Here is a 57,671-nt window from a genome sequence, read left to right as displayed (position 1 = left end):
TATGGGAACTACAAAATCAGATCTCTTTTCTAAAGAGCAGAACGACCTGGCAATGATGGCCAAGGCGTTGGCGCACCCGGCGCGTATTGCTATCCTGCAATACCTGGTTAAAACGAACGCCTGTGTATGCGGCGACCTGGTGGAGGAACTCGGGCTTGCCCAGGCCACTACTTCTCAGCACCTGAAGGAGTTGAAAACCGCCGGTATCATCCAGGGAAATATTGAAGGCGCAAGTGTTTGCTATTGTATTAATCCAAAGGTCTGGAAACAGTATAAAGCATTGTTTAATGCCTTCTTTGTGGATGTGGACCTGAAGGATAAGTGCTGTTGATTTTTTTACTCCAGGCGATCGTAATATTACGATCGCCCGGGCAAGCTGACCTGCTTAGGCTGGCAATTAAAACAAACGAATAATAATGAGAAATTGTGCGCCTGTTGCCCGTCCGGTTTTAGGTTTCCTGGACAGGTACCTGACTATCTGGATATTCCTCGCAATGGCCATCGGGATCGGTATTGGTTACTTTGTTCCGGCCGCCCCGGCGCTGATCAACCGCTTTAACAGCGGCGCAACGAATATCCCTATCGCCGTAGGGCTCATTCTTATGTTGTATCCGCCGTTGGCAAAGGTTAAATATGAGAATATACCTGCCGTGTTTAAGAATAAACGGGTGTTGTTGCTGTCGTTGTTGCTGAACTGGGTGATCGGACCGCTGCTGATGTTTTTGCTGGCTGTCGTTTTCCTGCATAACTACCCGGGGTATATGACAGGTTTGATCCTGATAGGCCTGGCCAGGTGTATTGCCATGGTAATAGTATGGAACGACCTTGCAGGAGGGAACAGGGAATATGCGGCAGGACTTGTAGCCATCAACAGTATCTTCCAGGTATTATTATACAGTGTGTATGCTTATTTTTTCCTCACCTGGCTGCCGGCAAAATTGGGCATGGAGAGCATAACGCTTAACATCCAAATGACGGCGATTGCCAAAAGTGTAGGCATTTACCTGGGTATTCCTTTCCTTGCCGGCGTATCAAGCCGTTTTATACTGGTTCGTTATAAAGGCGAGAACTGGTATCAGCAGCGGTTTATACCGGCCATATCGCCTGTTACATTATGCGCCCTGCTGTTTACTATTGTGGTAATGTTCAGCCTGAAGGGAGATCTAATTGTACAGATCCCCGGCGATGTGTTGCTGATTGCCATTCCCCTGATCGTGTATTTTATAATTATGTTCGCTGTCAGCTTTCTGTTGGGCAAGTGGGCTGGCGCAGATTATTCGAAGAGCGCTTCCGTTGCTTTTACTGCTGCAGGCAATAACTTTGAACTGGCTATAGCCGTTGCGATCGGGGTGTTCGGGATCGACTCCGGCCAGGCGTTTGCCGGTGTAATAGGCCCGCTGGTAGAAGTGCCTGCCCTTATTGCATTAGTGAATGTGGCTTACCGCATTCAACGCAAGTATTATAAAACATCCCTTATTTAAAATATCTTCTTACATGAAAAAGATCTTGGTACTCTGTACAGGAAACAGTTGCCGCAGCCAGATAGCCGAAGGCTATTTACGATATTTTGCCGGCGACAGGGCGGAGATTTACAGCGCAGGCGTGGAAACGCATGGCGTTAATCCCCGTGCTATAGCTACAATGGCAGAAGATGGTATTGATATCTCAAAGCATACTTCCAACAATATTGCTGAATACAGCAGGATACCATTTGATTATGTGATCACGGTATGTGATAATGCAAAGGAGAGATGTCCTTTTTTCCCATCTTCCGCTATGCTCTTCCATGAAAATTTTCCTGACCCTGCTAAAGCAACCGGCACCGAGGAGGAGATCATGGCGCAGTTCCGGGCCGTAAGGGGTATGATAAAAAGCTATGCAGAAAAATTTATTCAGCAGAACCTGGACGCCTGATCTTTCATGGTTGTTACCGGTAATTTGCATAAGTTTGAAGGGGTGTTCTTTTTGATTTGAAACAACTTTAAACAAGTGATCTTATGACAGAACAGCTAAACAGGATACAGGAAAAACTGGATCTGCTCCGGCACGGTTATATATGGTCTGATGACCGGGGAAATGATGCCGGTATCTATCCTTCCTTGGAACTCGGTAACGAGAAGAAACTCAGTTTCCTGGATTGGTACGAGTACTGGCTGGATAGCTCCCTGAGCGAACTGGCTTAAAGATTAACCCAGTGGAGTTATTGCATTTTTACTCTTGTAAATTTCCACTTCGTTATTCTCGCCTTTAAAACAAATTGCCCAATTATATTTTTTATCTGCAACTGAAAAAGATAAGGGATACAGCATCCCTGCAATCTTGCTTATAGCGACGCTTTTACAGTCGTATACCCGGTTAGGAACGCCGTATTTCGACAACAGCAGCAACCAGTAATTACTCGATGTTCCCAGCGCCGGGATCACTTCCCCGAACAGTTGTGTGACTGTACATTTCTTTATTAATGTTTTGTCTTTGATCCTTTCGAAAAGATCTAAATCGCCCGTTATCCGCTTTTCAAACAGCTTTTGTATGATCTTCTCAATGATGGCCGGCCCCTCATAGAATGGGTCTTTAAAATCGGTTGCAGGAAATTCCTTTTTTAGTTCGTTCAGTTTTTCTTCGCAGAACATTGTGTGTTGATTGTTGTGTTGTATTAAACCTACGCCAAATGCAAATGTAAAAATACTATGCGTTAGTTTTCGTACCTTGGAGTATTAACCGGTCGAATTCTATGGTAAACCAATCTGTTCCTCGGGATGGAGACAATTTGGACTACTTCCACAAATTTTTCTTGCTGGCAAATGACCTTCTCTGCCTGGTTGGCGGAGATGGTAGCCTGAAAGCTGTAAACCCCGCATTTTCAAAATTACTTGGCTGGAAACAGGATGAATTGATTGGCAGATCTGTTTTTGAAATACTGCATCCGCAGGATGTTGAAAGTTCTGCCCAACAACTTCAAGGGCTAAACGAGGGTCGTGACACGGTAAATTTTATCAATCGGATGCGCAGCAGCTCGGGGAATTATATCTACCTGCAATGGATGGCGTCGCCGGATGCCGCCTCGGGCGATATTTTTGCCATTGGCCGCGACATTAGCCAGGTAATGGAAAAAGAGCGGCAGTTGCAGGAAAACGAGCACCAGTTCAGGATATTTTTCAATAACTCCCGCGGCATGATGTGTATGCACGACCTGAATGGAAAGCTGCTGGCAGTGAACCTGGCCAGCGCCGAAAGCCTGGGATATAAACCTGAAGAACTGATAGGAAGTACCCTGTGGGACATTGTACCGGAAAAATTTGGCGCCGGCGTATTCGAATACCTGGCAGCCATCGAAAGGGATAAGGAAGTATCTGGTCTCATGCACACACGCCACAGGGATGGCAGCGTACGGATCTGGCTGTATAATAACGTGCTCGAATACTCGATAGAAGGCAACCCTTATGTAATTGCCAATGCGTTGGATATAACCGAACGCCATGCATTGGAAAAAGACCTGAAATGGACTACCCAGATGTTGGAACAAACCAACAGTGTGGCCAGGATCGGGTTCTGGCAATATGATATTGTTAAACAGAAGATTTACTGGTCGGATGTAACCTGCAGCATTCATGACGTACCGGATGGCTTTGTACCGGAATTGGACAAAGCCATGGGCTTTTATAAACCTGCCAGCCGCCGGATTCTGGAAGCGGCTGTAGAGCGGGCCATTAACCAACATATACCTTACGACCTGGAACTGGAGATTGTCACTGCGCGGGGCATCGAAACCTGGATACGCGTCATCGGAAGCCCGGTTGTTAAAGATGGAAAATGTGTACGGCTATTCGGAACGTTCCAGGATATCGACAGGCAAAAACGCCTGGAAGAGGAGATACAGCGTTCCAGGAAACTATTGGAAGACCTGCTGCAATCAGCCATTCACGTTAGTATCATAGCTACAGGGCTCGACGGTACCATCACTCTTTTTAACAAGGGCGCTGAATTGATGCTGGGCTACAACTCCAGGGAAGTGGTGGGCAAACATACTCCTGTCACCATTCATGATCCTTTTGAACTCGAAGAAAGAGCAATGGCCTATGGCGTAAGCATCCCGGAAGTTTTTGCACTGGAAGCCGCGCAGGAAATGGATGCCTCGCAACAGGAGTGGACCTACATCCGGAAAGATGGTTCCAGTGTGAACGTATCTGTAGCCATTTCCGCAATCAGGAACGTAGATAATGAACTGACCGGGTACCTGCATATTGCAACAGATATCAGTAAACGAAAAAGAGCGGAGCAGCAGTTGCAGGAAGAAAAGTCGAAGCTGTCTGCCTTCGTTCAACAAACGCCGGCGGCCGTAGTAATGCTCGACAGGGAACTGCGTATCATTGCCTTCAGTGATGCATGGAAGGAGCAAACAGGCCTGGACAGCGATCAGTTATATGGTAAGAATGTCCAGGAGTTCCTGCCTGAAGTACCGTCGGAGTTTAAACAGGTATACCGCAACACCCTGGCCGGCAGGATAGAAAAGAATGAAGAATTTATCTGGCGCCCGCCGGGATGGACCCGCGATCAGCACCTGCGATGGGAGATCAGGCCCTGGTATCTCGCCGGAGGCAGAATAGGAGGGATCACTATTCTCCTGGAAGATATTACAGAGAATGCACTTCGCCAGGAAGAACTCCGCCAGGCTAAGCTGCTGGCAGAACAAGCCAGTATCGCAAAGTCCGAATTCCTGGCCAATATGAGCCACGAGATCAGAACTCCTTTAAACGGTATCATCGGGTTTACAGACCTGGTGCTAAAAACCCGTCTGAGCGAAATACAGCACCAATACCTGTCTATCGTTAATCAAAGCGCCGGTACCCTGCTGAATATCATCAACGATATTCTCGACTTCTCCAAGATCGAAGCCGGAAAACTGGAACTGGATATACAGAAAACAGATATTTATGAAATGAGCAGCCAGGTGAGCGACATGGTGAAATTTCAGGCCCAGAGCAAAGGACTGGAAATGATCTATGACATCTCTCCGGAATTGCCTCGCTTTATATGCGCCGACCAGTTGCGTCTTAAACAGATACTGGTTAACCTGCTTTCCAACGCAGTTAAATTCACAGAAAAAGGAGAGGTGGGGTTGAAGATATATCCTGTCTCCGCCGCAACTGCCGATAACTTCCGGACTATCCGGTTTGAAGTAAGAGATACGGGTATCGGTATCAGGCCGGAACGACAGGGAAAGATATTTGAGGCCTTCTCCCAGGAAGATCTCTCCATTACCAAAAGATACGGAGGTACCGGGTTGGGGCTTACTATCTCCAATAAACTGCTCGCATTGATGAACAGCCGTTTGCAGCTCGACAGTGAACTGGGAGCTGGCAGCACTTTCTTCTTTGAAATAAACCTGGAAACAGCCGATGGCCCGCCGCTGAACTGGGATAATATAGAAGCCGTCAAACGCGTGCTGATCACAGACGATAATGAACATAACCGCATTATTATCCGGCAGATGCTGATGTTGAAGAATATCGAGGTGGATATGGCCAGGAACGGTTTCGAAGCGTTGCAAATGCTGATGGAAGGCAGGGTTTTCGATGCTATCCTCATGGACTACCATATGCCGGTAATGGATGGACTGGAAACATTGAGGAAGATGAGGCAGATGACATCCCAGACCGGTATCAGCATACCCGTGATCTTCCTTTACAGCTCCTCCGACGACGAAACGGTTATCCGGGCCTGTGAAGAATTGCAGGTAGAACAACGCCTGGTAAAACCCGTTAAAATGCAGGAACTCTATCATGCGTTGGCGCGCCTCTGTACTACAGGCGCTAAGAACGATAGAGAGGAGTCTGCCGACCAACAGGCATGGGGCCCGGAACAAAGGTTATTGAAGGTTTTGCTGGCAGAAGACAACAGCGTTAACATGCTGCTGATCAAAACCATTATCGCCAGGTCGTTGCCGCAATCAGCTATCCTGGAAGCTAAAACAGGCGTGGAAGCCGTATCTCTTTTCACGAAAGAACAACCCGACCTGGTGTTCATGGATATACAGATGCCGGATATGAACGGGTATGACGCCACCCGCCGCATCCGGGAGTTATATCCTGACAGGGCTACTCCAATCATTGCACTTACCGCGGGTAATACGAAAGGAGAGCGGGAAAGATGCCTGGAAGCAGGGATGGACGACTTCCTTACCAAACCTTTCCTGGAAGAAGATATCCTGAAGATGGTAAACAAGTGGGTCAATAAGAACCACGAAAAAACACCCGGGGAACCAGAAACCCCTTCGCCTCAGCCACTGGATATCACGGTGCTGATGGGGTACCTGGGAAGTAAAGACGACAGCGATCCTGTACTCCGGGAAACGCTTGAATTATTGCTGGAAGACTGTAAAGCAGCCCGTCAGGAACTGCAAGACAGTGATATGACCGGCAATGAAAAGCGCATTGCACAGATCTGCCATAGTATGAAGAGCGTTACTACTTATGCCGGGTTGAAGGACCTCGAAAAAGTGATCCTCGAAACGGAAAGCCAGGGAGCTACAAAGGAGCAGTTGCAGCAACTGGATATAGAACTGGAAAAGGCGGTTGCTTCTATTGAACAAACGCTCGCGAAACTACCCTGATCTTTACTGAACATAAACCTCATCGCAACATATAGCAGGCCGCTTGCCCGCAGCGGCCTCCCTCCATTGAGGAATATCCGCAGGGCAGATACCTGTAACCCTCACATATCGTACTGCCTTCCCCGTTAGCTGGAAAGATACCGGTACGCTCCTGACGCTATAATCTTCTTCCTGCAACGGCGGCAATGTTTGCGCACCCAATTCAATAAAACTGTTCCCATCTTCAGAACCGGCAATGGTTATTTTAACAGGCGTAAAAATATAATGCCGCGCATCCTGCAGGAAATGCATAAATACTTTATTAACGGGTTGACTGCTGCCCAGATCTATTGTTGCTGCCAGGTCTTTACCATAGATAAATAGCCAGTTAAGGCTGAAATCTTTGCCGCCTTCCAGCCCGTCGGTCAACGTTTGAGGCCCCTTAGCCGGGTAATCTTCAGAGGGAGGGTTCTGTAAAGTGACTTTTGCCCTGAAGGCCAGGCTATTCACCCATTTGCGGGCAAAAATGGTATCCCATTCCTGCTGGTATCCGTCTACGTCCGTACCTCCTTCCGCCATTTCTTTCACACCTGCATTTTTGCAAAGCGCCGTAAATTTCTGAACTCTTTCAAGCCAGCGTGGATTTACCGTATATTCTTTCCCGTTGGCCACAAGGTAACCGTTCTGTTCTGTACCGAAGAAACGGGATTGCTGAAGAACAGTATATTCCAGCGGTAACCTCGCCGCATATACGCGTTTTAACAGCGCCGGCTGACCGTCGACAGCCGCTTCTGCTTTGTCCAGCAACTGGCTGTAAGCATCTATGGCCTTGGGCGATAAATAATCTTTTGCATTGGCAACAGGATTACCGTAAATATCTAACCTGGCCTTGGTTTGCTTCATCGTATTTACCAAAGCATCCAGGTATTGCTGCATGCTTTTGCCTGCATTGCCATAATACCCCTGCATAAAATCACCCTGCAGTTTACCTGCGTCTGTTTTCGGGTTCCAGAGATACTTAGCCTGCATATAGCTGTTATATTCGGCCATATCGCTATAGGTATTACCACTGCCCTGCGAAAAAACGCCGCTCACCCGGTGGTCCGAGAGGTATTGCAGGTTTGCCTGCAGGTTCGCATAATTAGGGAAAGGAGCCAGGTAATTAGTGAACTGGGTAGTATAGTCCCATACAAAAAGGCGTGATGTGATGGCGCCCCATCCTTCCAGGTTCTTCCTGAATGCGGCGGCGGAAGTAACAGTGCTCAGCGGCTCCTGTCTTAAAGCGTCTATAGTACTTAACATTACAATCACGTTCGCCGCTGGTTTTGCATGCAAAGGAGGTTTGGCGGTATAGAGGTAGGATAATGTAGTGAACTGTTGTTCGGGGAACTGCGCCGCTACTTTGTTCACAAACCGGATCAGGGAGCCTTGCGGACCGCCTTCTTCCGCATCTGCCTTGCTGCACAGATCGCAGGTGCAGTAACCGGCTCCATCTTCCTGGGCAATTGACCAATAGACAGCATCGGGGTTAGCAGCAATGGCTTTGCGCAATGTGTCTGTCACGATACGAAATACCGCCTCGTTGCTTAAACACAATTGCGTGGGCTGTCTTACGCCTTTAACCAGCGCAAAATACTCAGGATGCGATTTAAACCAGGCGCCGGGAGGAACAAGTTTAAAGAATGAGTGTCCCCAGATCCCCCAGAGGTCTTCGAACCTTTGCAGCTTGTGCCACTCCAGGTACTCATTATCAAAAGCGGCAGGGTAGTAGGTTTCCCGGTAGGCGAAAGCGGGCGACTGCATGTCGTGCAGTTTCGCGGGGATACGAATATCCTTCTTCGCAGGAACCATTGCGGGTTCCTGGCTGTATTTACGGCATCCCAGGTATTGTTCAAGCAATGTGTAAACGCCATACACAATTCCTTTCCCGCTTCCTCCAACAATGTACAGGTCGCGGTTGTCGGATGCCAGCAGGAAACCTTCCGGTTTTATTTTCTCCGTTAATATATTCTCTGAATGATCAGTACGGCCGATAAACACAGCCGGCTGTTCTTTGTAGTTATTCTCTTTTATAATACCGAGCGTTGCGCCAGACATCTTCTTTATATATTCCTGCAATACCTGTGCAGCATGTTGCTCATTCTTCCCTGCATCCGCCGGCAATACGATCACATACTGGCTCTTACCCCCTGAAACCAGCGAGATGTCGCTGTTCCAGGAACTGCAACTGTTACCAAACAGTGTAAGGAAACAAAGTAGGAGTGTCATAATTCGGTACATATAGAGGTTAGAATTTTCGTTGGAGCGTTACGTATATATCATATTGGTTCTGGAATATTGTATTGCTGATCTTCTGGTTGATCCATGTGCCAAATAATCCAAGCGTTGTCCGGTATTTGAATGTCTTTTGGTAACCTGTTCCCACGCTGCGGGTAAGCAATCCTGCCAGCTGCGGGAACTGCACAAGCCGGCTGCGGTCGTCGGGGTTCGTTCCCAGGCCGGCAACCAACGACACGTAATCCTGGTGTTTGTTCAGGTAATAACGGGTAGTCAGGGTAAATGAAGAATAAATATCCGGTTGGTCGCTGATCACATAGGCCCGGAGATTTACATAGAAATCGTCGAATGTTCTGGCAATGGAGGCTACGCCCGAAATAACATTAGCGGTATCCGCTTTCAGGTAGCGGGCGCCCAGTTCTGCCTCGTAATTTCCAAAACTTCTGAAGATGGAATATGCCAGTCTTACCGTCGGGAACACATCTGTTGTACCATAACTGGCAAGGGCATACGAATACATTTTCTTTGAATGGGTATAGTAAAGTTCCAGTTCTCCCATCAGGCCGGTGCCTTGTTCCTGCCGGCCTCCATAGTTAAGCCTGGCTGCATAACTGCCTTTCTTCATGAAGTGCCTGTATTCCACGGTGGCAATATTATACCAGCGATTGCCGCCATAGTCGTAGGTCGACCGGAGGAAGAACAGCCCGAACTGGTTGCGCAGGGTTTTACTGCGCAGGTAATCTGCGTACTCGGTATTGGCGCCGGTGTTGTTGTATTGCAACAGCGTATCCGCTGCCAAAGCTGCCGCTGCATAATCCTTTTTATTCTCGAGTGTTACTACTTTCTTCTGAAGAAAAGCTGTGTTGTTTGGATAGTATCTTAAGCCCTGGTCTGCATATGCCAATGCGCTGTCGTAAGCTCCTTTGCCGTTATACAGGTTGATGCTGTACAAGAGGGCCATAGAATCTTTCCTGTTGATGTTCAATACTTCCCTGAACAATTGCAGTGCGCTGTCTGTCTGCTGCCTGCGTTGCGCGGCTGCCCCTGCCGCCAGCAGGTTATCGGTATACGCGGTACGGTACCTGGCGGTGAATGGATAACGTTGCCGGAGGCTGTCCAGTATCAGGTCTGCTTCGGCGTATTGTTGCCTGCTGCTAAGGATGCCTGCTTTTTTAAAGAGGAGATCCCTGTTATGAGGGTCGCGCTGCAACGCCTGCTCCACGTATGCAAGCGCGTTATCCGGTTGTTGCATGGCGCTTTCTGCATTAATGAGGTATTGCAGGGCATCCGGTTGATTAGGATCTGCCGCCAGCACAGCAAGGAATTGTTCCCGCGCCTGCTCATACTCTTCGTTTTGCATAAAGATCCTGCCGGCGCTAAGGTGAATCTCCTTTAATTGAGCGCTGTAGTTTTCATTAGCAGGGTAACGTTGTAAAAGCGTTTCTATAATAGCGGCAGCCTGGTCGTACTGCCCTATATCTGCCAGGATATTGGCTTTCTTTAAGAGGAAATGCGCATTCCCGGGGTGTTTTTCCAGCGCGTTATCCAGCGCAGCTACTGCCTGGGCGGGTTGCTTAAGCAGGAGATAGGTGTTGGCCAGCATATCAGGAACCGTAGTATCTGCCGGTGCGGCTTTGTAGGCGCTTTCAAATTCACTGAGCGCTTCTGCATATTGCTGTTGTGCAATGTAATCGCGGCCACTGGCCAGTTTAAGCCGAACAAAGCGGTCGATCTGTTCTGCCGTTGGGTGTTGCCGTTGCATAACCCGCTCCGCCAGCGAAGCTGCTTCGGAATACTTCCTGTCGCCTTCCAGTACATCAATTTTCAGGTTCAGCAATTGTATATCTTCAGGCCTTCTTTTTAGTCCAAAGTTGATCCAGGTAAGAGCCTCCCTGTATGCGCCCCGCGACATGCTCAAGCCGATCAGTTTCAGCAGCGCCTCCCTGTTGCCCGGATCTTTTTCAATAACTCCCTGGTAAAGGGCAAATGGATCGGTATTGGCATAATATGCAGCCGCTTCCATGCGCAGGGTAACCTGCTGGCTCCTGGCTTTCGTGTCGCCGGGGAACCGTTTAATGATCACTTCCAGCAGGTTCAACGCTTCTGCATATTGATGCGTTTCCTGCAGTATTCCCAGCTTCTTCATCAGCAGGTCGTAAGAGCCCGGGCTGGCAGCCAGCTCCTGGTTGATCCTTTCCAGGGCTGCCGAATAGTTATTATCACGTATATACATGCTGGTGATAGCTTCCCTGGCTTCCCTATTGGCCGGGTCTATCATCAGCGCTTTTTCGTAATTGCTGCGGGAAAGGTTGCCATACCCATTCTTCCTGAAATAATCTCCCGCTTCCAGGAAATGCCCTGTTGCCGCTTTTTGCACCAGCGAATCGCTTCCGTATTTATCCAGTAATTGGTTGGCATAGTTGCTTCCCTGGTAAAATTTACGTGCAGCGTCCATCACACCCAGCTTCTTCAGCATGAGATCCCTGTCGTTGTTGAAATAGCCAAGTCCCATATCCGCATAGCATTCCGCTTCTTCATATTGCTTCTGTGCCAGTTCTATATTGATGGCGTAGAAATAGGCGTCGCGGTACCTGGGCGCTTTGGCAAGTACTTCTTTAACATACTTGCGGGCGCTGTCATACCGGTTCGTCAACAGGTAAAGCCTCCCGAGCAGCAGTTGCTGGTCTGTAAAGTTAGGTTGCTTATCCAGCGCTTCCCTGGAGAGGCGGATCGCATCATTATACTGTTGCGCCTTTGTAGCTTTTACCGCTTCGTCATAGAGTTCGTCTGCCGACTTTTTCGTACGACTGCTTTGTGCGTTCACCTCTGTAACTGCAACGGCAGCGAGCAGCGGTAACATAAATTTCAAGACGGGTATCCTCATCGGCTATATTTTGAACTAAGCATTTGCTGTTTTCTTTTTACCAAAGCCCTGGCGCTGCATATTACCCCAGGAGTGTTTTTTACCTGTCAGGAAGAAATAATATCCCCTCAATGCAAAAAATACAATGAGCGGATGATAGATCAGCGGCTCAATAAAAGCCATTAATGCCAGTCCTATTACTTCTTTCCAGGTCTTATAATAATGAAAAGTGATATGGTCCCACCAGATAGCCAGTGTGGTGATCATCACTGCATAGAGATATACAAAACCCAGCAGTATGGTTGCATATTGCCAGTTGATCTGTCCTGTTGCGATCAGGTAGATATAGGTGATAATACCTGTAAATTCGATGATCGGCGCCAGGAATTCGAAGAGCAGGTTGTATGGCAGCACTATCAACCCGAGTCTTTTATAACGGGGATTGAAAAGTACCTTACGGTGAGTGGTGATGATCTCGGCCAGTCCGCGTCCCCAACGGGTACGCTGACGGCTGAACACTTTCAGGTTAGGCGGCCCTTCTGTCCAGCATTGGGAGGTGGGGATATACCTTACCGCGTATTTCAGTTTGTTGTCGATCATGTAAGTGCACATACGGGTAACGATATCCATGTCTTCGGCAAATGACTGCCCGTCATAACCTCCCGCTTTAATGGCTACTTCTTTGTCAAAAAGTCCCAGGCCCCCCGATACGTTTGGAACGCAGTTGATCACGCTCCAACCCATTTTGCCCAGTACATAAGCCCTGATATATTCCATTTCCTGGAAGCGCGGCAGCCAGTTACGTGGCGGTCTTACCCTGGTGATCACCCCTTCGTCCACTTCGCAGGAATTCACCATCCTCAGCGTGGCGCCGGAGGCAATTACCTTGGTACTGTCTTCTTCGAAATGAACGTAACCGCATTCGGGGCAAGGTTCGCCGACCGCTTTTATTTTTTCATGCTCTTCGTCCATGAACGGCTTCACCATACGCAGCAGGGTATCTTTCTCGAGGATACTGTCTACATCCGTACAGAGAAAAAGGTCGTAAGTCGCTGCATTGATCCCTGCATTGGAAGCATCTGCCTTACTTTTGCCATTCACCTTATCAATAACCAGCAGTTTGTCATAAACCGTATTAATAGATTTGAATACACGTTTTACTGGTTGTGATTTGATCCTTTCGTTATAGGCAAAATCTACTTCTACCAGTTCAAATTCATTGATGAGCTTTTCCAGCGTATCGTCGGTACTTCCATCATTGATAATGATCACCTCAAACTTTGGATACATCAGGGTTAGCAGGGAGCGCACATTGGAGATGATGGTCACGCCTTCATTAAAAGCCGGCGCTATGATGGAAATTCCCGGAGCCAGGGGAGAATCCAGCAGCTGGGTATAATCCACATAGCTCTGGCTGCGGTTGTAACGCAGGATGCCTCTCAGGGAAAGAAAAGCCAGGATTGCATACATCAGCAGCATGGTGCAGCCATACACAAAAATGAAGCTCTCATAAAAATTTTTTAACCATTCCACAGTATTCAAGGTTTAATAGCTGATCAATTTGCAGGGGCGGCGCCGGGAGTCCTTTGCTGGAAGCCGCGGCGTTGCATGTTACCCCAGGAGCTTTTCTTGCCTGTAAGGAAAAAGAAGTACCCCCGGAGCGAGAAGAATACGATCAACGGGTGATACAGGAACATTTCCATGAAAGGCGTAAAGCAGAGATATGCCACTTCCCGCCAGCTCTTATAATACCTGAAGGTTAGCTGATCCCACAGGATAGCCAGCGTAGTGATCATAACCGAGTATGTATATACGAATATTAACAGCAGGATGGCCGTTGGCCAGTTGATCCAGCCCAGGATAGCGCCGGTAATGTAAAATATTATACCGCCCACTTCTACTACAGGGGCCAGCAGCTCAAAGAAAAAATTATATGGGAAGATGACCATTCCCATACGTCCGTACCTGGGGCGCAGGAACATACGGAAATGCGCATGCATCAGCTGGGCCAGTCCACGCGCCCAGCGGGTGCGCTGGCGGCCGAAAATTCTCACCGTTACCGGCGCTTCTGTCCAGCACAATGTACGGGGTACATACCGGATCGCATAGTCGATCCCGTTATCGCAGGCATAGCGGCACATGCGCGTCATCAGCTCCATATCTTCGCCGAACGAGCTGAAATCGTACCCTCCGCTGCGGATAGCCACTTCTTTATCAAAAAGCCCAAGCCCCCCGGAAACGTTGGGAACACAGTTGATAAGGCTCCATCCCATTTTTCCCAGTACGAAAGCACGGATGTATTCCACTTCCTGGAACCGGGGCAATAATTGTTTGGGAGGGCGCATCCTCGTCATTACTCCCTGGTCGAATTCGCATGAATTGGCAATGCGCAAAGTAGCGCCGGTGGCGATCACCCTGCGTTTAGGCTCCTGCAATACAGGTTTTATGAGCTCTATCAGCGTATGTTCATGGAGGATACAATCCACATCTGTACATACGAAATAATCGAACGAAGCGGCATTGATGCCGGCATTCACCGCATCGGCTTTACTTTTGCCGTTCACCTTATCGATGATCGTTAATTGCGAATATGCCGGGTTCGAGGATTTATAGATCCTGCGGACAGGCTGCGTAGGGATTTTAACGTTATAGGCGAAATCAACTGCCACCAGCTCAAACGCTTCTATCAACTGTTCAAGGCTATTGTCGGTACTCCCGTCGTTGATGACAATGATCTCGTATTTCGGGTAAACAAGCGTCATCAGGGACCTGACATTATATATAATAGTGAGTCCTTCGTTGTAGGCCGGGGCCAATACGGTGATGCCGGGGGCAAGGGGAGAGCTCAGCAGCGGGTCTGCCTGGTAGGATTGTTCCTTCCTGGCATAGGCACGTACCGCGATAATGGAAAATGTTGCCAGCAGGGCATAGGTGATCAATAACGTAGTGCCGTATACGAAAATACCGGATTCGAAAAATTTACCTGCTGTTTCCCAGAATATACCGTTCATCTGCTGACTAGAATTTAATTAACGGGTTCATACAATGTTTCAGGATCAATTTGTTCTCCCTCGTTGCGGTTTCTACCAGTTCCTGGACCAGTGCTTCCGCTGCCCATTGGTTGTTGATGAGCGACTTGGCCGCGTGTTTACGGATTTCAAAGTCTGTAGAGTGCAGGAATTCCTGTCGCAGGAAATCCACATGTTTGCCACTGCTGATACGGCCGATAGCTTTTAGTATTTCTACCTGGCAGTTGTGCGGCTGACTGTCGTACATGCTGATCAGTTTATCTTCCACACTTTCGATCTTCAGTTTACCCAGGCAATTGATAGCATTGGCCCTCAGGTAGTGATCCCGGGTATCCAGCAGTTTGGTAACGGCTGGTACAGCGCTGAGCTGCTGGTAATGTTCTACCAGTTTCAAACAGAAGGAAACGATGCTTTTATTGGACGAATAAGTGATCCATTGCGCAAAGTTGGGAATGGCAATACGGTCGGATGTGGTGATGATACGGAATAATTCGATCTGGTCCCATCGCAGCAGCGGCTCTGTTGCTACATCGAAGAATTTGAACGGTTCGTTCTTACTCAGTTTGATGTAGGCGTGGCGTGCCGTTGCCCTTAACTCACGGTTACGGCTATTGGTCAACGGTAATATAATTACATCGGCCAGCGGAACATCCATGTTGGTCAGCTCTGCCAATGCCTGTATCTTATGGTCCCAGCGGCTGGATTTTAATTTCTTGAGAGAATCCTTGTCCAGGCCCAATTGTAAATAAACATAGCGTAGCTGTTCACCCATGGCGCCCTGCACATTATCACGGTACATGGTCAACCGGTTGATCAACGCCTGCCGCGCCCATTTTTTTGAGAAAACCGGTTTGTCAAAAACTTCCAGCGGAACTACCGGTTCTACTGTTTCTTCGTTATAGAGCGCTTCATTCATGAGGATGTGCTCGGTTAGCAGATCGTCGATCAATGGGTTCAGTTTCGCCAGTTTTTTTTCCCGTTGATAACTGCGATAGCGGTTAATGAGAATAGAAAGATAGGCTATGGCGGTAAGCGTAACGGCAATGAACGTAAACGTCACCGCTATCTGGATCACCAGTGGCGCATAACGGAACCGGTCCACTATGGACATAAAAAAGTCAAATACGGTTTCCATGGTTACAGGAAATGGTCAATAAAATATATATCAGCCCAAAAAATTACTGGTATCGCATAAGCAATCGCTTTACCCTGATGAGCAACTCGCCAGGGATCACCGGTTTTTTCAGGAAATCGTCTGCTCCCAGTTTGAATCCTTCCAGGATCATGTCTTCGTTACCGGCATTTGACACAATGATAACAGCGATCGGTTTCCCTTCTTTCCTGTTCTTCACCCGGCTTAATACTTCAAACCCGTTTGCATACGGCATCATAATGTCGGTAATGATCAGATCATAACCATAGTTGGTTTCTTCGAGTTTTTGGAGGGCTTCTTTCCCGTTCACAACGTGGTCCAGGTGATAAGCTTCTTTATGAAGTATACGTTCAATGATCTTCGGCATTACTTCATCATCTTCAATAACAAGTATTCTGTACATATTGCTCAATTGCGGTTATTCTACTAATTGATCCTTTTCGTTTACCGGGAATTTATGACGGTAATGATTCTCGATTTTATTCCTGCCCAATGGCCGACGGCCCTGTCTGGTAAGGCTATGGTTGCTAGTCCGGCGACTTTTAGTAAAGATATGATTTATATGTAAATGTCTGCACTTTTAAGCCTTATATTTGCACCGAAGCCGACATCATGACAACCAATTTTACGATCCTGTTAGTAGACGACCACAAAGCCAACTTATTAGTGTTGCAACGCATGCTGGAAGCAGAAGGCCGTTCATTTTTACTTGCCACTTCAGGCCACGAGGCCATTAAAATTGCCCAGGAGAGGGATGATATAGGGTTAATATTGCTGGATGTACAAATGCCGGATATAGATGGTTACGAAGTAGCCCGTTTGCTGAAAGCCGCGCCGGAAACCAGCAACATATCCATCATTTTTGTGACTGCAACCAACAAAGATGAAGAAGATATGCTGAAGGGTTTTGAAAAAGGAGGGGTAGATTACCTGGCAAAACCGCTGAGCAAACACCTCACCCGGGCCAAGGTAGACGTATTCGAAAAACTATACCACTACCAGCGCGAATTAAAACAGGCCTTGAAAGCGAAAGAAATGGTCAACGGCCAGCTCGAACGTTTTATGCATGTAGTGGCCCATGATCTCAAATCTCCCCTGGCCGGGGTCACCGGGCTGCTTTTAATGCTGAAAGAAGAAGAACAATTAAAACAGGCGCCCGAACTAATGGGCTTCCTGGATATGGCGATAGACGCCTCCGGCAAACTGTCGGACATGATCTCCGCCATCCTCGAATACAGCCGCGAACACCAGGATAACCAGCCCGAAGAGCTGGTAGACGTAAAAGAATTGCTCGTTCAACTGGTTCATTTCCTTTTCCCGCCGGCCAATGTGCACATCCACATCCAGGACGAGTTGCCCAAACTTTTTACCACCCGCCAGAAATTGCAACAGGTATTTCAAAACCTGGTCAGCAACGCTATTAAATATGGCGACAAACCGGAAATTGAAATCAGTATTGGCGGAACGGATGGCGAGGATTATTACCAGTTCTATGTTAAAGACAATGGGCCGGGGATAGCGGAGAAGGATAACGACCGTATTTTTCACCTGTTCGAAAAAGTGGATAGTGAAAGTACCAAAGGAACCGGCGTAGGACTAAATATCCTGAAACTCCTCGTAGAAGCCCAGGGAGGAAAGGTGTGGGTAGAATCGGTGAAAGATGAAGGAAGTACTTTCTTTTTCCAATGGAGGAAATAACATTAAGATGTTAGAAGCGGATGAATATTGTGTTATCAGCCCGGTTTTAACATTATTCTAACAAATGAGCATTTAACTTTCGGTTATCATTTTGGTCAATAAAACTTTAATTTTTTTGCAATCAATTGGCCGCCCTGTTTAAAAGATAGGAAAGGGCAGCCATGAGAGACTTATTTCTACATGATATTGTTTTTAAATCAAATTCAATTTCATTTAGCATGACAGACAATTTAAAATTAGAAGCTTTACATCAAAGGGTATCGTCAAACCGGGATTCCACGACAGCCAAAACAAGCGGAAAACTAATTATCCCTAAAACTCCTCCGCCAGGCAGCATAACTGCCATATCAAACACTGTTTCCTGATCAGCGGCCGCTGATTATTTACTGCTTTAACGCCATACAGCGTTTAGCGCTTCCGGCTTTTTGCCTGGGTACAAAAAAAATAACGTCAAGCTACTGTTATTCATTAAGAACAGTTCAAGCCTGCTATTATCCAAAGTCAGTTAAAAAATTCATTTTTATGTCGGTACGTTTATTCCATCTGAATGTTTATTTGATTTTATTGATCCTCGGTAGCTCTCTGACTCCTGCAACTGCACAACAGGTTAAAAAAGGAAAATCTTCTTTTACAGCCAGGCTGATAAACATTGAGTCCACCGCCAAAGAGCCGTTCAGGTACAACACTTCCCTATACAACGGAAGCGGGCATACCCAGGCTTACGATCTTACCGCTGATATGCCCGATGGCTGGACTGTCATTTTCCGGGCAGAAGGAACACAGATTGCCGGGTTAAGACTCGACTCCGGCAGAACCCAGGATATTGCCGTTGAAATACAGGCATCTCCTTCCGTTAAACCGGGCAAATACAATATCCCCGTTGTTGCTATCAGCGCGACAGATACCCTTAAAGTGCCCCTGGAAGCGGTAGTGAAAGGCAGCTACAGCGTTGAACTGACCACTCCTTCCGGCCGCCTGAGCGATGATGTGACCGAAGGAAGAAGCAAAAAAATTGAACTGGTAGTTAAAAACACCGGCACCCTGCCGCTTGCCTCCCTGGAGCTCTCGGCACAGGCGCCCGTAATGTGGAACGCTACTTTCGAGCCGGCAAAGATCGAAAGGCTGGAAGCGGGCCAATCCCAGAACGTTACAGCAACGCTGAATGTACCGGATAAGACCATTGCAGGCGATTACGTTACAAACTTCACTGTACGGAATAACGAAGTGAATGCCACTGCTAACTTCCGTATGACCGTCAAAACCTCTGTACTCTCCGGATGGATAGGCATACTGGTAATATTATTGTCTGTAGGTCTTGTCTATTACCTGATTCGTAAATATGGAAGGAGATAAGCGTTATGGAAAATCCAATCATTCAACTGAACGGGCTATCGAAACATTACGGATCAAAGAAAGCTGTCGAAAATCTATCCCTTAAAATAAATAAAGGAGAAATATTTGGTTTGCTGGGTCCTAATGGCGCCGGTAAAACCACTACTATCCTGATGATGCTGGGCTTGTCGGAACCTACTTCCGGCGAAGCCCTGGTATGTGGTATCAACGCTACCAATAATCCCATCGCCGTGAAAAGGAAAGTGGGTTACATGCCGGATAACGTAGGGTTTTATGATAACATGACGGCCCTGGAAAACCTGATGTATATAGGCCGTTTGTCGGGCATCCCGGAAGAAAAGATAGCGGTAAAGGCGCGGGAAACAATGGAACTGGTTGGCCTGGGCGATGAACTGTATAAGAAAACAGGCGCCTATTCTCGTGGTATGAAACAGCGCCTGGCGCTGGCAGATCTCCTGATCCGGGAACCGGAAGTGATGATACTGGACGAGCCTACCCTGGGTATAGACCCTGCCGGGATAAAAGAATTCCTGGTGCTGATCCGCCAGTTGAGCCGGCAACAAGGGCTCACCGTTTTATTATCATCGCATCACCTGCACCAGATGCAACAGATCTGCGACCGTGTAGGCATATTCGTAGAAGGACAGCTGCTGATGGAGGGTAACATAGATACCCTGTCGGGAAACCTCTTCGGCAAAGAATCGTATGTGATCCAGGTTACGGTCAGGGAGCCCCTGGCAAACGCCCAGGCATTGCAACAGGAGTTGCAGCAACTGGAGCATGTCAACAAGGCCGCAACCAGCGAATATGGCGTAGAATTATCGTGCAGCCAGGACATTACTCCCGATATTGTCCGTTTCTTTGTTCACAAAGGTTTAAACGTCACCGGTGTACAGAAAAAAGAATATGGCTTGGATGAAATTTACCAGCGCTTTTTTGAGAATAATGCCAAAAAACATGTTCAATGATGAAGTCACTAATCGCTTTCAATCCTTTTTTCAGGCAACATGCACCTGCCAGTCCTTTCCGGGTAATGGTCCGCAAGGAAGTGGGAGACCACATCAGGAGCTGGCGGTTTATTATAATGCTGGTATTGATCCTGCTTACTTTTATCGGGGCTATGTACGTTTCGTTGAGCAATATCAGGAAGGCGGCCACCAATCTCAATGATCCCGACCGTATCTTCGTTTACCTGAAATTGCTGACCACTTCAGATAATACGCTGCCTACCTTTCATATATTTATAAGTTTCCTGGGCCCCTTGCTGGGCATTGCCCTGGGCTTTGATGCAATAAATGCAGAAAAGAACAATGGAACGCTTATTCGCCTGATGGCCCAGCCGGTGTACCGCGATAACCTGCTGCTGGCTAAGTTTTATGCAGCGCTGAAAGTGATAGGTACGCTTTTCTTTAGCCTGGTATTGCTGATGATAGGCGGGGGAATGATCATTACCGGTGCGCCGCTGGAAGCGTCTGAACTATTCAGGATACTGGCCTTCGCGGTGTTAAGCGTCATCTACGTTGGTTTCTGGCTAAGCCTGGCCATTACCCTGTCGGTGAAATTCAGGCATGCGGCTACATCTGCGCTTACCGCTATCGGCATATGGCTCTTCTTTACCATCTTCTACCAGATCATCGTAAACATGATCATGAACGCCATACTTCCCGATCCGGCCTACCTGCAGCAGGATAGCATTATTGCTTACAATAACCTGGTGCTTTCCTTGCTCAGGGTAGCTCCCAGCCAGTTGTACACCGATGCCGCCACTACCTTGCTGATGCCTTCTGTAAGAAGTCTTGGCCCGTTAACAATGGAGCAAATGGCCGGCGCCATCCCTGCACCTTTGCCACTGAAAGAAAGCCTGATGATCGTATGGCCACAGGTAACAGGATTGCTGGCGGCAACAACAGCCTGCTTTGCATTAGCTTATTTTCTTTTTATGAGAAGGGAGATCAGGACCTGATTCCGGACATTCCTGTCCGTTTATGGACATAAAGGAGATGGTAGATAGATTGAAAATGAATTAGATAGATAGTTGGCATAAAGCCTGCTTTTTTCCGGCTATCTATCTAATTTTATACAATGAACCTTCAAGACCTGAAACTTGCAGTACGTAACCTGCGCAAAGACCGTGTTTATACGTTGCTGAATGTTGTTGGACTGGCCGTGGCTATAGCGGCATTCCTGTTGATCATTCACTATGTGCAATTCGAACGCAGCTATGAAAAGATCTATAAGAAGGCTGACAATATTTACAGGGTAACGTTAAACCTGTATAAAGACAATACCTATGTAACCACGGATTGCGAGACCCACCCTCCGCTGGCCCCATTGCTGAAAGCGCAGTTGCCTGAAGTAAAAGATTATGTGCGTGTACAGCGTATCGAACAATGCGAGGTAAGTACAGCACAACAAAAGGCATTTCTCGAAACCGGCATCTACGCAGTAGATCCCTCTATGTTTTCTATCTTCAACAGGAAATTTATAGCAGGCGATTCTTCAAAAGCGCTGAAAGGCCCTATGGATGCCGTGCTTACTGCTTCCGCCGCCCGTAAATACTTCGGAGACGCCGATCCGGTTGGCCAAACACTGAAATTGCTGGGCAGAACTGTTACCGTTTCGGGAGTGGTAGAAGATCTGCCAGGCAATACCCATCTTAAATACAATCTCCTGGTTACCCTCCGTTTTTTAGAGGCAGGAGGGTATGATCTGAGCAGCTGGAACGGCAATAATAATTTTACTTACCTGGAGATGCAACCGGGAACCGATCTTGCCGCTTTCAACGCCAGGCTGGCTGCGATCTGTAAAACGGTGCCCAGGTTGAAGACCAATGTTTACAGTGCAGAACCGATCAGGGATATTCATTTATATTCCAGGAAAACATTTGAGCCTGAAGTGAACGGCGACGCTAAAACCGTTAAATTCCTTGAAATAGTGGCCTTCCTGGTACTCCTGGTAGGGATCATAAACTATGTAAATCTTACTACCGCCAGGTCGGGCGAACGGATGAAAGAATCCAGCATCAAAAAGATACTCGGAGCAACCCGTTGGACGCTGATCCTTCAATTCCTTACAGAAGCCCTTATCGTAAATTTCCTGGCTTTCCTGCTTGCGTTGTTACTGGTGCAATTATCGTTGCCTTTCTATGCCAGTTTGGTTGGCAAGGCCGCTACCGCAGGTATTTTTACATCGCCTTCCTTCTGGCTGATCTGCGGCGGTTTATTTGTGCTTAATGCCTTGTTATCGGGTGTTTATCCCGCTTATGCGCTGTCGTCAACTCAAGCGCTCAGCGCGTTGAGTCGCAGTTTCACCGGCAACCGGCAAGGAGGTGGCTTGAGAAAAATGTTGGTAGTAGGACAATTCACCGTTGCTTCCGTAGTGCTCATCGCCTCTCTTATCGTATACCGGCAATTGTCTTTTATGCGCCGGCAAAGCCTGGGCATGGATATCAACCAGGTATTGGTATTGAGAACGCCCGATCTGCAGAACGACAGTACTTCCGTGGCGGCGTTCAGAAACGACCTGCAACAGCTGGCCGGCATCAGCAAAGTATCTGTAGCCGGTTGTGTGCCGGGATTAGGTTTAGATAATCTTTCCACCACTTCCAGTGTAACCAGGATGGGAGATACCAGGAATTCCAGCTATAACTATTACGTATATGGGATAGATACCAGCTTTGTTAAAACCCTGGATATGGAAATGGCGGCTGGCAGCAATTTTACCGGACCGGCCAACTATATGAATGCGGTGATCATTAACGAAGAAGCCAGCAAGCGGCTGGGCTTCAGCAGCCCCGATGCGGCCATTGGTCAGCGGTTGAATTTTTACGGAGAACATCCGGTGGTAGTTGGAGTGATAAAGAACTTCCACCAGCGGGGACTGAAAGAAGCGTTGCTGCCAATGATACATTACAACGCGGGAAATGACGGTCGTTACTTCGTGATGAAAATAACCGGTCAGGACTTCAGGAATACTTTGTCTGCCATGGAAGAGAAGTGGCATGCCCGTTTTCCTGTTCACCCCTTCGAATATTTCTTCCTTAACGATACCTTTAACCAGCAATACCAGGCAGACGCGACGCTGGGTAAGATTGTGAATGTTTTTTCAATATTTACCCTTTTTATTACCTGCCTTGGACTGATGGGATTAACAGCTTACAATGTATCCCGCCGTACCCGCGAAATAGGTATCCGGAAAGTACTTGGTTCCAGCGTAGGGGGTATTGTGCAGTTGCTGACCCGCGACTTTGTGAAGCTGGTGATCGTTGCGATTGTGATTGCAACGCCGCTGGCATGGTGGGCGATGAACACCTGGCTGCAGGATTTCGCATACCGGGTTAACATTCCCTGGTGGGCATTTGCTGTAACGGGTTTGTTACTGGTCGCTGTGGCAGTATGCACCATCGGCCTGCAGTCTATAAAAGCGGCCACTATGAATCCTGTTAAAAGCCTGCGGAACGACTAGCCTGTTATAGGGAAACGGGCGCGCAATCTTCCAGCTCATTGAGCCTGGCCTTAATAACACCGGCATTTTTAAGTCCCCATTCATCTATATAGGCAACAAGGGGCAAGAGGCTTTCACCCAGGCTGGTCAGGCGGTATTCTGTTCTTTTAGGATAAACAGGCGTAGTTTCAGGGCATTTTTCTATCGCGCCAAAGAAGAGCAGTTCTGCCAGTTGCATTTCAATGACCCGTTGAGATGCTTCGGGTATATACCTGGCAATAGCGCTGGGACGGTTCATGCCTTTATGAATAGCATCCAGTATGCAGCATTTCCATTTGCCGCCCAGTACCTTCATGGTAAGCACCATCCCGCAGTCCAGGTCTTCCTGTATTTTCTTTGTGTACATATCTTCAATATTCTTCCTAAAGTTAGTTATTCTTCTTATTAGCGTGAAGCGGGGACATACCGAATCTTTTTTCGGTTATTGTCCTGGTTTTTTCTTCCTGTGATATTTGTTGTTGTATTAAATGAATTTAAGGATGGAAATACAAAACGAATTAAAAGCAAAAGACCGGCTGGACCTTGGGTTTCGTGATCTCTTACCTTTGCTGATATGGATTTCGGTAGGCATACTGACCTGGTTGTTCATGCATGGGGCAGATCATTATTTGCAGATGACGCCGGAAGCATTGGGAAAATACTATGATCAGCGTTGGTTCCTGGTAGCGCATATTACCGCCGGCGGAGGCGCGCTGGTCACCGGGCTGGTTCAGTTCTGGCCTAAATTACGCCAGTACAGCATGAAGCTGCACCGGTATATAGGATATGTGTACCTGCTGGCTATTTTGGTTAGCAGTCTTTCGGCCCTTGTACTGGCCTCAACAACTGCTTATATGGTCAATTGGGCTTACGCATTTACCCTGCAGGTATGGGCCAGCGTATGGATCAGCTCAAGTTTTATAGCATGGTATACTGCGGTAAAAAAACAATTTAAGCTGCACAAGGAATGGATGATAAGAAGTTACCTGGTAACGGTTGCCTTCCTCATTTCGGGGTATGTTTATAAAATACCTTATGTGCAGCAACTGGGGAGCTTCGAGGCGGTAACGGTTCCCCTGTTCTGGATGGGATGGGCCCTGCCATTGTATACTTATGAAATTGTCCGGAGCAGCTTTGTAAAGAAAAGAAGATAGCAGCGGCAAATGGCACGCCGGCGGGATTTTACAAGCGTTATGAGAATTTATAAAAGGCACATCTGTGGATGTGCTTTTTTGTTGATGTCCCTGGAGTAAGCACAGGCAGCCGTTTTCAGCAGGCTAACGTTCAACGGTATACGTATTGCGTGGTACAATTCTTGGCGTCACACCTGTTGTGAAAACCTGATTTTTCCATTTAACCATTAACAAAAGTCTTATGAGCACGTCCGTTTCTTTACTGAATTACCTCCCAACGAGCATGGAAGGGAAATCTATTTTATTAACCGGCGGCAGCGCTGGTATTGGCAGGGCAACCGCGCATTTGCTGGCGAAGCAGGGCGCCCGGTTGATCATTGTCGGGCAGGATCCCCGACACCTTGAAGATACCATGGTATCGCTGCAACAGGAAGCCCCATCTGCAGATGTATATCCGGTGAATGCCGATCTGGGAACAGAAGAAGGGATAGAAGAAGTTTTTAAAGTGGTAGATAATCACTTTAACAAGCTGGACATCCTGATCAACAATGCTGCAATAGCCTATAATGGATTGATGAGCGAGTCAAGAGAAGATTGGCAGAAGGTGGTCAACATCAACCTGCTGGGATATATGAGCTGCGCCCGGCAAGCCATCAGCCGGATGCAGGTGCATAGGAGAGGACATATCATCCAGGTTGGATCAATGAGCGCAGATGTAAGGGAAAAGGACAGCTCGGTATATGTGGCTACCAAATCCGCGATCCAGGGATTCTCTGAAAGCCTGCGCAAGGAAGTGAATGAACTCGGTATTAAAGTGACGTTGATCGAGCCAGGGGCCGTTGGTACAGATATGCAGCCTATCCCACCTGAGGAACAGGAGCAACAGATAGATGAATTAAAAATGCTGAAAGCGGACGATATCGCAGCAGCAATATTGTATGCGCTCAGTCAGCCAACCCGTTGCGATGTGGTGGAAATGAAGATACGGCCGCATTTGCAGATGATCTGATAACCTGCGCATTGATCTTTAAATAACCCTGAAACCGGTGGCATGATTTTCTGATGCCCTGGATTATTGGCTATACTTCTTCAGCATGTAAGTGGAAAATTAACAGATAAAGTTATGAAAGCGATATCACCCTGGGCCGCCACAGCCTGTAGCACGTTTGCCAATACATCCGTACCATTTATTTATGAACGATTAATTGGAAAGCATACCTTCCGGGTTCACGCAACACCGGATGCGGTCTGGATCTCTGTCAGCTGGTCGTCCTGCGCTACAATGTTGTTCAGGGCGGCCTTCTGTGCCGATTGCAGCCTGGATGTGCTGTCATCAGCGCAGACGCCGGCAGGTCTCTCCTTGCAGGTACGGACATTGGTAGGAGAGATGAAAGTAGAAATTAAATTTATGGAAGGCGGATACCCCGTATTGCATTATCAAACGATATTGACCCCGGGATTTGATGTAACCATACCATTCTGGCCGCGTGATATCGTAATACCGGCAAAAAACGGAACAACAGCATACCCCGAAGGAACTGTACAGGTAAAACAGAAAGGAACCCGTTCAGGCTTGCTTTACCTTACATTTGACCAGCCTTGCGAGGGAGGAGTACTGTACCTGCAAAACCTCACTGCGCTTGCTGATTATAATGAGATCACACATACCAGTGCAGCGGAAGTGGTAGGAGGCGAATGGCCGGAGTTGGGATTGGCGCTTCCGGTGTCGTTCGACCATCCTTTACCAGCCGGGCAACCTGTTACCATTAATGATGCTTTTGTGGCATTTGATGAGAAAGCTGCAAATAACGAAGCAGCGATCACCCGGCAGTTCCTGGACCTGCTGGCTGCAGCCTATCTTCATTTGCCGAAGCCTGATACTCATTACAGGCAGTGGCCGGATATACTGGAGAAAAGCCTGGCCGACCTGCAGAAGCATGGCTGCTGGACGCAAGTGAAAGGCCGGGTTTACCTGAATGCTTACCTGTGTGATTACAAAACCCCGCCCGAAATAATGGTGCAACTGGCCGTGTTGCTTCCGCTTGTTGAATACAGGGAATGGAGTAAACAGGACTTACCGGTTATTGAACAGGTAAAAGAAGGATTGCCGGAGTTTTACAACCCAGATATTAAAACCGTCATGCGCTGGCTGCCTGCCGCCAAAGATATCCTGGATGGAGAAGAAGAGCAGAAGCAGCCAATGGTAATGGATGCCTGGTATCTGCATCATCCTTTGTTAAATCTTTCCAGGTTGGCATTAATAGGAGACGAACAGGCGAGGAAACTATTTCTCGACTCCATACAGTTTGCTATCAACGTTGCCCATCACTTTAATTACAAATGGCCTGTTTTTTATAAGATGGATACCCTGGAAGTGGTAAAAGAGGAAACAAAGCCTGGTAAAGGAGGAGAGAAAGATGTGGCAGGATTATATGCCCAGGTTATGTTGCAGGCCTGGGAGATAACAAAAGAGCAACAATACCTGGATGAAGCCTGCAAGGCTGCCGATACGCTGGAAGGCCTTGGCTTTGATCTTTTTTACCAGGCCAATAACACTGCATTTGCAGCCAAAGCATTGCTCAGGCTTTGGAAGATCACGCACAACCGCAAATACCTGGATCTGAGTTTCCTTTGCCTGGCCAATGTTTTCCGGAATGTCAGGTTGTGGGATTGCAACTACGGGTATGGAAAGCATTTTCCATCGTTCTTTTCCCAGTTTCCGCTGAACGACGCGCCTTACACGGCCGTTTACGAGGAGCATGAAGTGTTCTGTTCCTTACACGAATACCTGGCGCTGGGAGATGAAGAACCAGTATTGCCTTCTATCCGGCTGCTGGCCGCAGAATTTATCCGGTACCTGATCGACAGGGCCTGCTTCTACTGTCCGCCTATGTTGCCACGGGAAATGCTGCACGAAGACACTAAAACAGGGGAAGTGGACCCGGATCTCTGGGTGGCGTTGGAAGACCTGCACGACGGCTGGGAAAAATGCGGGGAAGTAGGGCAGGAAGTATATGGCGCGGGGAATGCGTTTTGTATTGTGCCTCGTCACTACTTCAAATTGCCGGGTGAGGATTTTATGTTGTATGTGGATTATCCGATAGCAGATTTTTGCTACAAGGATAAACAGGCAGACTTCAGGGTGAAAGGAGATGAAAGGATGTACTGCACCCTGGTAATGATAAGGAATAATGGAAGACCATTGCCTGCTTTCCGTTTTACATTGAATGGGGAGCCGGTTACATTGATCAGTAATGTTACCGACGATGGCCATGCAGTTTACCGGATTGCAGGCAATCAGCAGGTGACAATTAACTGGTGAGTTAAAACCCTAAGTTATAGAAGTGGTTTTCCTGGATGATCTTCCCGTTCTTCCAGCGTTGAACGGATATTTGTTTGTAATCCAGTTTGCCCACTTTGGGATGGGTGAACACATAATGCCAGTGAGCGACAGAGAGATCATCTTCGGCAATCGAGTTTAATAATTCAATCTTTTCGATACCAGAACTGGCAACAAAACTATCTACTGCTTTACGCAGGTTTGCAAGGCCTTTGGTAGGTTCGTTGGTGTTGTCCTGGGATACCACATCATCATCATAGTACTTATCAAGGGCTTCTGCAAACTTAAATTCATGGACCAGGTTGTTGAATGCCTGTACTGTTGTTTTGAAGTTTTCCATAATAGATGATTTTGCGTTTGACATACCTGCAAACGGGGCTTACAGGTAAAATTTATTATGTTGTTAAGTTAAAATTTTTGTAGACACTGAAAGCAGTCAACATAAAAAGTGCCATTTTAGAAATGTAACATGGAGCAGTTTCTTATATTTTTGACTGTAGTATATGAACCGGATAATAAAGACAGAAGTCTGGAGATCGTTGTTAATAGTTCTTTTGTATCTTTTCCCATGCTTCCCGGGTTAGGGCGGCTGCCCGGTTATTTTTACAATCCCAGATGGTTACATGGTTTTTAGACATTACGATATGCTGCTCCCATTTTGCGGCTTTTTCGTAGAGCATTAGTGTGCAGATATCTGTTGGCGTAATATAGTCGCCTGTTTCCGGAAGGTGGCTATGCATAGTTACAGATGCAGAATCGCTGTTGGTGTAGCTGATAGGGATAATGTTTTTGTGTAGCTTTTTAATGCCCTGTAGTTCGTTGTGTTGGTTAAAAGATAAAAGATAGTCATTGCCTATTATGACTACATTGTCAGATTTAGGACCCGTTAATACATATACTGATTTTACACCGTTCCTGATTAACGGAACGATATTGGGGTTAGTATTTTCATAAAACTTGAAAATTGTGTCGGTCAACAATGCTTTTTGTGTGGCCTTGCGAAGTTCGTAATAGTCCTGTTCTTCAGTTGTAAATGGCCGTTCTATCTGGTCTAGCTGTGAAACATTGGAGCTGAAGTTGCGATCGAAAGAAATTACACATAGCACCTTGCTGATACTATCTTTTGAATAGAAGATACAATGCAGCATGCTGTCTTTTTCATAGGAGAAGTATCCTCCTGTTTTTGCACGAAGACTTTTAAAATTGGCCATGAATGCATCTGTCCCCAACCAGGATGTCATTTCGCTTCTATACAATGCTTTTCCAATATCCGTAATCTCGTCAATATTCGTGTTAGGTAATTGGTTCTGGCCCCAGACTGCCACTGTAAAAAAGCAGGATAGAAATAGAATAAGTATAGGTTTCATTGATCGAATAATTTAATACCTAATAAGCAAGTAAAACCAACACAAACGCTACGATCGCCGGACCTGCTTGAGTTACAAAAATCCTTTTGGACGCTGTGGCCGCACCATAAATCCCCGCCACGATAACACAGCCAAGAAAGAACAAGGCAATATTGCGTTGCCATTCCGGAGAAGAAATAAAAAAACTCCAGATAAGCCCTGCCGCCAGGAAGCCATTATAGAGTCCCTGGTTGGCAGCTAATGCCCTGGTAGGTTTAAACAACTCCGCCGGCAAAGTTTTGAAAACCTTTTTACCTACAGTTTCCCATGCAAACATTTCCATCCATAAAATAAAAATATGCTCAATGGCAACAAGGGCGATAAAGATCTTAGCTAGAATGATCATAATAATTTTTAATAGTGAGGTGTATCAAACTGTACTAAAGGTATTTAAATTCGGCTGTAGTACCTAACGGCGTTTCCGGGAAGGGTAAATATAGCCCTTACCGTGATCATGGAACGGCAACCGGCCAGTATGTTGCCGTGATGTGCTGAAATAACCGTATCAAAGTACTCAGATGTCCTGGTTGTATAAAGGCGTAGAACTGGTCATGGGTAGTATGGAATCCCATATAGAAAAGCCAAAACCCAAGACCAAGATAGGGGATAGCCTCGAGTGCTGCATCGCTTATTTCCCGGTGTTCTCTATAACCGCGGAGAAAGGTAGCAAAATCCTTATTCGCTGCTTCTTTTGTTGTTCTTCCTAAATAAACATCCAATATAAAATGTTGCCGGAACGACATCAGGTCGTTCACCAACCATCCATAGCCCATGAAATCGAAATCAAAGAACGTTACAGCATCGCCTTTGAAATGCACGTTCTTCGGGAGGAAATCGAAATGGCAATAGCCGGAAGAAAATGCGCCTGCCGGCAACCCGGATAGCTCGTTCATCGCCTTACCTGCAGCTTGTTTAAGCCAGTTAAAGCCTTCCGGATCTTCCGCAAAGAAAGGTTCCAGCATTTGCAGAGGTTTGATGAACATGCTGTCGTTGTCCAGCTTCCATCTTTCTCCCCCTATAACAACAGTTGAAGACACGTTGTGAAAGCGGGCCATTTCCCGGCCGAAATTCAATAGCTGGTTTTCATTCAGTACTTTGAGCGCCTGTCCTTCGGCATAACGGAAAAGAACAGCATGTCGCTCCCCTTCAATGGCCTGGATAGCCTGGATCAGGTTCCCGTTGTTGTCAGGGATGGGATCAGCTACGGCTATATTTTCCTGCTTCAACGCCTGCAATAATTCTACTTCTGCCCGGATATTGGAAAAGGAGCGGTGAGAGCGGCGGTAAATCCTTAGTATGAACCGCGCACCAGGTGCCTCGACAAGGTAAGTGTCTCCAACTCCCCGCACCAGGAGCCGGCATGTCGAATCAAACCCATATTTTTCAGTGATTAATATTGCGAGAGCCTCAGGGCACAGGGTAGAGTAAGTAGCAGGGAAAACAGTGTTCATCGGGTAAAAATAATGATTCTTTGGAGATGCCAACGATTTCCATCTTCCTGAAAATAAATTTGTGTAGTTAAATAACTACCTATAAATTTGTAGTCAAATAGCTACGCAATGAACTTAAGAAGAGATGTATTCCAGGCCATAGCAGACCCTACCCGCAGGGCCATCCTGTTATTGGTTGCTTCGCAGGCCATGACGGCAGGCGCCATCGCTTCCAACTTCGATACCGCCAGGCCCACTGTATCCAAACACCTGCAGATCCTTACGGAATGCGAGTTGTTGAACCAGCAGCAGAATGGAAGAGAGATCTATTACCACTTAAATCCAAACAAAATGAAGGAGATTGCCGATTTCATAGAGCCATTCCGCCAGTTCTGGGACGACAGGTTCAACAAGCTGGAAGAGATCATGAAAAAATACAAGAACAATCAAGCATAAAATATGGAATTGAAAACCAAAGTGAACGCTGAAGACCAAAAACAGGACCTTGTTATTACAAGGGAATTCGACCTGCCTGTAGAACTGCTCTTTAAAGCATATGAAGATCCGGAAATTGTTGGACAATGGATGAGTACCAACGTGGTGAAACATGAAAGCAAAAAGCACGGCAGCTGGCAGTTCGAAACAAAGGACCCTAAAGGGAACGTGGTCTTCCGCGCCAATGGCGTTTTTCATGAATTCAGTCCTAACCGGAAGATCGTAAGAACTTTTGAAATGGAGAATGCAGCGTTTGGAGTACAGCTGGAAATATTGGACTTCGAAAGGCTGACAGACGATACCAGCAAGCTAACCATGCACATTATTTACGAATCCATAGGCCGCCGTAATCAAATGCTGCAACTGCCTTTTGCCAAAGGACTCAGCATGGCGCATGACAGGATACAGGAAGTAATGAATAAACTGAAATAACATGAACCCGAAAATCGATAGTTTCCTCAGCCGTGCCACCAACTGGCATGATGAAATGGAAAAACTGAGAAAGATCCTTCTCAGTTGCGACCTCACAGAGGAATTGAAATGGGGCAAGCCCTGTTATTCTCACCATGGCAAAAACATTGTTATCATCCAGGGGTTTAAAGACTATTGCGCCCTGTTGTTCTTTAAAGGATACCTGTTGAGTGATCCGGAAGGCGTACTGGTAAAAACCGGCCAAAATACTGTGGTTGGCCGGCAAATGAGATTCACAGATGCCAAAACGATCACAAAGCTGGCCCCTGTTATTAAAGCATATATCTACGAGGCTATCGAAGCGGAGGAAGCTGGCATTAAGGCAGATGTAAAGAAAGAAGCCCTGCCCATACCTGAGGAATTGCGGTCGGCGTTCAGCAAGAACACAAAACTGAAAACTTCATTCCAGGCGCTAACTCCTGGCCGCCAGAATGCATATATCTTTTATTTCTCCCAACCCAAACAATCCAAAACCCGTACTGCAAGAATTGAAAAGTACATTCCTTATATCCTGCAAGGAAAGGGAATGAACGACGATTTTATTTCAAAAAGAAAATAGGCGCCAGGAAGTATTATTTGGTCTTCCAATTGCATCAGCTCCTTTTTCAGAAAAAGCTGTAAATTTCCGGAACGTTCGAGAGTTAACTGATTGTGAGGGCCGGTGGTGTACTGTAAAGGATTGCGACCGGCTCTCCCCGTTCTATAATAATTAAGACCAAATATGCTTGATCACTTTCCGTTTTATTTAGCCCTGATAGTGCTGATCGTTTTGCTGATAATGCTGGGTAACAAGATCAAAGTAGCATATCCCGTGCTGCTGGTATTGGCAGGCCTGCTGCTGAGTTTTATCCCCGGTATCCCTGTCCTGAAGATCGATCCCGAACTGATATTCATTATTTTTCTTCCGCCATTATTGTACGAAGCCGCCTGGGCTAACTCCTGGAAAGAGCTTTGGCATTGGAGAAGGATCATCGGCAGTTTCGCGTTTGTAGTAGTGTTCCTTACAGCCATTTCCGTTGCACTGGTAGCCAACTCGTTTATCCCCGGGTTTTCCCTGGCCCTTGGTTTCCTGCTGGGAGGGATCGTATCGCCTCCTGATGCGGTGAGCGCCAGCGCCATCCTGAAATTTGTGAAAGTACCTAAACGAATGTCGTCTATCCTGGAAGGAGAAAGCCTGCTGAACGACGCTTCCTCGCTTATTATATTCCGCTTCGCAGCAATAGCCGTATCTACCGGGCAGTTTGTAATGCACCAGGCAGCGTTAAGTTTTGTATGGATGGTAGTAGGAGGGGTAGCTATTGGACTGGCTGTGGGATTTGTATTCCTGAAAGCGCATAAATGGCTGCCTACGGATGTGAATATGGATATTATCCTCAGTCTTGTAACGCCATATGCCATGTATATGGTGGCAGAAGAAGTGCATGCCTCCGGTGTTCTGGCAGTGGTGAGCGGCGGGCTTTATCTCTCCAACCAGCGCCACCGGTTCCTGAGCGGCTCGTCGCGGTTGCGGGGGGAGAACGTCTGGCAAAGTGTTGTATTCCTCCTGAACGGGCTGGTGTTTATGCTGATAGGGTTAGACCTGCCGGAAATCACTTCCAGCCTGAAATCTGAAGGTATAGGCTTCTACGAAGCTACAGGTTATGGCTTGCTGATCACGGCGGTGCTGATCGTAGGCAGAATGCTGGCAGGTTACGGAGCCGTAATCGTTACACGTATAGCCAGTTACTTTATTACAGTGGCCGATAATAATCCCGGCACCCGGGCTCCGTTTATCCTTGGGTGGACAGGCATGCGGGGGGTGGTATCCCTGGCAGCGGCTTTGTCTATCCCCCTAACCATCGAAGGCGGAGCGCCCTTTCCTCACAGGAACCTGATATTATATATCACTTTCGTGGTTATCCTTCTTACCCTGGTGGTTCAGGGCTTAACATTACCAATCATTATCCGTAAAATAAAACTACCCGCATTCGACGATCATATGCCGGAAGAGGAAACAGAGAAATTGTTGCGTGAAGAACTGGCAACCGAATCCCTGAACTACCTGGCCGCTAATCACCAGGCGGAACTGGAAAACAGCCATGTATTGAAGAAGCTTTCCACGTACTGGGAAAACCAGTTAAATGCCGAGGAAACAGGAGCGGTGTCCGGGCATATTAAAGCTATATACATCGCCGTGTTGAACAGGCAGCGACAACATCTTATACAAAAGAATAAAAATGAACAGCGTATCGATGAAGAGATCATACGCAAGTTCCTGCACAAAATAGACCTGGAAGAAGAAAAACTAAACGCAGACTAAGATGAAACTAAACGTAATTATCACTGGAGCAACAGGAATGGTTGGTGAAGGAGTGTTGCAGGAATGTATAAAAAATGAACAGGTAGGGAAGATCCTGCTGGTTAACAGGAAACCATCGGGCGTTTCTGATCCGAAGGTAACGGAGCTGTTGCACAGGGACTTTAACGATATTTCTTCCGTGATAGATAAACTAACGGGATACGACGCCTGCTACTTTTGTGCAGGCGTCTCTTCTATCGGCCTGAAAGAAGAGGCTTACTACGCGCTTACCTATACGCTTACACTGAATTTTGCGAAACAGCTGGCCGCAGCCAATCCGGGTATGACCTTTTGTTATGTATCCGGCGCGGGTACCGACAGTACAGAAAAAGGCAGGCTGATGTGGGCAAGGGTTAAAGGTAAAACGGAGAACGCTCTCGTTAAACTGCCGTTTAAGGCTGTATATAATTTCCGACCTGCTTTTATGAAGCCGACCAAAGGAGCTAAAAATGTAAAAGGCGGCTATACCTTACTGGCAGCCATTTATCCTATAGTGAAACTCCTGGCTCCCCGTTATGTGCTGACGCTGGAACAGGTAGGAAAAGCCATGATCAATGTGTCTGTAAGCGGGTATCACAGCACAACGGTGGAAGTGAAGGATATTGCTGTCTTGGCGACTAGGTGATCATTATTTCCTGCCCATAGATTTAACCCATAGTTAATCTCCATAACCCGTCGCTATATCGTATTATTGGTTGTAATACTTAAGCGCCTTTACACTTTATTGGAAAACAGACGAACAAGATTCGCCTGAATCGTGTTACCTATCCGAAGGCTGATTTTTTTACCGCAACATTCCATTCCCATAGCCCGGGCTATAACCATATGACAGGATAGGGCTGATTATTAATAACCAATAACATAAATCGAAACCAATGAGTAAGATCAAAGTAAAAGACGGAACTGAAATTTATTACAAGGATTGGGGAACTGGTCAACCAATCGTATTTCACCATGGCTGGCCGCTATCCGCTGATGATTGGGATGCCCAGCTGATGTTTTTCCTGCAGCAGGGTTTCAGGGTAATTGCCCACGACAGGAGAGGGCATGGAAGATCAAGTCAATCGCCTACCGGTCATAATATGGATACTTATGCAGCTGATGTTGCAGAGCTGACTAATGCGTTGGACCTGAAAGACGCCATACACGTTGGTCACTCAACCGGTGGAGGAGAAGTGATCCGTTATACCGCAAAATATGGCAAAGGCAGGGTGGCCAGGGCAGTATTGATCAGCGCAGTAACACCAATCATGGTACAAAATGAGAGCAACCCCGATGGCGTTCCTATCGCCGTGTTCGACGATATCCGCAATAATACCGCGAAACACCGTTCCCAGTTCTACCAGGATATTACCCTTCCTTTTTACGGGTTTAACAGGGAAGGGGCGAAAGTATCGCAGGGCATCCGCGATAATTGGTGGAGACAAGGTATGATGGGGGCCATCAACGCGCATTACGAATGTGTGAAAGCATTCTCAGAAACAGATTTCAGGGAAGACCTGAAAAGCGTTGATATCCCCGTACTGGTAATGCATGGCGAAGATGACCAGATCGTTCCTTACAACATCGGGGCAAATGCAATGAACTTCCTGAAAAACGGTAAACTCATTTCTTATCCCGGTTTCCCTCATGGCATGCCTACTACCGAAGCAGAAACTATCAACAAGGATCTGTTAGCCTGGATAAGGTCATAAGATCCTCCATTAGAAGAAACAAACTTCTTTTTAAAAGAAACAGGTTGACTAAAAAGAAATGTAGTCAACCTGTTATCATTTATCAGCGTCGGGATTCGGTGACATGGAGACATCTGTTATCCGGTAAAATGACTGTACCTGGCAGTCACATCCGTTGTTAAAAGCCGGTTCCCGTTTAACGGGGATTGGAAACAATAGTGGAGTTAAAATTATTTTGAGATCCCTAACCGGTCGAATACAGCATTTACCATATTGTCGCATTTGGAAAGATGGAAGTTGTAAACATAATTCTTTATGTAAGGAGCCAGGTCTTTCCGCAGCAGGAGTTTAGCGCGGTTAAGGCGAATTTTAAGATTAGATTCTTCAATATTCAGAATGCTGCAGGTGTCACGTACAGACAGGTCTTCAATTGCCCTTAATACAAAAACGAGGCGGTACTTGTCCGGCAGGTTTTCAATCGCCTGCTGGAGGGCATTTCCCAGGTCTTTATTGGCCGATTCGTTTACTACTGTATTCATGTTTATCAGGTTGTAGTCATCGTTGTGAGTTTGCGCCGGCGTATTTTGCCTCTGCTTTTCATAGCATTGATCCAGCATCATCTTTACCAGCCAGGAGCCGAAAGAGGAGCGCTGCTCCAACCTGGGCAGCTGTTCAAAGGCCGTAATAAATGTTGCCTGCATAACTGCCCTGGTTTCACTTTCATCATCTATAACTGACATTCCTATACGATACAGCCGCTGGCTGTATTTACGGATCAATTGCTCATATAGGCGCTTTTCGCCGGCTAAAATGCTGGTAATAAGCGTATCATCGGTTATAGGAATCATTGTCATCTGCGCTTGCTTATTCAATAGATGAAATGATGCTTAAAAGGTTACAGAATTTTGAAAAAAAAGAGTTTAAAATATTTTGTAACCATTTGCGCCGGAGATGCTCTAATGTATATAAAACCAATAATTATGTCCAGTATCAAGCAACTTCAGCAAACCTTAAAGCTAACGTTCGGTATTGTGCCGATCGTGGCGGGGCTCGACAAATTCACCAATTTGCTAACCAATTGGGTGGATTATTTAAATAAGGCACTGATCCCTTTTGATCCGCTGGTATTTATGAAAGTGGTTGGAGTGATTGAGATCATAGCGGGGTTGATCGTACTTGTAAGGCCGCTCATCGGCGCTTATATTGTAATGGCCTGGCTAATCTGCATCGCGCTTCAGCTAATATTGGGCGGGCATTATTTTGATGTGGCGGTAAGGGATCTGGTGATGGCGATTGGTGCATACACATTGGCACAGTTAACAAAAATAGAACAGGGAAGTACAGCCAGGTAACCGGAAATAGTTTTTTGATTAACGCCTTATGAAAACGGAAAGGGCCGTCCATCGCTGGTCGGCCCTTTTATGCTGGCAAGGTTGCCAGGTTAGAAATTGAACAATGTTGCAAATGTGTAAACATCCGGCCTGAAATCGCCCAGTCCTTTCATATAGCTGAATTTAATCTCAATATTATGGGTACGGCGTCCTACCCCGATACGCATACCGGCATTACCAACAGGACCAGTGGTGCCGGAACCGCGATGGTAGTTGAATTCAGCGCTTTCATCATCGGAATAAAACTCTGTTTGGCCTGAATAATAATAAGCATAGCCTCCGCCAACAAAGAATCCCAGGCGTTTATCGGCGTTCCGGGTAGCGCCTTTGCCATAGTTGAAATTCACTATAACCGGTGCATTGAACGAATACCGGATATTGCCTTCTTCTTCGTAGTAAGATCCGTAATGAACATTGTAGCTTCCGCCTAATGCGGCGCTCAGCGGAAGGCCTACTGATAATGACGTGTTTCCATTCTCCAGGAAATTCAGGCGCGGAGAATAAGTAAATCCGAAAGAGGAGGTGGCATCCCTGAATGGCATTTTATCTACCATCACTACCATACCAACACCATGCATAAAACTTTGGGAATAAGAACATAAGCTGGCAATACAGGCCGCGGTTAATAGCAAAAATTTTTTCACAGTACTTTAGTTTAACAAATGATCTGGCGTTTACGATTGCAGGTTTTCTGAAATCAAACGAGGGTGCAAATTACGGGGAGTAAAACAATTCGGCGGGAGAAAATTAAAGCTAGAATAGTTTCAGGGCAGATCAAAAGTATAAAAGATCCCGGAACTACCTGGTAAACAAGCAGTCCCGGGGCGTCTGTTCACCTGTTATTGAAAGCATGCAACGCTTCGGCGGGCGAAGAGAAAAAGAACTGCCGCAGTTGTGCAGTCTGTCCTACATGTATCTCGTAGTTGTTATCCCGGAAGGCGTCCAGCAACGCCTGGGCTACTTCCACAGGCGGTATGCCTCTTTCTTTACCGCCTATTGCTTCGGAGAAATCGGTGTTTACCAATGGCGGCATTAATTCAAACACCTTAATCGTTGACTGATCACCGAGCGATAATCTCAATGCCTGCGTATAAGCATGTAAGGCAGCTTTACTGGCCGAATAGGTTGGTATCGTAATATTCGGTACAAACGCCACGATGGAGGAAACATTCACGATCGCTGCTTCCGGTTGTTGTTTCAATAAAGGCAACAGCTTTTCTGTAAGCCTGATAGGAGCGAGGTAATTGGCGCTGATCTCTGCGGCTGCATTGGAATAAGCGTTGGTTGTATCGTTCAACCGGTAATACGATGCAGCACCGGCATTGTTGATCAGCACACTCAGATCCTTATACTGGTCTTCCAGTATCTGAACCAGCTTCTCTACATCCGCTTCTTTGGTTACATCCGCCTGTATGAAATGTGCATTCGGAATGGCATCGGCTGCCGCGGCGATCCTGTCTGCGTTTCTGCCCACCAGAACTACTTTGTTGTTTTGGGCGCTTAACAACCTGGCAATTTCTAACCCAATACCGGAACCGCCGCCGGTAATAAGTATGGTTTTGTTTTGAATGTTCATTGTTTTTAAATTTTATTCTGTACTAATTAGTACAAAATTTGACAAAAAAAATTTATGATAAAATTTGAAGATTTAAATCGACCAATGCCCGCAAAGCCTTTGGAGATTTTCCCATTCTTTTGGTTACATGTATGCCATTCCAGAAATTGCAGAGATGCAACCCGATTAGTTCCGGATCTGCCGTTGTCTTTAATTGTCCTGCTGCCTGTGCTTTCCTCACAGCGGCAGTAAAGATCTCCTGTAACCTGCCCAGCAGCCTGGCGGCAATTTCCCTGGTACTATTGTCTTTTTCCGATAATTGCACCAAAGCATTGCCCAGGTAGCAACCCCTGTATTTCGTAGCTTTATTGCCTTCAGCAATGGCATAGAAATAACTTTTTATTACATCAATGCCATTAGGCGCATTCGCAATAGCCGTTTCCAGTTTCCCGCTAAACCTGTCTGAAAACTGTTGCAGGGAGCGTTGATACAATTCCTGTTTCCCTCCCTGGAAAGCCAGGTAAAAACTGCCTTTCCCGATGCCCATGGCTGCTAAAAGCTCATCAGCGGAGGTTGCATCGTAACATTTATCCAAAAAGACGCTCGTTGCCTTTTCAACCACCACATTTTCATCAAAGATTTTTGGACGACCTGCCATAATTATTAAGTTTCCATGTCAAAGGTAGATATTGTAATGAATAGTACAAAATTATTTTTTTTACCGGATTTTGCTAAAAAAGAAAAGGAGAGAAAAACTCTCTCCTTCCTTTCAACTAAAACCTATCAACAAATTATTTCCATCCGCCACCCAACTCCCGGTAAATATTCACTACGGCATTCAACTGCTCTTTCTTCGTCTTTATCAGCTCCAGCTTGGAGTCCAGCGCATCGCGCTGGGTCATTAATACCTCGAAATAATCAGCCCTTGCCGACATGAATAGGTCATTCGCAATACTGATAGACCTGTTCAGCGCATCCACCTGTTTCGATTTCAGGTCGTAACTCTTTGCCAGGTTATTGATATTCGAAAGTTGTGTACTTACTTCCAGGTAGGCGTTCAGGATAGTGCGTTCGTAATTATAGATGGCCTGCAACTGGCGGGCGTTCGCATTCCTGAATTCTGCCTTGATGGCATTGCGGTTGATCAGCGGACTAGCAAGGTCGCCGGCAATAGAGTAGAGCAGCGACTCAGGGAACCGGAACAGGTACGACGGCTTGAATGCCTGGAAGCCTACGCCGGCAGTAATACCGAGCGATGGGTAAAACTCCGCTTTCGCTACTTTAACATCCAGCTTCGCTGCCTGCAATTCCAATTCCGCCTTCTTGATATCAGGCCTGTTAGCCAGCAACTGCGAAGGAATACCCGTATTCACCATTTCCGGCAGCAGTTGCAGGAAATTGCTTTTATCTCTCGGGATCTCCTGCGGGAACCTTCCCAACAGGAAATTGATCCTGTTCTCTGTTTCTTTTATCTGTTGCCTGATATCAAACTCCAGGCTCTGTGATTTCAATACTTCCGCCTGGAATTTCTGTACGGCCAGCTCTGTAGCTTTAGTGGCTTCCTTCTGGATCTTTACGATCTCGAGGGCGTTTTGCTGCAGTTCAATACTCTGTTTTACGATCACCAACTGGTTGTCTAAAGCCAGCAGCTCATAGTATGAATTCGCTACTTCTCCGATCAGGTTAGTGATCACAAAGTTTTTCCCTTCTACCGTAGAAAGATATCTCGAGATCGCCGCCTTCTTGGAGTTCCTCAATTTTTTCCAGATATCAGCTTCCCAGTTCGCATAGGCCGCAATGGTAAAGTCGGCCAGTGGATCAGGCACTTCTTTGCCCGGCGTGATCTCTGTAGATGCATCGCCGGCGCCCTGGCTGGTGTATCTTCCTACTTTCTCCAGGCCTGCGCCAACCCTGGCTCCCACGGAAGGCAGCAATGCTCCCTGCCGGTTTTTGATATCGTTCCTTGCAATCTCTATTTCCTGCAAAGTGATCATCAACTCCTGGTTATTCTTCAAAGCGGTATCTATCAGGTCGGCCAGGTTTTTATCTTTAAAGAATTCCCTCCACTGAACAGATGACATATTGGTTGTATCCTGCGCCTGATCAAAGGATCCGGGAACCGATCTGTTTTCTTCCCGTGTCGAGAGCTGGGGGATCCTGCAACTGGCTACTGCCAGGCAAATAACAAATACTCCCAGGTCTCTTGCTATTTTCCGTTTGTTCATTTTAATTTTTTCTTTCTTCGAGTTCTAGTTCTTCCGTTAACGGCAGTTCTTCTTCGTCTTTCACGAATTTGCGTTTCTCGGCTATGCGTCCGAATATGTAGTACAGGCCCGGTATTACGATCACCCCGAACACTGTTCCGAACAGCATCCCGCCTGCTGCAGCCGTACCAATGGTGCGGTTGCCGATCTTACCCGGACCGGTAGCAAGCATCAGCGGGATCAGACCTGCAATGAATGCGAAAGAGGTCATCAAAATAGGACGGAACCTTACTTTGGCTCCTTCCATTGCCGACTCGAGCACCGAGCGGCCCATGCTATGCCGTTGTATGGCAAATTCCACTATCAGAACAGCGTTCTTACCCAGCAAGCCTATCAGCATCACCATCGCTACCTGTGCATAGATGTTGTTTTCCAATCCCAGCAATTTCAGGAGGAAGAAGGCGCCGAAAATACCCGCCGGCAACGACAGGATCACGGACAACGGAAGAATGAAACTTTCGTATTGTGCAGAAAGGATAAGGTATACGAAACCAAGACAGATAAGGAATATATAAATAGCCTGGTTGCCCTGTGCTACCTCGTCTTTGGAAATACCCGCCCAATCGATGCCAAATCCTCTCGGCAACGTTTTCTTTGCCACCTCATTGATCACCTTGATCGCTTCGCCACTGCTGTAGCCCGGCGCCGCGGAACCACTAATCTCCGACGCATTGTACATATTATGCCTGGTGATCTCCGACAACCCGTATACTTTTTCCATTTTCATGAAAGCCGAGAACGGCACCATTTCATCTTTATCATTTTTCACATACAGCTTCAGGATATCTTCCGGCAAAGCCCTGTATTGAGGCGAGGCCTGGATGATCACTTTATACTGGCGGTCGAATTTGATGAAACTGATCTCGTAGTTACTTCCTATCAGGGTCGACAAAGTATTCATCGCATTGTCGATGGTCACCCCTTTCTGTTGTGCAATATCATTATCGACCCGCAACATATACTGTGGGAAACTGGCGCTGTAGAAGCTGAAAACAGATGACAGCTCCTTGCGTTTGCGCAGTTCTTTCACAAAATCGTTGCTGACAGTTTCCATTTTCTTATAGTCGCCCGATCCTGATTTATCCAGCAATCGCAACTCGAAACCGCCTGCTGCTCCGTATCCCGGTACTGCCGGTGGCTGGAAGAATTCAATGTTTGCGCCTTTAATATCTTTCGACTTCTCTTCCAGTTCTTCAATGATCTCCTGTACGGAATGTTTGCGTTCTTCCCAGCTTTTCAGGTTGATCAGGCAGGTACCGGAGTTGGAGCCTGTACCTTCTGTCAGGATCTCGTACCCGGCAAGTGCAGATACCGACTGGATGCCTTCTATACCTTCAGCGATCTTCTGCAGTTTTTCCGCTACCTGGTTGGTTCGTTCCAGCGACGATCCCGGAGGGGTCTGGATAATTGCATAGAACATTCCCTGGTCTTCATTGGGTATAAAACCTGCGGGTACCGTACGGTTAAGGAAGTAAGTGCCGATACAGAAAGCGATCAGCATACCGAAGGTGATCACGCGACGGTTAACGATGGCTCTCAGGATACGCTGGTACCTTCCTGCCATCCGGTTGAAGGAGTTATTGAAACCATCCAGGAATTTATCGACAGGCGTTTTCTTCTTATGCTTGCCATGGTTGTTCTTCAGGATCATGGCGCAAAGTGCAGGCGTGAGCGTTAAAGCCACAATACCTGAAAGGATGATCGCTGTTGCCATGGTAATGGAGAACTGGCGGTAGAAGATACCAACTGGCCCCGACATGAACGCTACCGGAATAAACACGGCCGCCATCAGGAAGGTGATGGCGATGATCGCGCCGGCGATCTCCGACATCGCTTTCTTCGTAGCCTTATACGGTGACAGGTGTTCCGATTCCATTTTCGCATGCACCGCTTCAATCACCACGATGGCATCGTCTACCACCACGCCAATGGCCAGTACAAGGGCAAAGAGGGTGATCAGGTTCAGGGTGATGCCAAAGAACTGCATGAACATGAAAGTACCGATCAACGATACAGGTACCGCCATGGCAGGAATGAGGGTAGAACGCCAGTCGCCCAGGAAGAGGAATACTACCAGCCCCACGAGGATAAACGCTTCCACCAGGGTATGCAATACCTTTTCTATGGAAGCGTCCAGGAATTTGGATACATCGTAGCTGATCTCGTAGTTCATCCCTTTAGGGAAGGAGTTGGCTTTGATCTCTTCCAGTTTGGCTTTCACATTTTTAATAACCTGGCTGGCGTTGCTGCCATAAGATTGTTTCAATACTATCGCGGCAGAAGGACGTCCGTTCAGGTTCGAGTAAATGTCGTACATGGAACTGCCGAATTCTACATCCGCTACGTCTTTCAGTCGCAGTATCTCCCCGTCGGCGCTGGCTCGCAACACTACGTTCTCGTATTGTTCCTTGGAGTTGAAACGACCGGGATATTTCAGTACATATTCAAACGACTGGGATCTTTTACCGGAGCTTTCGCCGGTTTTGCCGGGAGAAGCTTCCAGGCTTTGTTCATCCAGCGCTTTCATCACTTCATCGGCGGAGATCTTGTATGCCAGCATGCGGTCTGGTTTCAGCCAGATCCTCATCGCGTATTCCCTGTTACCAAGGATATCGGCAAATCCGACGCCGTCCACCCTTTTTAATTCTGAAAGGAGATTGATGTCGGCGAAGTTGAAAAGGAATTTCTGATCAGCGTTCGGGTCCGTGCTGTAAAGGTTTACATACATGAGCATGTTCGACTCTTCACGGGTGATCTTTACGCCTTCCCGTACCACCAGCGGCGGAAGTTTGTTCACTACCGACGCTACCCTGTTCTGCACGTTCAGGGAGGCCTGGTTAGGATCGGTGCCCAGGTTGAAGACTACCTGCAGGGAGGCCTCGCCATCGTTACCTGCATCGGAGGTCATGTACTTCATTCCCGGTACCCCGTTGATCGCTCTTTCGAGCGGGATGATCACAGACTTGATCATCAATTCGCCGTTCGCGCCAGGGTATTCTGCCGTCACATTCACCTTAGGAGGCGAAATGGAGGGGAACTGCGTTACAGGAAGCTGGGTTATAGCCAGTCCGCCAAGGAACACTATGATCAGTGATATAACAATGGACAGGACGGGCCTTTGTATAAACTTATTAAACATTGCACTCGCTATTGAATGATTCTGCTATTCCGCTTTTAATTTCAATTGGGAAACCACCTGCTTAGGTTCCAGGTAGTCGTAAGAGATCTTATCATCGTCTTTTGCCCTTTGTACACCTTCCAGTAAAATGCGGTCAGTAGCAGAGAGGCCGTTTTCGACAATATACAGGTCTGGCAGTTCGCCGCCGATGGTAATGTTCCTTGACTTAACCACGTTGTTCTTGTCTATTACAAAAACATATTTTTTATCCTGTATTTCGTAGGTCGCTTTTTGAGGGATGATCAGGGCGTTTTTAAGTGGCATGGTCATTAACACCTTTCCTGTTTCCCCGTTTTTCAGGAGTTTGTCAGGGTTAGGGAACTTGGCGCGGAAAGCGATATTGCCTGTTTCATTATCAAATTCTCCTTCCACTGTTTCTACCTGTCCTTTGTATTGCAGGGGTTTGTTGTTGGCCAGGAGCAGGCTTACCTGGTTGTCGCCCCGCGTTTTCAGGTTGGTCTGGTACTCGAGGTATTCAGGTTCTGATACATTGAAATAAGCATACATCTGGCTGTTGTCGGAGAGGGTGGTAAGCAGTTCGCCTTCTTCCAGCAGGCTGCCTATCTTTTTGGGAAGCCTGTCGATGGTTCCGTCGAACGGCGCCCTGATCTCGGTGAAGGAAAGATGCAGCTTGGCCAGTGCGATTTCTGCTCTTGCCTGGTCTAATTTTACCTGGGCAACGGCCTGTTCGTTCTTGGAAACGATGTTTTTTTCTACCAGCATCTTCGTGTTCTGCAATTCAATTTCTGCAGCTTTGGCCTCGGCTTCCGCTTTGGTCAGCTCGGCCTGGAAGGCGTTTGGCATCAGGCGGAACAGCAACTGACCTGCTTTTACAAACTGGCCCTCATCTACGTAGATGCTTTGGAGATAACCTTTTTCCTGTGACCTGATTTCGATGTTCTTAACAGATCTGATCTGGGAAACATAATCTTTCGTAAAAGAGGTATCTATTACAAGCGGGCTGGTAACAGTATACTTGCTTGCCTCTTCTTTTACTTCTTCTTTCGGCTTGCAGCTGGTATGACATAAGAATGCACACAAGCCTGTGAACATGACGATTCTCTTCATGATATTAATAAATAAGCGATAGGTTGCACTGTAAAGTTGCCCGGAACGGGCAGGTTGGTTTCATCAGCTGGCAGGTGTAACGGGCATGAATATGCCATTTGGCAACGGTGGTTCGTTATAGGAATGCACGAATACGCCTTTGCCCACTGAAACGGGGTCAGATCAGATCCTCAGGGAACTTTGAACGAGATATTTATACGGTAACTGACCCGGAGAGGGAGGCGCTTTCGCATACCTGCCCTGATAACTTAAAACAGTGGAATGGGAGGGAGTACGATGCCGGGGCACCAGTTTATATTTCGAGCTGAAACAGGTATTCGGATCTTCATCTTCTACATCATCGCTGATCAGGCTTTCCATTTCCGGTTCCTGTACATCCCTGATGGATGCAATGTCTTCCAACATACTCAGGAAATTGCGGTGATATGGATTTTCGATGTGCGAATGAGTACGAGAATAGCTGGCTACGTGCTGATACGTACGTAGTGGAAGATGATTATCTCCCTGTATAAAATAGACGCAGAGGTATACAAAAAATATTGCTAGTCTCATTTGGTCGCCAAAGCTAGTAAAACTTTGAAACCGGGAAAAGAGGGGGTAACTTCAAAATGTTTTAATTCATGCGTTTTAACATTCCTGTTAGAAATTAATGACAATCTGATTACTCAGATTTGTGTTATAAGATAAAATGTTTTATTCTTATTATGTTGATAATCAATTTTTTATATTGATGTTGAACTTTCGAAACCTGACTTTTTAATCTTATATTAATTTCTGCTTAAAATTCAACCAGGATTACGTTTACGGCTTAAATACCGCCTTACCGGCGTATCATAAAGTACCATAGCCAGGTAAGCAAATATGACTAAAACTATCACCCCTCCGGTAATAATGACCGATAACTTGGCGCCCCCTGGTTTATATTTATTATAGTAATTCGCGAACGACCAGATCACCATATAATGGGTCATGTATAAAGGATAAGAAAGCTTGCCGGAAAAAGAACAGATCTTCTCCATAACGCCTGATACCTGTGTACCTGCTCCTAACGCTACCAGCAACGGGAAATAAATAACCACAACCAGCAATTCGGCCAGCCAGTTGTATTTAAAATAAGGCATCAGCAAAGCAGCCAGTAATAAAACGGCAAGGCCGGCAAACCCGAGTTTGTTTTTAATGATGATGTTATACCGGAACAACAACATGCCGGCTAGAAAGGAAAACGATACCCGCGCCGCCCCATCCCAGAAACTCTCTTTACTCCATCCGCCCACGACGTTGCCTTTCGTATAAGCCACAAAGGCAATCGCTCCCGTTGCTGCCAGCAGTAAACCGGCCAGCACCCGCCTGTTCGCCTTCCATAACAACAGGCCGTAAAGAAGGTTGGCAACATATTCCCAGAATAACGACCATGACGGCGCATTCAATCCGAACAAATTATAATAGCGGTCGGCCATGACAGGAAACGGGATCATTAAAACGGAAGCCAGGAAAAGGAGCGCGATCCGGCCCGCCGAATAGTCGCCGATCCCTGCGCTGAAAGGATCAAAAAGAAAACCCGCCAATCCAAGCGCCGATCCCAGCACCACCAACGGATGCAACCTGGTGATCCGCGATTTAAAGAACGCCGCTATCCCAAGTTGTTTCATCCTGTTATCGTATGCATAGGCAATCACGAAACCCGACAGGCAAAAGAAGAAATCTACCGCCAGGAAACCATGCCCCAGCACGTTGGTAACAGGATCAGTGTATACCACTTCCATAAAGTGGAATACCACCACTACCAGCGCAGCCACGCCTCTCAGTCCATCCAGTACCTGGAAATGTTGTTTGGTTTTAAATAGCGAGGGATCGACCTGTGGGGCCGTCATTGCTCCTGTTCCTGTGATCATATTTTGGTGCTTGGATAATAGCAGGTAAGATACATTAAAGGCCCTTCTCAGACAAGTGAGCTCTAATGATTTCCTAATAACATTCTATATGGCCTCTAACCGCCGGCTTCTATGAAGGGCTTTACTTTTGCCGTCTCACAAATTACCTGTTTCCAGCCGCCTATCGAACAGGCGGTTACAAAGGTTAGCCGGGAAGTGACAGCCAGGCATCCTGAAAACCAGGTGATAAAAAAAGACCGACATGCTTACCGCAGTTAGAGAAAATATCAGGGCAAGGCTTACCGCTACTTACAACGGCAACGGCATGAACGATGAAGCGATCGTTAAACTGAAGAACGCCAGCCGTAATGATAAGAACTATTACCTGCCCATGCTGGAAACGACTGCAGACGGGATCACTTCCGCGCAGGCGGAAGAGCGCATCAAAGCTCATGGGCTGAATGAAGTGCACTACGAAAAAATACCTTCCTGGTACCTGCAGTTAATAAAAGCGTTTATTAACCCCTTTATCGGGATACTTATTTTAATAGCCCTGGTATCGCTGGTCATGGATGTTTATATGGCCAAACCCGGGGAAGAGGATTATAAAACAGTACTGATGGTTGGCATCATGGTGCTGGTATCTTCCTTCCTGCGGTTTTTCCAGGAATACAGGAGTAATAAAGCTGCCCTGGCGCTGAAAAGCCTGGTCAGAACAACGGCTACGGTAATACGAAAAAATGAAGGCAGGCGCGAAATAGATATCAGGCAACTGGTACCGGGGGATATAGTACATCTTTCCGCCGGCGATATGATCCCCGCCGATTGCCGTATCATGCAATCGAAAGACCTCTTCGTCAGCCAGGCTATGCTTACCGGCGAATCCCTGCCGGTAGAGAAACGTGCGCTGGTAGTAAGAGAGGCTGATGCGAAATCGCCCCTGGAACTGGAGAATATCTGCTTCATGGGTACAAACGTGGTTAGCGGCGCTGCCACAGCCCTGGTGGTTACCACCGGCAGCCAGACCTGTTTCGGTTCCCTGAGCCGGTCGCTGGTCGGCGAACGGACTGCTACCAGCTTTGATAAGGGCGTTAATAAGGTCAGCTACCTGCTGATTCGTTTTATGCTGGTCATGGTGCCCCTGATCTTTCTCATCAACGGGTTTGTAAAAGGCGCCTGGATCGAAGCCTTGCTGTTTGCCATTGCAGTAGCTGTAGGACTTACTCCCGAAATGCTGCCGATGATCGTAACGGCCAACCTGGCTAAAGGCGCGGTGAATATGAGCAAGAGAAAAGTGATCGTCAAACGCCTGAACGCAATCCAGAATATCGGCGCCATGGATGTTTTCTGTATAGACAAGACCGGTACCCTTACCCTGGATAAAATAGTGCTGGAACGGCACCTGAACCTGCTGGGCGACGAAGATGAGGAAGTGCTGAAATGGGCTTACCTGAACAGTTTCCACCAGACGGGTTTAAAAAGCCTGCTCGACATCGCTATCCTCGAGCATGTGGAGTTGCATGATTACCTGAAAGTGGAGGAGCATTTTTTAAAAGTAGATGAAATCCCTTTCGACTTCCAGCGTAGGCGCATGTCCGTTATCCTTCAGCAACGGAACGGCAAACACCTGCTGATCTGTAAGGGAGCTGTAGAAGAGGTCCTGGATCTCTGCAGCCACGCATTTGACCTCGGCGAAAACAAACAACTGCATATCGAAAGCGACATCGTGATCCCTATGGACGAACAAATGAGAAAGGTAGTGCTGGAAACATCCAGGAGGCTGAATGAAGAAGGATTGCGGGTATTGCTGGTGGCTATCCGCGAGTTCGACGACCGGGCGCTGACCTATTCTGTAGAGGACGAAAAGAACATGGTGCTGACAGGATTCATCGGTTTCCTCGACCCTGCCAAACCTTCTGCTAAAGTGGCTATCGGCGCATTGCAGCAACTTGGCGTAAATGTAAAAGTGCTGACAGGAGACAATGAGATCGTTACCCGGAAGATCTGCAAGGAAGTGGGCATCCCCATTAACAGGATACTGTTGGGCAACGACCTGGATGGGATGTCGGACGAGGCATTGCAGCAACAGATAGATGATATTTCCATACTGGCAAAACTAAGTCCCCTGCAAAAAGCAAGGGTTGTAAAGGTGTTGCAGGACAAAGGCCATACCGTTGGCTTTATGGGCGACGGCATCAACGATGCCGCCGCATTGAGGAATGCCGATGTTGGAATAAGCGTAGACACGGCGGTAGATATTGCCAGGGAAAGCGCAGACATCATTTTGCTGGAAAAAGACCTGATGGTATTGCGGAAAGGAGTGATCTACGGCAGAAGGACATTCGGCAATATTATCAAGTACATTAAAATGACGGCCAGCAGCAATTTCGGGAACATGTTCAGCATGCTTGGCGCCAGCGCCTTCCTGCCGTTCCTCCCCATGTTGCCTGTACAACTTTTGGTGCAGAACCTGTTGTACGATATTTCCCAGGTCTCCATACCCTGGGATAAAATGGATGAAGAATTTTTGCTGAAACCAAAGAAGTGGGAGGCGGGCGATATACAAAAGTTCATGCTGTTCATAGGGCCGATCAGTTCCCTGTTCGACTATGCCACATTTGCACTGATGTATTTCGTGTTTAAAGCAACGGCTCCGGCCAACCAGTCGTTGTTTCAAAGTGGCTGGTTCATAGAAGGGCTTTTATCTCAAACCCTTATTGTACATATGATCCGGACACGGAAGATACCCTTTGTGCAAAGTTGGGCGGCGTTGCCGGTAGTAGTGCTCACAGCAGGGATCATGCTTGTAGGCATACTCATTCCTTTTTCGCCTTTTGCCGCTGCATTGAAGATGGAACCATTGCCATTGCAATATTTTCCCTGGTTGATTGCTATACTGGCAAGCTATTGTGTGCTTACGCAAGTAGTTAAGAACTGGTATATCCGGAAGTTTGGCAAATGGTTGTAAGGATGATTGGGGCAGACTATTTTGCGGTCGGGGAGTGGTCTGATTTTTTTGTTTGTCCTGCTTCCCCATAAAAATTGTCCCGTTCATAACCCCATTAATCCTATTCATATCACTACTTTTACAAAAAGTATACAACTATGTTCGCTTCCTTAAAAGACCTGGAACTCTATTACGAAATACATGGCGCCGGGAAACCACTGGTGTTGATACATGGCGGCGGTTCCACTATTCAATCCACGTTCGGTAAGATCCTCCCTTATTTATCAGCCAGTTTCCAGGTTATTGCGGTAGAAATGCAAGCCCACGGAAGAACAAAAGATAACGGCCGGCCTTTGACCTTTGAACAGGACGCCGATTATATGGCAGCGTTGCTGGCGCACCTGGGTATCAGCAAAGCCAGTTTCCTTGGCTTCAGCAACGGCGCTACCACAGCGTTGCAAATAGGCATCAGGCATAAGCAACTGGTCGATAAACTGGTGTTGGTAGCGGCGCTTTTTCAACGTAGCGGGATGCCTCCCGGCTTCTTCGACGGATTCAACAATGCTACGCTAGATCACATGCCGGCACGGCTGCAATCCGCTTTCCTCGACGTAAACCCGGACCGGCAGGCCCTCCAAACTATGTTCGAGCGCGATGTGGAAAGAATGAAAGCGTTCAAAGACATCGACGAAGCGCTGATAAAAAGCATAGAAGCTCCTACACTGGTCCTGCAGAACGACAACGACGTTATCCAGAACGAACATGCAGTGAAGTTGTTCAGGTTGCTGCCCGAAAGCAGGTTAGCGATATTCCCCGGCATACATGGAGAATGTATTGGAGAAGTGACCACGCCAGTAACGCAGGGACAACTAAACTATACCGTAGAACTCATCACCGAATGGGTGAATGATTGATAAATCACGAAAAGCCTTATTTTTGGCCAAGCCGGAAGAGGAACAGGCGAAGGAAATACTACCCAATAAATTGTTAATATTTCTTTAGTCCTTGATATTTTCTTTGTCGTGGCTTAGATTGGGCACTAATGAGTTACTACCAGCTATTACAACGATTGTGTTTTTTATTGCTTTTGTTGCTGTCTTATTTTGTATCAGCCGCGCAGGTACGCGTTTATGGTACAGTATACGATCGCACAGCTAAATTCGGGATGGCTGGTGTAACTGTAATGAGTACTTCCGGTAAGGGAACGGTTACCGATTCAGCAGGCCATTACAGCATCATGGTTCCCACAACCGATTCTATCTGCTTTTCCTACCAGGGAAAAGCCACGATGAAATTTCCCGTAAAAGAGATCAGGACAAGCCGCTCATTTGATATGAGCCTGCATGTTGATGTACATATGTTGCCCACGGTAGAAGTGACGGCCATGCGCAGGGGATATACCGTCGACTCCATTGAAAACCGGAACGAGTACCGGAAAGTATTCGATTTCGAAAGGGATTACCTGACCTCCAGCAGCGGCGGAGCAGGCGTTGGATTAAACCTCGATCTTCTCTTTAGCTTACGCAAAGCCAAACGTATAGAAGCCTTCAGGCGATTGCTGATACAGGATGAGAAAGACAAGTATATCGATCACCGGTTCAATAAAGAGCTGGTTAAAAAGATCACGGGACTGGAATCCCCGGCCCTGGAAGCATTCATGGTAGAATACCGGCCAACCTATGAAATGTTGTTGTCGTTCGAGAACGATTATGATTTTTACCAGTTTATTAAAGACTGCGCTTATTATTTCTCCAGGTCCTGGAACCGCAAACACCCGCTCCGTAAATAAATCGCAACTACCCTACAGTACAGGTTGCGAACATAAGAACTCCACAGTATATTAGGTGCAAACCTGGTATCTTGAAAAGAATATATGCCTTACTGGTATTGGTAGCCGTATGCGGGCGCCTGGCTTATTCCCAGCGTCATCCCGCACCGGGGCTTACAGTGAACAAAACAGGAACACTGCTGCTGAATGGAAAGCCTTTCAGGGGAGCGGGCGTAAACTATTTCAACGCATTTGCACGTACACTGGATAAAAACGCAACCGGCGACACCAGTTATAAAGCCGGTTTCCGGTACCTGAAAGCGAGGAACATTCCATTCGCCAGGTTCATGTGCAGCGGCTTCTGGCCGGTCAATTACACCCTTTACCTGGAAGATAAAGCGCGGTATTATAAAAACCTGGATGCTTTCGTGAAGGCCGCAGAGGAAATCGGTATTGGCCTGATCCCTTCTGTATGCTGGAACGTAAATACCATTCCCGACCTGGTAGGAGAACCGGTAGGGCAGTGGGGAAATCCAAAAAGCAAGACCATTGCTTTCATGAAGCGTTACGTAAAAGAACTGGTACAACGTTACCGGCATTCTCCTGCGATCTGGGGTTGGGAATTTGGAAATGAATACAACCTGGTGATCGATCTGCCGGGCGATAACGACAACCTGCCACCGGTAGCGGTAAGCGCAGGCACGCCGCCTACCCGTTCCAAAGCTGATAAACTTTCACTGGCCGACCTGCAAACTGCGTTGACAGCGTTTGCAAAACAGGTAAGGAAATTCGATAAACATCGCATCATTATCAGCGGCAATGCGAATCCACGGGCCAGCGCCTATAACCTGGCGCGAACCTGCAGCTGGGAAAAAGATACGAAAGCCCAGTACCGGCAGATGCTGGACGAACAGAACCCGGGACCCGTCAATACCTTATCCATCCATCAGTACCCCGATAACGAGGGGGCTTATTTCGCCGAAGGTCCTGCTTCGCTGGAAGAGATCATCCGCGTAACAATGGAAGCTGCTGCACAATTGAAGAAGCCACTTTTTGTAGGCGAGTTCGGCGCGCAGGAAAAGCTGCTGGGAGCGGCAACGGCAAAGGAAAAATACAAAGAGCTGGTGAACGCGATACTGGTTAATAAGGTTCCTTTGTCGGCCATGTGGGTGTTCGATTATACGCCGCATGATACGGAAAACGGGATCAATGTGAACCCGGCCACAGGAGCCAGGGAGTATATGATCACGTTGCTGCAGCAATTGAATAATTAAACGTTTATACATTCGCGTTATGAAAGATCTTTCACGCCGTTCATTCCTCTTATCCGGCTCCCTGGTCACCGCAGGGCTGTTTATTCCCCGGGGTTTGTTTGCCGGATGGAAGTTGGAGGAAAATAAGGCGCTCGCTTTTCCTCATTTCCCGGATGCCTTGCACACCTTCGTGTGGAGAAACTGGCACCTGGTTCCTTTGCCAAAGATAGCCCGGGTTGTAAACGCCCAACCTGCGGAAATACTGGCCCTCGGTAAAGCAATGGGGTTGCCCGCACCGCCGGTGATAAGCGAGGAGCAGCAACAACGTAGTTACCTTACCGTTATAAGACGCAATTGGCACCTGCTGCCGGAGAACCAGTTGCTGCAGCTGCTCGGATGGACAAAAGAGAAACTGGATTTTACGTTGCAGGAAGATGATTTTTTCTTCATCAAACTGGGCAGTAGCAAACCGGATTGCAAACCGCTTGTTTATCGTTCGCCGGGTGACGATGCGAGGCGGCGCGTGGAATATATCGCTGCACTCATCAGAGAAGAATTTGGCGGAGGTTATCCTGCGCAACAAGAACCCTTATTCAGTTTCGTAAACCAGTTGTCGGAGCCGCCGGCCAGGAAAAGGGAGAGGCATTCAGGCTTCAGTCCCCGTTTCGGCTACGCCTATTTCGCGCTGTTTGGCGATCCGCTGTTAGACCCCGGCATTGATCCATATCCTGACGGCTATTTGGAGAGGATGAGAGCAGCGGGAATGGACAGTACCTGGATGCATATCGTTTTGAGCAAACTAACGCCGTTTCCCTGGAACCCCGAGGTGAGCGAATCCTGGGAGCGGCGCCTGGACAACCTAGCCAGCCTGGTGCAACGGGCGAAGAAGCATGGCATCGGTATTTACCTGTACCTGAACGAACCCCGTTTCCAGCCCTTATCCTTTTTTAAAGAACACCCCGAATTAAAGGGTGTGACTATCGGCAACCAGGCGGCGTTGTGTACCAGTCACCCTGCTGTACAGCAATACATCGTTAATTCAATAGCTATGATCACCCAACGGGTACCCGACCTTGCGGGTTTCTTTTCTATTACTGCATCCGAGAACTTCACCAACTGCTGGTCGCATGGCCGGGGCGCCGAATGCCTGAGGTGCGGCCCCAGGGGCGCTGCCACGGTGATCGCCGAACTGAATAACCTCTACATGCAAGGCATAAAGAAAGGCAGCCAGCTGCACAAGCCCGGATTAATTGTCTGGGACTGGGGATGGCAGGATGCTTATGCACCGGCAATTATCCCACAACTCCCTGCTGGCGCTGCCCTCATGAGCGTAAGCGAATGGGCGCTCGAAATAGAAAGAGGAGGGGTGAAGAATACAATAGGGGAATATTCAATATCAGCGATCGGTCCGGGCCCGAGGGCAAAAAAGCATTGGGCACTGGCAAAGCAGCATGGACTGAAAACTATTGCCAAGATACAGGCAGGCAATACCTGGGAGATAGCGGCAGTACCGTATATCCCCGCAGTAGAAAATGTAGCGCAGCATGCAGCCAACCTGAAAAAAGAACAGGTAGATGGTTTAATGTTGGGCTGGACCCTGGGCGGTTATCCATCCCCTAACCTTGAAGTGGTGGCCGCAATGGGAAGCGATGCTGCTTCCACTCCTTTGTCTGCCATGCAACAGGTGGCTGCATCCCGTTTCTGCGCGGCAGGTAATGCCGTAGTCAAAGCCTGGCAGGCATTCAGTACCGCGTTTAAGGAATTTCCTTACCATAGTTCCACCGTTTACTTCGCACCTTTGCAAATGGGACCTGCAAATTTATTGTGGCAGCAACCTACCGGGTACGCAGCAACGATGGTTGGTTTGCCTTACGACGACGTAAAAAAATGGATTGGAAATTACCCGGCGCCTGTTTTTATAAGTCAGCTCAGGAAAGTTTCCACAGGTTTTAATGAGGCTATAAGAACGTTGAAACAGGAAGTGGCAAAGCGCCCTCTCCAAAAAACAGAAAAGGCTTCCCTGCTTCGGGAAATAGATGTAGCACAGGTAGTTGCCCTGCACTATGCCAGCGTCGCCAACCAGGTGGAGATTAATACGCTGAGAAACCAAGGGGCAGGTAAAGAGAACCGTACTTTGATTGGTTTACTGGAAGATGAGATCAGGCTGGCAAAGGAGTTGGTCCATATCCAGCTGAGAGACTCGCGGATCGGTTTTGAAGCGACTAACCACTATTTTTATACGCCGGCAGACCTGGTAGAAAAGATAATTAATTGCAGGGTGTTGCTGAAAGAGTGGTTGTTAGCCTGACCTGGAAAAAACTTTGAGTCTTGTTTCGGAATAAATATCTTTGATATAAGAACCCGGGCCTATGACTGAGCATAAATCTGTTTTTGATTATTCATTTGAAGAGGAACTGAAACCCCGCCGTTGGCCGGCAATAGTAAATGAAGGGAAAATGAAGCAGTGACAGCATCCTGAAAATGAAGCATATTTTTTTATCTTTAGCGTTATTATCATTCAACGATAAACGCGACAAATATGAAATATCGCATTGGCAGCCTGTTGTTCCTGGTCCTTGCAGTAACGTTGTTATCCTTTGTTCCACGCAAACTTACCTGGGTAGCCATTGGCGACTCGATCACTTACCTGAACGAACATCCTGATGAAACCGGCAATCGTATAACCGCCGGGTATATGAGCCGGGTGGTAAAACAACTGCCTGAACTGCAGTATATCAACCATGGTTATAACGGGTGGACCGCCTGCGGGATAGCTAATAAAATTGAAGAACTGAATTTCCCGCGGGCCGATATATATAGCATTTTCCTTGGAACGAACGACTGGTGGGCCGGCTTACCTATCGGAACATTTGCCGACTACGAGAATAAAACCGGTAACGGCACTGTAAACGGGGCTTTCCGTACGATTATCGATAAATTGAGATCACTGAACCCCGATGCGCCTGTTATTCTTATGACCCCGCTGCAGCGCAGCGACTTTGTTTATATAAAGGATGCCAATAATAATGCGTATGGTTCCTACAAACCCAAGGCCGGACAAACGCTGCTGCGTCTTGTACAGGCGCTGGATACGATAGCCGCAAAAGAAAAACTCGTCGAAGTGGACCTCTACAGGAAAAGCGGCATTACCCCCGAAACTGCGGTGAAGTTCAAACGGCTGAAAGACCCTCAGACAGGGGAATATAAAAACTATACCTGGCCAGCTTACAAGGATATTCCGTTTGATACCAAACAGGAAGAATATCCGTACCCGTTAGCCGCTGTAAATATGACCTACGACGGCTTGCATCCTTCAGACAAAGGTTACCAGGTTATTACCAATATGCTGCTCAAAGCTATGAAACCGCTTCTTCCACGGATAAAAGACTAAGAATGCGATTTTAAAAATGTTCGTCATTATCAGCGGACCCTTGCTTAAAATAATTAGTTTGAATTCAAACTAATTATTACCTTTGCTGTACAATTTACCTGTTAAATGGAACAGCCAACATCGCTGGTGGAATATGGCTCACGGCGTATTATCATTACCATCACAGCAGTAGTTTGTGCCCTGCTGGAAATCATTGACACAACAATTGTGAACGTTGCCCTGCCAGATATGAGGGGTAGTTTGGGCGCTACCCTGAATGAAGTTAGCTGGGTTATCACTGCCTATTCTTTAGCCAATGTGATCATCGTACCTATGACCAGCTGGCTTTCCCAACAGTTCGGACGGCGGAATTACTTTGCCGTATCGATCATGCTCTTCACTGTTTGTTCTTTCCTCTGCGGCAATGCCACCAATATCTGGGAACTGGTTGTTTTCCGCTTCCTGCAGGGGTTGGGAGGAGGAGCATTGCTGGTAACTTCGCAAACTATTATCACTGAAAGCTGGCCTGCTGAAAAAAGAGCCACTGCCCAGGCGATCTATACGCTGGGTGTGATCGTTGGCCCAACCCTGGGACCTCCGCTGGGCGGGTATATTATCGACAATTACAGCTGGCCTTATATCTTCTATATCAATATTCCTATCGGGGTCATTGCTACATTGCTCACCCTGCAGTATGTCAGGAGCCCGCAGTACGAGCAGAAACGCGATGCTTCGCAGGTCGACTGGCTGGGCATCTTCCTGCTGATGGTGGGTATAGGTTCCCTGCAGTTTGTATTGGAAAAAGGACAGGAAGAAGATTGGTTCAGCAGTTCCCTGATTATCGTCTTGTCTGTAACAGCCGTATTTGGCCTGTTCTTCTTTATATGGAGGCAATGGGTTTATAAATACCCCGTAGTGGAGTTAAGAGTGCTGAGGAACGGGAACCTGCGGATAGGAGTCGTGTTGTCTTTTATCATGGGCTTTGGTTTGTTCGGGTCTACGTTTGTCATCCCGCTCTATACCCAATCGCTTTTGGGATGGACCGCACAGCAATCAGGCATGCTGCAGTTGCCAAGCACCTTGTTCGTAGCGGTGATGATGCCGGTGGTAGCGGTTTTGATACAGAAAGGCATCCCGCAAAAATACCTCATCGCTATAGGCATGACAGTTTTCTTCATCTACAGTTATCTTTCTTATACTATTCTTACCCCCGATACCAGCAGCAAAGATTTCTTCTGGGTGCTGATCATACGCGGGTTCGGGTTAGGATTATTGT

Annotated in this window: 49 protein-coding genes (1 of these 49 only partly in view); 28 read left to right on the top strand and 21 right to left on the bottom strand. The window is 47.3% G+C overall.

Translation table 11 applies throughout. The annotated features are described in order from the left end of the window. Nucleotide 1: 1 nt before the first annotated feature. The 4 genes from BLV62_RS14525 to BLV62_RS14510 all read left to right on the top strand — a co-directional run bounded on the left by BLV62_RS14525 (nucleotide 2) and on the right by BLV62_RS14510 (nucleotide 2,183). A complete protein-coding gene (locus tag BLV62_RS14525; protein WP_089762754.1) occupies nucleotides 2-331 on the top strand; it encodes an ArsR/SmtB family transcription factor in 330 nt (109 codons plus the stop codon). Between the two features lie 85 nt (nucleotides 332-416). Continuing rightward, nucleotides 417-1,481 (top strand): ACR3 family arsenite efflux transporter, encoded by a 1,065-nt coding sequence (arsB, locus tag BLV62_RS14520; protein ID WP_139170175.1) that lies wholly within the window; start codon nucleotides 417-419, stop codon nucleotides 1,479-1,481. A 13-nt stretch (nucleotides 1,482-1,494) separates the two neighbouring features. Beyond that, nucleotides 1,495-1,914: an arsenate reductase ArsC gene (locus BLV62_RS14515; RefSeq protein ID WP_089762679.1), complete on the top strand. Its 420-nt coding sequence runs from the start codon at nucleotides 1,495-1,497 to the stop codon at nucleotides 1,912-1,914. An 83-nt stretch (nucleotides 1,915-1,997) separates the two neighbouring features. Continuing rightward, nucleotides 1,998-2,183: a hypothetical protein gene (locus BLV62_RS14510; protein ID WP_211117769.1), complete on the top strand. Its 186-nt coding sequence runs from the start codon at nucleotides 1,998-2,000 to the stop codon at nucleotides 2,181-2,183. A 3-nt stretch (nucleotides 2,184-2,186) separates the two neighbouring features. Here the strand turns inward: BLV62_RS14510 and BLV62_RS14505 are convergent, their stop codons facing one another. After that, complete coding sequence (locus BLV62_RS14505; protein ID WP_089762678.1) at nucleotides 2,187-2,630, bottom strand: hypothetical protein; 444 nt, start codon at nucleotides 2,628-2,630, stop codon at nucleotides 2,187-2,189. A gap of 101 nt (nucleotides 2,631-2,731) precedes the next feature. Here BLV62_RS14505 and BLV62_RS14500 point away from each other — a divergent pair, with 101 nt between their 5' ends. Continuing rightward, on the top strand, nucleotides 2,732-6,610 hold the full coding sequence (locus BLV62_RS14500) for a PAS domain-containing hybrid sensor histidine kinase/response regulator (protein WP_089762677.1): 3,879 nt from the start codon (nucleotides 2,732-2,734) through the stop codon (nucleotides 6,608-6,610). A 3-nt stretch (nucleotides 6,611-6,613) separates the two neighbouring features. Here the strand turns inward: BLV62_RS14500 and BLV62_RS14495 are convergent, their stop codons facing one another. Genes BLV62_RS14495 through BLV62_RS14470 form a run of 6 tightly spaced genes read right to left on the bottom strand, consistent with a single transcriptional unit; the run spans nucleotide 6,614 to nucleotide 16,314 of the window. Continuing rightward, complete coding sequence (locus tag BLV62_RS14495; RefSeq protein ID WP_168927852.1) at nucleotides 6,614-8,857, bottom strand: DUF4838 domain-containing protein; 2,244 nt, start codon at nucleotides 8,855-8,857, stop codon at nucleotides 6,614-6,616. A 19-nt stretch (nucleotides 8,858-8,876) separates the two neighbouring features. Continuing rightward, entirely contained in the window at nucleotides 8,877-11,750 is a 2,874-nt protein-coding gene (locus BLV62_RS14490; RefSeq protein ID WP_089762675.1) for a tetratricopeptide repeat protein, read from the bottom strand. A gap of 15 nt (nucleotides 11,751-11,765) precedes the next feature. Then, complete coding sequence (locus tag BLV62_RS14485; protein ID WP_089762753.1) at nucleotides 11,766-13,262, bottom strand: glycosyltransferase family 2 protein; 1,497 nt, start codon at nucleotides 13,260-13,262, stop codon at nucleotides 11,766-11,768. A 23-nt stretch (nucleotides 13,263-13,285) separates the two neighbouring features. Further along, the gene (locus BLV62_RS14480; RefSeq protein WP_089762674.1) at nucleotides 13,286-14,740 is read right to left on the bottom strand and encodes a glycosyltransferase family 2 protein; all 1,455 of its coding nucleotides are present in this window, start codon (nucleotides 14,738-14,740) and stop codon (nucleotides 13,286-13,288) included. A 7-nt stretch (nucleotides 14,741-14,747) separates the two neighbouring features. Beyond that, complete coding sequence (locus BLV62_RS14475; RefSeq protein WP_089762673.1) at nucleotides 14,748-15,893, bottom strand: HEAT repeat domain-containing protein; 1,146 nt, start codon at nucleotides 15,891-15,893, stop codon at nucleotides 14,748-14,750. 43 nt (nucleotides 15,894-15,936) lie between these two features. Beyond that, nucleotides 15,937-16,314, bottom strand: coding sequence for a response regulator (locus BLV62_RS14470; protein WP_089762672.1), 378 nt, complete (start codon nucleotides 16,312-16,314; stop codon nucleotides 15,937-15,939). Nucleotides 16,315-16,523: 209 nt separating this feature from the next. On the opposite strand from BLV62_RS14470, the gene BLV62_RS14465 reads away from it, so the two are divergent. The 5 genes from BLV62_RS14465 (at nucleotide 16,524) to BLV62_RS14445 (ending at nucleotide 23,426) form a co-directional block, all read left to right on the top strand. Then, a complete protein-coding gene (locus BLV62_RS14465; RefSeq protein WP_089762671.1) occupies nucleotides 16,524-17,609 on the top strand; it encodes a sensor histidine kinase in 1,086 nt (361 codons plus the stop codon). A gap of 522 nt (nucleotides 17,610-18,131) precedes the next feature. After that, nucleotides 18,132-18,962 (top strand): COG1470 family protein, encoded by an 831-nt coding sequence (locus tag BLV62_RS14460; RefSeq protein ID WP_089762670.1) that lies wholly within the window; start codon nucleotides 18,132-18,134, stop codon nucleotides 18,960-18,962. 5 nt (nucleotides 18,963-18,967) lie between these two features. After that, nucleotides 18,968-19,930, top strand: a complete 963-nt coding sequence (locus BLV62_RS14455) for an ABC transporter ATP-binding protein (RefSeq protein WP_089762669.1) — start codon at nucleotides 18,968-18,970, stop codon at nucleotides 19,928-19,930. Beyond that, nucleotides 19,927-20,925 (top strand): ABC transporter permease, encoded by a 999-nt coding sequence (locus BLV62_RS14450; RefSeq protein WP_225889588.1) that lies wholly within the window; start codon nucleotides 19,927-19,929, stop codon nucleotides 20,923-20,925. The genes BLV62_RS14455 and BLV62_RS14450 overlap by 4 nt, the downstream gene beginning before the upstream one ends. A gap of 119 nt (nucleotides 20,926-21,044) precedes the next feature. After that, on the top strand, nucleotides 21,045-23,426 hold the full coding sequence (locus BLV62_RS14445; protein ID WP_089762668.1) for an ABC transporter permease: 2,382 nt from the start codon (nucleotides 21,045-21,047) through the stop codon (nucleotides 23,424-23,426). Nucleotides 23,427-23,430: 4 nt separating this feature from the next. On the opposite strand, the gene BLV62_RS14440 is transcribed toward BLV62_RS14445, so the two are convergent. Continuing rightward, entirely contained in the window at nucleotides 23,431-23,811 is a 381-nt protein-coding gene (locus BLV62_RS14440) for a winged helix-turn-helix transcriptional regulator (protein ID WP_089762667.1), read from the bottom strand. 133 nt (nucleotides 23,812-23,944) lie between these two features. Here BLV62_RS14440 and BLV62_RS14435 point away from each other — a divergent pair, with 133 nt between their 5' ends. The 3 genes from BLV62_RS14435 (at nucleotide 23,945) to BLV62_RS14425 (ending at nucleotide 27,899) form a co-directional block, all read left to right on the top strand. Then, complete coding sequence (locus BLV62_RS14435; protein ID WP_089762666.1) at nucleotides 23,945-24,598, top strand: DUF2306 domain-containing protein; 654 nt, start codon at nucleotides 23,945-23,947, stop codon at nucleotides 24,596-24,598. 220 nt (nucleotides 24,599-24,818) lie between these two features. Next, nucleotides 24,819-25,586, top strand: a complete 768-nt coding sequence (locus tag BLV62_RS14430) for an SDR family oxidoreductase (protein WP_089762665.1) — start codon at nucleotides 24,819-24,821, stop codon at nucleotides 25,584-25,586. A gap of 114 nt (nucleotides 25,587-25,700) precedes the next feature. Further along, a complete protein-coding gene (locus BLV62_RS14425) occupies nucleotides 25,701-27,899 on the top strand; it encodes a hypothetical protein (RefSeq protein ID WP_089762751.1) in 2,199 nt (732 codons plus the stop codon). A gap of 1 nt (nucleotide 27,900) precedes the next feature. On the opposite strand, the gene BLV62_RS14420 is transcribed toward BLV62_RS14425, so the two are convergent. The 4 genes from BLV62_RS14420 to BLV62_RS14405 all read right to left on the bottom strand — a co-directional run bounded on the left by BLV62_RS14420 (nucleotide 27,901) and on the right by BLV62_RS14405 (nucleotide 30,774). Next, nucleotides 27,901-28,257 (bottom strand): nuclear transport factor 2 family protein, encoded by a 357-nt coding sequence (locus BLV62_RS14420; RefSeq protein WP_168927853.1) that lies wholly within the window; start codon nucleotides 28,255-28,257, stop codon nucleotides 27,901-27,903. Nucleotides 28,258-28,459: 202 nt separating this feature from the next. Continuing rightward, nucleotides 28,460-29,284 carry a hypothetical protein gene (locus BLV62_RS14415; protein ID WP_139170173.1) on the bottom strand — a complete coding sequence of 275 codons (825 nt, stop codon included), beginning with the start codon at nucleotides 29,282-29,284 and terminating at the stop codon, nucleotides 28,460-28,462. 19 nt (nucleotides 29,285-29,303) lie between these two features. After that, nucleotides 29,304-29,669 carry a DUF1304 domain-containing protein gene (locus tag BLV62_RS14410; RefSeq protein WP_089762662.1) on the bottom strand — a complete coding sequence of 122 codons (366 nt, stop codon included), beginning with the start codon at nucleotides 29,667-29,669 and terminating at the stop codon, nucleotides 29,304-29,306. A gap of 106 nt (nucleotides 29,670-29,775) precedes the next feature. Next, nucleotides 29,776-30,774 carry a phosphotransferase enzyme family protein gene (locus tag BLV62_RS14405; protein WP_089762661.1) on the bottom strand — a complete coding sequence of 333 codons (999 nt, stop codon included), beginning with the start codon at nucleotides 30,772-30,774 and terminating at the stop codon, nucleotides 29,776-29,778. Nucleotides 30,775-30,882: 108 nt separating this feature from the next. Here BLV62_RS14405 and BLV62_RS14400 point away from each other — a divergent pair, with 108 nt between their 5' ends. The 6 genes from BLV62_RS14400 (at nucleotide 30,883) to BLV62_RS14375 (ending at nucleotide 35,751) form a co-directional block, all read left to right on the top strand. Next, nucleotides 30,883-31,209, top strand: coding sequence for an ArsR/SmtB family transcription factor (locus tag BLV62_RS14400; RefSeq protein WP_089762660.1), 327 nt, complete (start codon nucleotides 30,883-30,885; stop codon nucleotides 31,207-31,209). Nucleotides 31,210-31,212: 3 nt separating this feature from the next. Then, on the top strand, nucleotides 31,213-31,680 hold the full coding sequence (locus BLV62_RS14395; RefSeq protein WP_089762659.1) for an SRPBCC domain-containing protein: 468 nt from the start codon (nucleotides 31,213-31,215) through the stop codon (nucleotides 31,678-31,680). Between the two features lies 1 nt (nucleotide 31,681). Further along, a complete protein-coding gene (locus BLV62_RS14390; RefSeq protein WP_089762658.1) occupies nucleotides 31,682-32,278 on the top strand; it encodes a YdeI/OmpD-associated family protein in 597 nt (198 codons plus the stop codon). A 162-nt stretch (nucleotides 32,279-32,440) separates the two neighbouring features. Continuing rightward, on the top strand, nucleotides 32,441-34,018 hold the full coding sequence (locus BLV62_RS14385; RefSeq protein ID WP_089762657.1) for a Na+/H+ antiporter: 1,578 nt from the start codon (nucleotides 32,441-32,443) through the stop codon (nucleotides 34,016-34,018). A gap of 1 nt (nucleotide 34,019) precedes the next feature. Continuing rightward, entirely contained in the window at nucleotides 34,020-34,682 is a 663-nt protein-coding gene (locus BLV62_RS14380; protein ID WP_089762656.1) for an NAD-dependent epimerase/dehydratase family protein, read from the top strand. A 250-nt stretch (nucleotides 34,683-34,932) separates the two neighbouring features. Then, on the top strand, nucleotides 34,933-35,751 hold the full coding sequence (locus tag BLV62_RS14375; RefSeq protein WP_089762655.1) for an alpha/beta fold hydrolase: 819 nt from the start codon (nucleotides 34,933-34,935) through the stop codon (nucleotides 35,749-35,751). Between the two features lie 209 nt (nucleotides 35,752-35,960). Here BLV62_RS14375 and BLV62_RS14370 read toward each other — a convergent pair whose 3' ends face one another. Continuing rightward, entirely contained in the window at nucleotides 35,961-36,578 is a 618-nt protein-coding gene (locus BLV62_RS14370) for a sigma-70 family RNA polymerase sigma factor (protein WP_211118328.1), read from the bottom strand. A 132-nt stretch (nucleotides 36,579-36,710) separates the two neighbouring features. Here BLV62_RS14370 and BLV62_RS14365 point away from each other — a divergent pair, with 132 nt between their 5' ends. Further along, on the top strand, nucleotides 36,711-37,082 hold the full coding sequence (locus tag BLV62_RS14365; RefSeq protein ID WP_089762750.1) for a hypothetical protein: 372 nt from the start codon (nucleotides 36,711-36,713) through the stop codon (nucleotides 37,080-37,082). A gap of 89 nt (nucleotides 37,083-37,171) precedes the next feature. Here the strand turns inward: BLV62_RS14365 and BLV62_RS14360 are convergent, their stop codons facing one another. The 8 genes from BLV62_RS14360 to BLV62_RS14325 form a co-directional block, all read right to left on the bottom strand. Continuing rightward, nucleotides 37,172-37,765, bottom strand: coding sequence for a hypothetical protein (locus BLV62_RS14360; protein WP_139170171.1), 594 nt, complete (start codon nucleotides 37,763-37,765; stop codon nucleotides 37,172-37,174). 188 nt (nucleotides 37,766-37,953) lie between these two features. Next, nucleotides 37,954-38,697 (bottom strand): SDR family oxidoreductase, encoded by a 744-nt coding sequence (locus BLV62_RS14355; protein ID WP_089762652.1) that lies wholly within the window; start codon nucleotides 38,695-38,697, stop codon nucleotides 37,954-37,956. A 52-nt stretch (nucleotides 38,698-38,749) separates the two neighbouring features. Next, complete coding sequence (locus tag BLV62_RS14350) at nucleotides 38,750-39,334, bottom strand: TetR/AcrR family transcriptional regulator (RefSeq protein WP_089762651.1); 585 nt, start codon at nucleotides 39,332-39,334, stop codon at nucleotides 38,750-38,752. Between the two features lie 133 nt (nucleotides 39,335-39,467). Then, complete coding sequence (locus tag BLV62_RS14345; RefSeq protein WP_089762650.1) at nucleotides 39,468-40,901, bottom strand: TolC family protein; 1,434 nt, start codon at nucleotides 40,899-40,901, stop codon at nucleotides 39,468-39,470. 1 nt (nucleotide 40,902) lies between these two features. Next, nucleotides 40,903-44,079, bottom strand: a complete 3,177-nt coding sequence (locus BLV62_RS14340) for an efflux RND transporter permease subunit (RefSeq protein ID WP_089762649.1) — start codon at nucleotides 44,077-44,079, stop codon at nucleotides 40,903-40,905. A gap of 24 nt (nucleotides 44,080-44,103) precedes the next feature. Further along, on the bottom strand, nucleotides 44,104-45,186 hold the full coding sequence (locus BLV62_RS14335; protein WP_089762648.1) for an efflux RND transporter periplasmic adaptor subunit: 1,083 nt from the start codon (nucleotides 45,184-45,186) through the stop codon (nucleotides 44,104-44,106). Nucleotides 45,187-45,348: 162 nt separating this feature from the next. Next, on the bottom strand, nucleotides 45,349-45,591 hold the full coding sequence (locus tag BLV62_RS14330) for a hypothetical protein (RefSeq protein WP_089762647.1): 243 nt from the start codon (nucleotides 45,589-45,591) through the stop codon (nucleotides 45,349-45,351). Nucleotides 45,592-45,971: 380 nt separating this feature from the next. Continuing rightward, complete coding sequence (locus BLV62_RS14325; protein WP_225889589.1) at nucleotides 45,972-47,078, bottom strand: acyltransferase family protein; 1,107 nt, start codon at nucleotides 47,076-47,078, stop codon at nucleotides 45,972-45,974. Nucleotides 47,079-47,189: 111 nt separating this feature from the next. On the opposite strand from BLV62_RS14325, the gene BLV62_RS28325 reads away from it, so the two are divergent. The 8 genes from BLV62_RS28325 to BLV62_RS14290 form a co-directional block, all read left to right on the top strand. Then, nucleotides 47,190-47,336 (top strand): hypothetical protein, encoded by a 147-nt coding sequence (locus BLV62_RS28325; RefSeq protein ID WP_168927854.1) that lies wholly within the window; start codon nucleotides 47,190-47,192, stop codon nucleotides 47,334-47,336. Next, nucleotides 47,320-50,025: a magnesium-translocating P-type ATPase gene (gene mgtA / locus BLV62_RS14320; RefSeq protein ID WP_089762646.1), complete on the top strand. Its 2,706-nt coding sequence runs from the start codon at nucleotides 47,320-47,322 to the stop codon at nucleotides 50,023-50,025. Before BLV62_RS28325 ends, mgtA begins: the two co-directional genes overlap by 17 nt. A gap of 137 nt (nucleotides 50,026-50,162) precedes the next feature. Beyond that, complete coding sequence (locus BLV62_RS14315; RefSeq protein ID WP_089762645.1) at nucleotides 50,163-50,918, top strand: alpha/beta fold hydrolase; 756 nt, start codon at nucleotides 50,163-50,165, stop codon at nucleotides 50,916-50,918. A gap of 128 nt (nucleotides 50,919-51,046) precedes the next feature. Next, entirely contained in the window at nucleotides 51,047-51,793 is a 747-nt protein-coding gene (locus BLV62_RS14310) for a carboxypeptidase-like regulatory domain-containing protein (protein WP_139170169.1), read from the top strand. A gap of 71 nt (nucleotides 51,794-51,864) precedes the next feature. Continuing rightward, the gene (locus BLV62_RS14305; RefSeq protein ID WP_168927855.1) at nucleotides 51,865-53,046 is read left to right on the top strand and encodes a cellulase family glycosylhydrolase; all 1,182 of its coding nucleotides are present in this window, start codon (nucleotides 51,865-51,867) and stop codon (nucleotides 53,044-53,046) included. 19 nt (nucleotides 53,047-53,065) lie between these two features. After that, entirely contained in the window at nucleotides 53,066-55,333 is a 2,268-nt protein-coding gene (locus BLV62_RS14300; RefSeq protein ID WP_211117772.1) for an alpha-amylase family protein, read from the top strand. Between the two features lie 231 nt (nucleotides 55,334-55,564). Next, on the top strand, nucleotides 55,565-56,416 hold the full coding sequence (locus BLV62_RS14295) for an SGNH/GDSL hydrolase family protein (protein ID WP_089762642.1): 852 nt from the start codon (nucleotides 55,565-55,567) through the stop codon (nucleotides 56,414-56,416). A gap of 105 nt (nucleotides 56,417-56,521) precedes the next feature. Continuing rightward, nucleotides 56,522-57,671, top strand: partial view of a DHA2 family efflux MFS transporter permease subunit gene (locus tag BLV62_RS14290; RefSeq protein ID WP_089762641.1) — the 5' portion only. 431 nt of this gene lie beyond the right edge of the window; only the first 1,150 of its 1,581 coding nucleotides appear in the window; the start codon lies at nucleotides 56,522-56,524; its stop codon lies beyond the right edge, outside the window.

It is taken from the genome of Chitinophaga terrae (ex Kim and Jung 2007), assembly GCF_900107795.1.
In the GTDB taxonomy this organism is placed as follows: domain Bacteria; phylum Bacteroidota; class Bacteroidia; order Chitinophagales; family Chitinophagaceae; genus Chitinophaga; species Chitinophaga terrae.
Note: the sequence above shows the minus strand (reverse complement) of the source record. Positions and strands in the feature narration are given on the sequence as shown.

What these genes read in the sequence shown, in the direction of transcription:
- BLV62_RS14420 (WP_168927853.1), bottom strand. Translation starts at nt 28,257, where the DNA reads ATGGAAAACTTCAAAACAACAGTACAGGCATTCAACAACCTGGTCCAT.
- BLV62_RS14375 (WP_089762655.1), top strand. Translation starts at nt 34,933, where the DNA reads ATGAGTAAGATCAAAGTAAAAGACGGAACTGAAATTTATTACAAGGAT.
- BLV62_RS14470 (WP_089762672.1), bottom strand. Translation starts at nt 16,314, where the DNA reads ATGTACAGAATACTTGTTATTGAAGATGATGAAGTAATGCCGAAGATC.
- BLV62_RS14465 (WP_089762671.1), top strand. Translation starts at nt 16,524, where the DNA reads ATGACAACCAATTTTACGATCCTGTTAGTAGACGACCACAAAGCCAAC.
- BLV62_RS14315 (WP_089762645.1), top strand. Translation starts at nt 50,163, where the DNA reads ATGTTCGCTTCCTTAAAAGACCTGGAACTCTATTACGAAATACATGGC.
- BLV62_RS14435 (WP_089762666.1), top strand. Translation starts at nt 23,945, where the DNA reads ATGGAAATACAAAACGAATTAAAAGCAAAAGACCGGCTGGACCTTGGG.
- BLV62_RS14410 (WP_089762662.1), bottom strand. Translation starts at nt 29,669, where the DNA reads ATGATCATTCTAGCTAAGATCTTTATCGCCCTTGTTGCCATTGAGCAT.
- BLV62_RS14480 (WP_089762674.1), bottom strand. Translation starts at nt 14,740, where the DNA reads ATGAACGGTATATTCTGGGAAACAGCAGGTAAATTTTTCGAATCCGGT.
- BLV62_RS28325 (WP_168927854.1), top strand. Translation starts at nt 47,190, where the DNA reads ATGAAGGGCTTTACTTTTGCCGTCTCACAAATTACCTGTTTCCAGCCG.
- mgtA (WP_089762646.1), top strand. Translation starts at nt 47,320, where the DNA reads ATGCTTACCGCAGTTAGAGAAAATATCAGGGCAAGGCTTACCGCTACT.
- BLV62_RS14460 (WP_089762670.1), top strand. Translation starts at nt 18,132, where the DNA reads ATGTCGGTACGTTTATTCCATCTGAATGTTTATTTGATTTTATTGATC.
- BLV62_RS14355 (WP_089762652.1), bottom strand. Translation starts at nt 38,697, where the DNA reads ATGAACATTCAAAACAAAACCATACTTATTACCGGCGGCGGTTCCGGT.
- BLV62_RS14325 (WP_225889589.1), bottom strand. Translation starts at nt 47,078, where the DNA reads ATGATCACAGGAACAGGAGCAATGACGGCCCCACAGGTCGATCCCTCG.
- BLV62_RS14425 (WP_089762751.1), top strand. Translation starts at nt 25,701, where the DNA reads ATGAAAGCGATATCACCCTGGGCCGCCACAGCCTGTAGCACGTTTGCC.
- BLV62_RS14365 (WP_089762750.1), top strand. Translation starts at nt 36,711, where the DNA reads ATGTCCAGTATCAAGCAACTTCAGCAAACCTTAAAGCTAACGTTCGGT.
- BLV62_RS14380 (WP_089762656.1), top strand. Translation starts at nt 34,020, where the DNA reads ATGAAACTAAACGTAATTATCACTGGAGCAACAGGAATGGTTGGTGAA.
- BLV62_RS14400 (WP_089762660.1), top strand. Translation starts at nt 30,883, where the DNA reads ATGAACTTAAGAAGAGATGTATTCCAGGCCATAGCAGACCCTACCCGC.
- BLV62_RS14300 (WP_211117772.1), top strand. Translation starts at nt 53,066, where the DNA reads ATGAAAGATCTTTCACGCCGTTCATTCCTCTTATCCGGCTCCCTGGTC.
- BLV62_RS14335 (WP_089762648.1), bottom strand. Translation starts at nt 45,186, where the DNA reads ATGAAGAGAATCGTCATGTTCACAGGCTTGTGTGCATTCTTATGTCAT.
- BLV62_RS14430 (WP_089762665.1), top strand. Translation starts at nt 24,819, where the DNA reads ATGAGCACGTCCGTTTCTTTACTGAATTACCTCCCAACGAGCATGGAA.
- BLV62_RS14395 (WP_089762659.1), top strand. Translation starts at nt 31,213, where the DNA reads ATGGAATTGAAAACCAAAGTGAACGCTGAAGACCAAAAACAGGACCTT.
- arsB (WP_139170175.1), top strand. Translation starts at nt 417, where the DNA reads ATGAGAAATTGTGCGCCTGTTGCCCGTCCGGTTTTAGGTTTCCTGGAC.
- BLV62_RS14510 (WP_211117769.1), top strand. Translation starts at nt 1,998, where the DNA reads ATGACAGAACAGCTAAACAGGATACAGGAAAAACTGGATCTGCTCCGG.
- BLV62_RS14405 (WP_089762661.1), bottom strand. Translation starts at nt 30,774, where the DNA reads ATGAACACTGTTTTCCCTGCTACTTACTCTACCCTGTGCCCTGAGGCT.
- BLV62_RS14340 (WP_089762649.1), bottom strand. Translation starts at nt 44,079, where the DNA reads ATGTTTAATAAGTTTATACAAAGGCCCGTCCTGTCCATTGTTATATCA.
- BLV62_RS14525 (WP_089762754.1), top strand. Translation starts at nt 2, where the DNA reads ATGGGAACTACAAAATCAGATCTCTTTTCTAAAGAGCAGAACGACCTG.
- BLV62_RS14350 (WP_089762651.1), bottom strand. Translation starts at nt 39,334, where the DNA reads ATGGCAGGTCGTCCAAAAATCTTTGATGAAAATGTGGTGGTTGAAAAG.
- BLV62_RS14415 (WP_139170173.1), bottom strand. Translation starts at nt 29,284, where the DNA reads ATGAAACCTATACTTATTCTATTTCTATCCTGCTTTTTTACAGTGGCA.
- BLV62_RS14295 (WP_089762642.1), top strand. Translation starts at nt 55,565, where the DNA reads ATGAAATATCGCATTGGCAGCCTGTTGTTCCTGGTCCTTGCAGTAACG.
- BLV62_RS14475 (WP_089762673.1), bottom strand. Translation starts at nt 15,893, where the DNA reads ATGGAAACCGTATTTGACTTTTTTATGTCCATAGTGGACCGGTTCCGT.
- BLV62_RS14310 (WP_139170169.1), top strand. Translation starts at nt 51,047, where the DNA reads ATGAGTTACTACCAGCTATTACAACGATTGTGTTTTTTATTGCTTTTG.
- BLV62_RS14385 (WP_089762657.1), top strand. Translation starts at nt 32,441, where the DNA reads ATGCTTGATCACTTTCCGTTTTATTTAGCCCTGATAGTGCTGATCGTT.
- BLV62_RS14330 (WP_089762647.1), bottom strand. Translation starts at nt 45,591, where the DNA reads ATGTTGGAAGACATTGCATCCATCAGGGATGTACAGGAACCGGAAATG.
- BLV62_RS14440 (WP_089762667.1), bottom strand. Translation starts at nt 23,811, where the DNA reads ATGTACACAAAGAAAATACAGGAAGACCTGGACTGCGGGATGGTGCTT.
- BLV62_RS14495 (WP_168927852.1), bottom strand. Translation starts at nt 8,857, where the DNA reads ATGACACTCCTACTTTGTTTCCTTACACTGTTTGGTAACAGTTGCAGT.
- BLV62_RS14515 (WP_089762679.1), top strand. Translation starts at nt 1,495, where the DNA reads ATGAAAAAGATCTTGGTACTCTGTACAGGAAACAGTTGCCGCAGCCAG.
- BLV62_RS14345 (WP_089762650.1), bottom strand. Translation starts at nt 40,901, where the DNA reads ATGAACAAACGGAAAATAGCAAGAGACCTGGGAGTATTTGTTATTTGC.
- BLV62_RS14445 (WP_089762668.1), top strand. Translation starts at nt 21,045, where the DNA reads ATGAACCTTCAAGACCTGAAACTTGCAGTACGTAACCTGCGCAAAGAC.
- BLV62_RS14390 (WP_089762658.1), top strand. Translation starts at nt 31,682, where the DNA reads ATGAACCCGAAAATCGATAGTTTCCTCAGCCGTGCCACCAACTGGCAT.
- BLV62_RS14490 (WP_089762675.1), bottom strand. Translation starts at nt 11,750, where the DNA reads ATGAGGATACCCGTCTTGAAATTTATGTTACCGCTGCTCGCTGCCGTT.
- BLV62_RS14455 (WP_089762669.1), top strand. Translation starts at nt 18,968, where the DNA reads ATGGAAAATCCAATCATTCAACTGAACGGGCTATCGAAACATTACGGA.
- BLV62_RS14370 (WP_211118328.1), bottom strand. Translation starts at nt 36,578, where the DNA reads ATGATTCCTATAACCGATGATACGCTTATTACCAGCATTTTAGCCGGC.
- BLV62_RS14500 (WP_089762677.1), top strand. Translation starts at nt 2,732, where the DNA reads ATGGTAAACCAATCTGTTCCTCGGGATGGAGACAATTTGGACTACTTC.
- BLV62_RS14450 (WP_225889588.1), top strand. Translation starts at nt 19,927, where the DNA reads ATGATGAAGTCACTAATCGCTTTCAATCCTTTTTTCAGGCAACATGCA.
- BLV62_RS14505 (WP_089762678.1), bottom strand. Translation starts at nt 2,630, where the DNA reads ATGTTCTGCGAAGAAAAACTGAACGAACTAAAAAAGGAATTTCCTGCA.